Raw genomic sequence first — 40,751 nt, forward strand, 5'->3', positions numbered from 1 at the left:
GCTGAAATCAAGGAGCAAGGCAGCGAGTTTCGACGTGCAATAGAAACACAAGGCTATGAATTCCGATTGTCGATGGAAAAGCAAGGCCGTCAAACTGACACCGCAATCAAAGCACAGGAAACAGCACTAAACCAAATGGCTGTAAAGCTTGAAAATGCTCTTGAACAGCAAGGTATCAAACTAGAGGCGGCTATCAAAAGCGTCGAGTCAAAATTCAAATACGTGCACTGGCAGCTCGGCGTTATCGTCACTGTTGTCGTGGGTATAGGGATAAAAGTGGCTAATGATTTCCTCATTGGGAAATAGCTTCATGAACCAAAGCTGTACTGCTCTGCCGGCAGGTTTCGGCCTGTGGTTTAAACGCTTTAAGACGTGGGCACTGTCCGCGTTGCTCTGATACACCACACTTTCTGCCCATGCGGGGAACACTCCCCGTCCGGGCGCAGTGTCTCTCCGTTTTGGGCTTTTCTGGAGAGACCCATGAAACTGGATTCACTCACACCGCAACAAGAAGCACTGCTCGACCTACCTGTCGTTTTCACGATTAAGGCTTGGAATGAAAGTGTTTACATAGCAAAGCCACTGAACATCGCCGAACAGGGCTGTCGCCTGACTGCAGTACTTCAGGCCATTCACGAAACCATCATCCAGGAGGCGTGGGACGATGAGCCTTTGTTCTTTGACTTCAGCCACGAATGCTTTCCCTCCACGGGTGAGCGATCAGATCGAGTCCTGTTGGATCTGCGCCTGGTCGTAGATCGGAAGGAAGATGAACTGCATGTGCTGACGCTCATGCTCAGGTATGAGGCCGAGGCACTTGAAAAACGGATTCCTGGAGAGCTCTTTGCTTTCGGTGAAATCGTCATGACCCAGGGCGTAGAGGCGCTTGCTCAACAAGGTCTGTTGGACATAGCGCATTTTCTGGACCGTCATCTCTGTGGTGATTGGGGAGAATTGCCTGGGGCGGACAGACTGAAAAACGAACGGGCGGTGCTGACCGGCGCCAGCTTGTTCTCGCAATACGACGTTGGCGTTGGAGCGGCGAAGGTGCTCTGGATCATCACCTCGGCAGACAGGCAATTCACCTACCTGCTCCTGCCCGTTGAACCCACCCTGCCCCAGTTTGACTGAGGCTAACTGACCGCCTACCCGCCTTTTCAGGCGAGTAGGCGGTTTTTTGCATTCCGAGGCGTGAGGATATTAGCTGGACGTTAGGTGAGGAGAACGAAAATTGCAGTTTGCATGACGTAAGCCTCCATAAGACGTGACTTGAAAAGCCGCTGACTGGCGGCGCGACGGGCCAGTGAAATCGACCCGTTGCTGCCGCATAACGGGCAGCCAGCTATGCTGGGTAACCCACTCACCCAAGGACATAGAATGCTCATTGTCTTCAGCGGCCTTCCAGGTACCGGAAAAACGACTATCGCAAGTGACCTTGCCACCAGAACAAGTGCTGTGTATCTGCGGATCGATACGATTGAGCAGGCTATTCGCGACTCTGGTGCTCTTGCACAAGATGTAGGACGGAGCGGTTACATGGTCGCCAATGAGCTTGCTCTGAGCAATCTTCGTTTTGGCAGCACGGTCATAGTTGACTGTGTTAACCCAGTGTTCGAAAGCCGAAGGGCATGGAGCGATATCGCCACACGCGCTGGTGCTCCATTAGTGAACATCCAAGTGATCTGCTCCGATAAACATGAACATCAGCGCCGGGTAGAAACCAGAAAAATTGATATTCCTGGACTGACTCCACCTACCTGGCAGTCTGTACTGGATCATGAATATGAGGCTTGGGATACCGCTCCGTTTAATATAGACACCGCCCTGACCTCTCCGGCGCAGGCGGTGGCAATGATCACCGAACGTTTTTTATCTAAGGAGTAGCGCTAGCTAAACACCCAAGGTCGCAAAGTGTGTATCCATAGAGGTTTAAAGCCGGCATCTCGATGCCGTGCTCAAAGCACTACGCAAGAGACTGCGCTGATCACTCGGAGCCCCCCCATTACCAGATTTTCTCTATGGGTTGCTGTCGCTCCAGAGCGTGTAAAAATATCAAATTGCCAGCACATTGCTCAGTCTGTTCTGCATTTCCTCCAGGACGGCTTCATGCTCCCAGCGTCGACCCCGCCGTTCCGTGCTCGGTGTGCACTGCGGTTTCATTGCACAGCCCCGGCATTTCGAACTCCAGTAACGGTGCAGCTTCAGGCCTTTTTCAACGTTGCTATCGCGCCAAGTGAGCGCTTCTCCAGCCGGACAGATGTATTCGTTCTTGGTCGTGTCATAAGATGAAGGCATCGTTATTGAAGTGCCCGTCAGCGTCGGATTCGACGTTCGTTACCTGGCGAGCGACGATCAAATGGTGCTGAGTATCAACCGTTGCCGACTGGATGCGGTTGAGATAGCCGTAGATGCAGATCTTCAGCAGGATCGCGGGGTGGTAAGCAGGCCGACCAGAATCTGCCGGTATCGCACCTTCAAAACCCAGCTTGACCAGGTCGAGTTCGTCGACAAAGACGTCGACTATGCGCACCGGATTGGTATCCGTGACGTAATCGTCGAGGCTCTCGGGAAGTAAGGTGCCTTGGCCTCGATGTTCACCTTGGATAAAGCGCTTCGTGGGCGATCCTTGCGATGAAATCCTCAGAAAGCACACTCTGTGCCGAAAGCAGACTCTCAAGATATTGTTATGATCTTCAACATCCACCTAGCGGCCCATTAGCCACTCTTATTGCATGATTGCGCGAAGGCCAGGCTTGAAACCATTGGCCCTAGCTAGCCAAACCACGGACAGACCGAGCAGCGCCAATATCAGCAGTGTTGGGGGGAAAGAGCTCGGCCCCGCATGATCCAGCAACAAGCCTCCAGCGATGCCACCTCCGGCCACTGCCAGATTGAAGATAGTGACCAGCATCGACTGCGCCACATCGGCGCCGTCACCGGCGGTATCGGCAATGGCCGTCTGTAGCAGCGTGGGAGCACCACCGAACGTCAGCCCCCAGATCGCAACGCTGAGGAGCACAATGTTGGGAGAGCTGCTTGCCATTCCCAATACCAGCGCCGACATCGCGAAAACCGCCAGACTAAGAAGCGTCAACACACGCAACCCACGATCCACCCACATTCCTGTGACCCCAATACCGACGATAGAGGCGACACCGAAGACCAGCAGCACGAGGTCTATTCGCTGACCAAGCCCGACGGAGTCCAAAAATGGCGCGATGTAGGTGTAAAGGATGTTGTGCGCAAGTATCCAGACAAAGATCACAAACAGTATCGAGCGCAGACCTGGGGTCAGTAGAATTCTGCAGATCGGCTGGCGCTGACGTTCAGTTTGTCCCGCGTAGTCAGGCACGCCAAACCGCACCCACACGAACAGCAGTAACGCGAGGGCCGACATGATCCAGAACACGCCACGCCAATCAAACAGAGTACCCAGCCAAGTGCCTAGGGGCACGCCGAGACACAAAGCAACGGGTTGACCAATGCCGACCACCGCCAAGGCCCGTCCCTGCAAATCATGGGGCACCATGCGTCGTGCATAACCGGCCAACAGTCCCCATATAACGCCCGCCGCCATTCCGGCAATGAACCGCGCGACCAGAGTCAGCACATAGTGGGAGGACAGTGCCGTCACGGTGTTAAACACCAGCAACCCGCCAATCGCCAGCAGGAACAACGGCCTCCTGCGCCATTTTCGCGTAGCAGCAACGACCGGAATCGCCGCCAGCACCGAGCCTAAGGCATAGAGCGTAACCAACTGACCCGCCATGGCCTGCGAGACGCCAAGCCCCTGCCCGATCAGAGGCAACAGGCCGGCTGGCATAGTTTCCGTCATGATGGTGATGAAGCCAGCCATCGTAAATGCCAACAGTCTCCACACAGGCAGCCTTTGCGCAGAAGACGTTTCATCGAGCCCTGTTGGTATCAATCCATTGTCGCCGTGTATGGTCATCGCTGTATCCCTGATAAAAAATACATTTCCTGTTTCCTGATCGACAGCCTGAGGTTAATTCAGGCCGCAACGGTGGTGCTTTTTTTGATCGTTCAAGGCCTCTTGCAAAATGAACAAAATTGCTTTGAGTTTTATCTGGAATGATCATTCCAGTTCTGGGCAAATAAATTCTGGTCTCTGTCAGACTTTCACTTGAAGCATTACAACACCCGGTCCTGCGTTACAGCGCATCTATCGCGATGTCTACCACATCTAGCAAGCGTTGCCGACGGTTCTGGTGAGCACTGCCTTTACTCAATACTCGCAGGCCCTGAATCGTGTTCACGATAAAGCGTGCGAGCGCGCGAGGCTTCTTGTGCGTGGGGATTTCCCCCTCTGCCTGACCACGGATGAGTGCACGTTCCAAAGCTTTCTCCAGACGCAGGAAGTTGCGGGAGACCAACTCGGCAATGGATTCGTCCTGGCCAGCCAGTTCAAGTGTGGCATTGGCGGCAAGGCAGCCGCGTTGCCTGGTATCACTGAGTTCATCATTCACGATCCTCATCAGTAGTTGCTGGATCAGCCCTTTGACCGGGCCCGATCCCTGAAGCAGCACTACGTTCGAGGCAGTCAGATCGTGATAACGGCGCAGTGCATGCTCGTACAATCCATGCTTGTTCTCAAAGGCGTTGTACAGGCTGCTTCGAGACAATCCGGTACCGTCGACCAGATCCTGTATCGAGGTGGCGCAATAGCCGAGCTGCCAAAAAACCTGCATGGCTGCGTCGACAATCTCGTCATGCTCAAATTCTCTGGTGCGCATCGGACTAACCTTTTTGGAATGACCATTCCAGAAAAGTACTGGCTTCCTTCTCTCTCGTCAAGGGTGGGTTGACCTCACACCTTACTCCGCATCAATGGAGGACGCCGAGAGTACAAATCGACGGAGACCTGAAATCAACTCAGAAACGCCGACTGCAAATGTTGCGACTATTCGTTTTTACACAGCCTCGGTCAGAAGCTGCCATACCAAGCTGACCGTTCTTTCTGGATAGAAAACAGACCTGTTACACAGGGCACAACTGGCGGTTTCGGGTCAGCTCGCCCTCGAACCATTCAAGCTGCATGCATTGTGTTTCAAGGGCTTGAATCTGCGCCTTCAACGCCTGTTTTTTGGTCGCCAGTGCTTGCTGAGCGGCGCCCCAGGGAAAGCTCGCGGTCCACTGCTCCGGTATCAAGGCTTGCAATTCCTTGAGCTTGAAACCCAACTGTTGGGCACACTTGATGAACCTCAGCAACTCGACACTTTGCTCATCGTATAGGCGATAACGACCTTGGCGTCGCGCGACAGGTAGCAGGCCAATGGCCTCGTAGTGGCGGATGGTTTTTACCGTCGTACCTGACAGTTGAGCCGCTTTACCGATGTACATGAACAGTCCATTGTGATGATGTGCAGAGCACCGAAATTACCTGAAAATCCGCTCCCTAGCGACGGGCAATGGCCCGTGCTTGCGCCAACCAGCGCTCCCGCTGCTCCGGCCGGGACTTGATCAGTGGACCGAAGGTAATGGCCTTCACGGGCTTGATGCCACAGAACTCCAGGGTGGTCTTGCGCATTTGATGCACGCCAGGCATGCGATAGACCCAGCGGTAATACCAAGGTGGCGTATCGAGGGTAACCAACAGTTCGGCGCTACGGCCCTTGAGCAGTTGCTCCGGGAACGGCGAATTCTGTCGGTATTTGAAGGCGAAGCCGGGTAGTAATACCCGATCCAGAAAGCCCTTCAAGAGTGCAGGGATCCCGCCCCACCAAATCGGGTAGATGAACACCAGGTGTTGCGCCCAGGCAATGTCGGCCTGGGCCTGCAAAAGATCTGGCTCTAGTGGTTGTGTCGGGTGATAGCCGTCGTGCAGCACCGGGTTGAAGCGTTGCTCGCCCAGCCGTAACAGGCGTACTTCGTGACCTGACTGGAAAGACGATTCAAGGTAAGCATCAGCTAGTGCCGAGCAGAAACTGTTGGCGGAAGGGTGGCCGAGAACGACCAGGGTGCGCTTGCTCATGTGGGGCTCCAGAAGGAATAAGCCCTCAGGGTAAAGTCTGCCCCAGGCAGGAGAGTCAAGCCTTCGATGTTGGAACTAAGAGCGTGCGCACGCTCATCGAGTCGCATCTTTGGCATTGCCTATAGCAACCCCGATACGACACCTCCAGAAGCATCGCGCTTCGCAATCCGCGGCGAGATTCACGAGGCCGTGACGCCGAATGAGTTCGGCGTGCAGGAGATCGTCATGCCTGCCGGTCGCTGTGTCGTAATACGACACGTGGAGTCACCGGATCAGATCGGGGAAGCAATGGCAAAGAGCACTACAACGTATAGGAAATGCCGACTTGCACGGTTCGTGGCGCACCCGGATAGGCATAAACGTTGCCGAACGCGCCTTCTTCGTAGTCGCGATCAAACAGGTTTTTCACGTCGAGATTGAGCCGCACCTGGTCATTGATCTTGTAGAAGCTGAGCAAGTCGACGACGGTGTAACTGCCCATCGAAAACGCGGTGTTGGCGGTTTGGCCTGCGCGCTCGTCGACGTACTTGAGGCCGGTGCCCAGGCCTAGCCCCTTGAGAGTACCGTCCTGGAACTCATACATATTGAGCAGGCTGAAGCTGTTTTTCGGGATGTTCAGCAGGCGCGTGCCAGAGCGCAGCACGTTATCTTTGGTCACCGCTGCATCGACATAGGCGTAGCCGCCGATCAAGCGCCATTCGGGGGTGATGTTGCCGGCGACGTTGACGTCGAAACCGCGGCTGCGCACTTCACCGGCAGCAACGCTGAAGGTCGAATCAACAGGATCGGTGGTCAATACGTTACGTTTCTCGATCTGATAGATCGCCGCATCGACACTCAACTGCCGATCCAGTGCTTCCCACTTGATCCCCATTTCGTGAGACGTGCCCTTCTCCGGCGCAAACCCACCGCCGAGACGGCTTGCGCCAGTGTTGGGCTTGAATGAGCGCGCGGTGTCGGCGTATACCGCTAAAGTCTCGGTCAAATCGTAGGTCAAGCCGATACGCGGGGTCACCGCGTTGTCACTGGCCTGCCAATTCTTGCCGCCCGGCACGTAGGTTTCGTAGTCATGTTCGAAGCGTTCGAAACGAGCGCCTGCCAGTACTTTCAGTTTGTCGGTCAATGCCACCTGATCCTGCACGAACGCGGCATAAGTCTTGAGGTTTTCCTTGTCGTGGGTCGGCGTACGAGTCAGTGCGGGACGCGGCTGGCCGTACACCGGATCGAAGATGTCGATCGGGTACGCATCGACCGCACCACTGGAGCGTTGAATGACCGACTTGTAGTCGTACTCTTCGTACTCGATACCGGTGAGCAAGGTGTGCTGCAAACCACCGATGTCGAAATGGCCAGTCAGATTGAGCTGGGTGTCCTTGTCGGTCCATTCCAGCTTGCGATAGTTGAAGTTGCGTCCCAGAGTGCGGCCGTCAGCGGCAATACCGTTGGCCTCGATCGCGTTGCCCTTGAGCGAACCATCGAGCCACTGGAAGCCGCCGCCCAGCGTCCAGTCGTCGTTGAGCATGTGCTCGAAACGCAGTTGCGCCATGTTGTTGTCGTTATGCAATTTACCAACGTCTTTTTCGCCGAAAAAGCTGTCGCGAGAGGCGATGCCAATCTGCCTGGCGTAACGTGTAACGCCGCGATCCAGCGGCGCGTTGTTACGCATGAAATCGCCTTCGAAAATCAGCTTGGTCGCGTCAGTCGCCTGCCACGTCAGTACCGGCGCGATGCCGTAGCGCTCTGTCTCGACGTGATCGCGGAAGGTGTCGCCGCCCTCGCCCACCAAGTTCAGTCGATAAGCGAGGCGGCCCTCTTCGTCGAGCGGGCCGGAAGCGTCCAGCGTGCCGCGCTTCATGCCCTGATCGTTCAATTGACTGCCCAGGGTGACGGTGCGCTCGGCCAGCGGCTGCTTGGAAACCACGTTGAACGTCCCGCCAGGATCACCACGACCGTAGAGCATGGTTGCCGGGCCGCGCAGCACTTCGAGTCGCTCGATAGTGTTGGCATCCGGCATATTCGGGTAGCCGCGATTGATCGGAAAACCGTTGCGATAAAACTCGCCAGTGGTGAAGCCGCGAACTGTAAACGTGGTCAGGCCCTGCCCGCCGAAATTGTTCGCCCGCCCAACGCCCCCGGCGTAATCCAGCGCATCTTGCAAACGGGTAGCCCCGAGATCCTCGACTGCCTCTTTCGACACCACACTGATCGATTGTGGCGTTTCATGGATAGACGTATCAGTACGCGTGGCGCTGGCCGAGCGTGTTGCCCGATAACCCTGCACCGGGCCGTCCGCCCTTTCGTAATTCGCGGTACCGATGACATCGGTTGCGTCCAGCTCAAGGGTTGAGGGGGTTACATCCGTTTGTTCAGCCCATGAGGAAGACGACAACGCTTGCAGCACACAAATGGAAAGCAGGGTTTGACGCATGGAGAGGAAAACCTTTACGAATAGGTCAATGCAGAGGGTAAAAACGCCAACAACACCCAAGCATGTTATAGCAAACTATTCGCAGTTAAAACTAATTCTCATTATCGATCAGGTATAGTCGTCGAATAACTCACCATTTCATTCGGAGAATGGGCGTTATAGGCTGACAAAGGAGGGTTCGAAGTGAGCCTTGATCTGTGTCTCGGAGCTGATGATGCACTGACGGCTCCGACACTGGGCCTGGCCTTGGAAAAAAGCTGGCACCAGTGAAATCATCATCGCCGATGGTGCTCTAGAGGCTGCTTTTTTGACTCGGTGGCAGTGATGCCATTATCTCAGCACGGCAAGTTTCCAGTATTTCATCCGCGAGAGAGGAGTCATCCGGACACGCCCGTGACAGCATGACAGCACCGATTGCATGGGCTAGCAGGTCGATCATTTTCGCTCGAACCTCTTGCTTCTTCGCATCCAGACCCGCTGTGTACTTTTCCTCGAGTGCTGCAAGCGTGTTTTCAACGCCATTGGCAAAGGTCGCCTTCAAATCATCTGACTGACGGGCGGCGTCACCACACAGGGCGGCCATAGTACAACCCACTCCCCTGCCATCTCTGTGATCCCTCGACACGTACAGATTTACAAATCCCGCCACGTCGAGATCGCTGGTGCTCGAGAGGGATTTTGAAAGGCTGTTTTCAGCCGCTTCGGCCATCAAGTCGGCCTTGGAGCCGAAATGTTTGTAGAAGCCTCCCTGGGTAAAACCGGCAGTCGCCATGAGCTCCGCCACCCCCACACCATCGTAGCCACGCTCACGAAACAGCTCTGACGCTGTGTCCACGATATGAGCCCGGTTGGCAAGTGATTGCGTCTTGGTGATCTTCATTTCGAGCCCCTGCCTCTCCTGAACAATTACCCGAATATACACTGATGTCGGTCATAATCAAAACTGTTGACATTTTTGAGTATGATCGACATCATAAAATCACAGCCGCACGTCCCTGCAGCTGTGCGGCGCAGATCGCCCTCTCTGATCAACGTGTATGGAATCGATATGAACGACAAAAGCTTGTTTGAACCCTACACACTGGGCTCACTGACGCTTTCCAATAGAATTGTAATGGCGCCACTGACGCGAAACCGCGCGGGGACAGGCTTTGTTCCCAGTGAGCACGCTGCAACCTATTACAGTCAGAGAGCGTCGGCAGGCTTGCTGATTTCCGAGGCGTCCCAGATCTCGCAGCAAGGTCAGGGCTATCAAGATACGCCCGGTATCTATACAGAGGCGCAGATAGAGGGCTGGCGAAAAGTCACCGACGCAGTTCATGCCAAAGGCGGACGCATTTTCTTGCAGCTGTGGCATGTCGGGCGCGTATCCCACGTCGACCTTCAGAAAAACGGTGTTGCCCCGGTAGCGCCTTCTGCCCTGCAAGCCGCGACGAAGGTATTCGTCAACAACAGCTTCGCAGATGTCTCAGCCCCCCGAGCCCTGGATATCGAAGAGTTGCCTGGGATCGTCAATGACTTTCGCCAAGCAGCGAAAAACGCCATCGCTGCAGGATTTGACGGCGTAGAGATCCACGGCGCAAACGGCTATTTACTGGATCAATTCCTCAAGGACGGCTCCAACGTTCGCACTGATGCCTACGGTGGCTCGGTTGAAAACCGTGCGCGCTTGCTGCTCGAAGTCACTGCTGCAGTGGTGGACGAGATCGGTGCTGATCGAACAGGCATCCGAATTTCTCCCGTGTCACCTGCCAACGGCGTTTCAAGCAGTGATCCGCAGCAGCAGTTTGATTACGTCGTCGATCAGCTCGATGCCTTGGGCCTGGTTTACCTGCATGTGGTTGAAGGTGCAACTGGCGGGTCGCGCAACGTCGCCCCTTTTGATTTTGGCTCCCTACGCCGGCGCTTCAAAAATACCTACATTGCCAACAACGGCTATGACCTGAATCTAGCGGCATCCCAACTCAAAGATGACAAGGCTGATCTGATCGCCTTCGGACGTCCGTTTATTGGCAACCCCGATTTGGTAGAGCGGCTCAAGAGCAGCGCCACCTTATCCACATTCGACCCGACGACTCTGTATGGCGGCGGTGCAGCGGGCTATATCGACTACCCGACACTTGCCGAATCCAGCTCCGCGCAGGGCTGACCAGTCAGAGGGACTGAATCGCTTTTCGACATCCATTCAAGAGCATCTATTACGGCATTTTCGGATGCCTGAACACCTTCGGCTCGTCTTATAGCGGCACGCTGGGGTGCGCATGTTGCCATCCCATTGAAACCATGAGAACTGAATCATGAAAGCCTTTCTGATCGACCGTTACGGCAAGAGCCATGGACGTATTGCCGAGGTACCGCAACCAGAACCGGGAATCAACGACGTCCTGGTCGAGGTGCATGCCAGCAGCGTCAACCTGCTGGATTTGAAGATCAGCAAAGGTGAATTCAAACTGATCCTGCCGTACAAATTCCCGCTGATCATGGGTAACGACTTAGCCGGCGTCGTCGTTCGCGTGGGGCCAGGCGTGCGCCACTTCAAGCCCGGTGATGAGGTCTATGCCCGCCCGCCCCAGGCGCGTATCGGAGGCTTTGCCGAGCTGATCGCGGTTGAGGAAAGTGCCCTCGCACTGAAACCCAAAAATACCACCATGGAGGAAGCAGCTTCCCTGCCCTTGGTTGCGCTGACTGCCTGGCAGGTGCTGGTTGAAACAGCACAATTGAAGAAGGGGCAAAAGGTCTTTATCCACGCGGGTTCCGGCGGAGTCGGCACAGTTGCCATCCAGCTTGCAAAACACCTGGGCGCCTTCGTTGCGACGACGACCAGCACCCGTAACGTGGATTGGGTCAAGGCGTTGGGAGCAGACGTAGTCATCGACTACAAGCAGCAAAACTTCGAAGAAGTTTTGCGCGATTACGACGTTGTATTGAACAGCCTCGGTCCTGTCGAGCTGGAAAAATCACTGAGCATTCTCAAGCCTGGTGGCCAGCTTATCTCCATCTCCGGGCCACCGACGGCAGCGTTCGCAAAAGAACAAAAGCTGTTCTGGGGACTGGGTTGGGTAATGCGTCTGTTGAGCAGCGGCATACGCAGAAAAGCCCGCCAAAAGAACGTCAGATATGCGTTCGTGTTTATGCGCGCGAGCGGCGCTCAATTAGAGAAAATCACGGCGCTTGTCGAGTCCGGAGTTATCAAACCTGTGATCGACCGAACCGTCCCTTTCGAGTCAACGGCTGAGGCCTTGAGTTATGTGGAACGAGGCAGAGCCAAAGGCAAGGTGGTCATCAAACTCATATGACGACAACTGGCACTCGATCACTGAAGCTCAGGACGAGGGTCAGACGTATGCGAGCGGGCTATCGCCGATAGCGACTCACGGACACACTGGAGTATCAAATGAAAACATCTTCCGAAAGAACCGCGATAGTGACCGGTGCATCATCCGGTATTGGTCAAGCTACTGCTGAGGCTCTGGTGCGTGCAGGGTATAGGGTATTTGGCACGAGTCGGAAGGCGAGTGCCAGTCCAACGCAGGTGTCCATGCTCACTTGCGATGTGACAGACGATGACTCTGTCAATGCTCTCGTTTCTACTGTGCTCGCGCAGACCGGGCGGATCGACCTTTTGGTCAATAATGCGGGTGTAGGTCTGCTTGGTGGTGCAGAGGAATTCTCGGTCTCGCAGGTGCAGGCATTGTTCGATGTCAATTTGTTTGGCGTCATCCGGATGACCAATGCGGTATTACCGTCGATGCGGGAGCATAGCCAAGGCCGCATCATCAATATCGGATCGATTCTAGGGTTGGTACCCGCGCCCTACTCTGCCCATTATTCGGCGGTCAAGCATGCTCTGGAAGGTTATTCGGAATCTCTCGATCACGAGGTACGTGCCTTCGATATTCGCGTCTCGGTCATCGAGCCCGCATTCGTGCGTACCGTCTTCGATCAAAACGGCATTGAGCCGGACTCGCAGTTGAAGGAGTACGATCAGGCTCGAGCCGGGTTCAGGGCATTGCTAGGCGAGGTGATGCCGAAAGCCGACCGTCCAGAAGTCGTGGCGGCGGTAGTCGTGAAAGCGGCGACCGATGTCCGCCCCCACCATCGCTACACTGCCGGGAAGACAGCACAACAAATCAGTTTGTTGCGCCGCTTTGCCCCCGCAGGATTCTTCGACAGGACCTTACGTAAGCAATTCCGCCTTCCGGTCTGAACCACAAGGCGTGCGTTCGCCCAGGCAAGGCATAGGGTCATGATGAGTTTCTTTCCAAACCGGACGCTCACTTCCGGTGCAGCCTAAACTGCCGCACCGTTGCTGGCTTAAGCACTGACTCATTAAGCCTGACGAAGCGCCCATCTTCACGTCGACTTAATAAACCTGGCAACGTCAATTCCGGCGCAAAAGCGTATTCGGCGCCACACCAAACGCTTTGCGAAACGCATGGCTGAAATGGGAGAAATCAGAAAACCCGAAGTCCAGCGCCGCCTGGGACACGCTGCGTACCTGGCCGCGTTCAATCGCTTCACGGCTGGCGTTCAGGCGCTCTTTCCAAATTTCCGCAACGGGGGTTTTCTGGTAGCGCGCGAACGCCCGCGTAACGGTTCGGGTGGATACATTGTGGGCCTGGGCGATGACCTCAATCGACAGGTCCGGCTCGGTCAAATGCCGTTGGATGTACTTCATGATGCGGCCGTAGAGGTCCAGCTCTTGGTGGGTGGTGTTGAGGTCCTGGAGTTCCAGGCTGATCACAAGCAGGTCGATCAATGCCGCTGAATAACGCTTGGCGATGTGCTCATCCTGCAACGATACCGGCGTGCTTGCGGCCTGACGCAGCATCTCACGCAAGGGAATTACGCCGGGGCGCCGGTCGTCGAGGACCATCGCGGTGTATTCCGCGATACGCGGTAGCCGCTCGGTGAGCAAGGCTCGCGGAATACGGACCAGGTGGTTTTCGGTACCACCGAAGCTGAAGCGAAACGCCTGAGTTGCGTCATAAAGAAACAGATTCCCAGCCGCCAGACTGGCTTTTCTCGCGCCTTGCTCAATCTGGCCATGACCATTTAGAGCGAAACCCAACCATAAATCTTCGGCCGGACCACTGCGCAGGTGCCGCTCGGAACGTTCCCAGTAATGCAGTGGCGATGACAGCGAACAGAGGTCCAGATCGCCTACGGTATTGACGGCAAGCGCGCCGTCGAAATTGCTCTGGGACAAGGGTTTGCTATCGGCCGCCAGGCAATGACGGCAGACCACTTCTTTCCAATAATCAAAGCGACGTGGTGCAGGAACGGCAAGGGTCGAATACTGAGTGCTTGGGTTCATAGCACGGACCTCGGTACAGCGATGCGGTAAGAACTCGAGAAGGTGTAACGGGTTTGTCACCGAGAGCAATTAATAGGCCAAGCGCACTCACGGGCATCTTTGAGGGGGCAACGGCGGGTTTTCATCGAGGTTGTCTCCACGTCGGCAAGGCTTTTGACGCCCTCGCCATCCCCATTTAGAGGCACAAAACGCGAACTTCGGCACCGGCGCACCAACGCCGGTCATGGGTGGACCGTCAGCCCAGCGCTGTCTTTTCCAACCAAACGGTTGTCCCGACGAACCAAGCGCTCCCTCACCGTCCAGCCTAATTTCCACCTCACAGCAGCTCATACCCCCCTGATGAGGCACGCCATGCATCGACCGTCTTCACAACGATTGGCTGATTGCTCCTGGTTTCTGCAAAGGCGCGACCTTGTGCCTGAAGAGTCGGCTTATTGGTTGATTGAATGGGGAGCCATGAGGCTGCTGTACCGACGACAGATCGCCAAGCGCGACCAGCCGCTGACGCGCTGACGCCCACCCGTAGGCCTGAACGAAAATAACGAGGAGTTCAAGATGGAATCTGCAATCGACACACATCTCAAATGCCCACGCACCCTGTCTCGCCGCGTGCCTGAAGAGTACCAGCCGCCCTTTCCGATGTGGGTTGCACGCGCCGACGAGCAGTTGCAACAAGTGGTGATGGCTTACCTTGGTGTGCAGTATCGAGGCGAGGCACAGCGCGACGCCGCGCTGCAGGCCATGCGTCACATCGTCGGCAGTTTCAGCCTGGCCGATGGCCCGCAGATCCATGATTTGACCCACCACACCGACAACAGCGGCTTTGATAATTTGATTGTGGTCGCGTACTGGAAAGACCCTGCCGCCCACTGTCGCTGGTTACGCTCGCCTGAGGTAAACGACTGGTGGGCTTCACCGGATCGCCTCAATGATGGTCTTGGCTATTTCCGCGAAATCACCGCACCGCGCGCCGAGCAGTTCGAGACGTTGTACGCCTTCCGGGACAATCTGCCCGGTGTCGGCGCGGTCATGGATGCGACCAGTGACGAGATCGAAGAGCACGGTTACTGGGGATCGATGCGCGACCGCTTCCCGATCTCCCAGACCGACTGGATGAAGCCTACGAGCGAGCTGCAAGTGATCGTGGGTGACCCTGCCCGGGGCGGACGGGTCGTGGTCCTGGGGCATGACAACCTCACGCTGATTCGTTCAGGCCAGGACTGGGCGGATGCCGAGGCGGACGAACGCTCGCTGTACCTCGACGAAATTTTGCCGACCTTGCAGGACGGCATGGACTTCCTTCGTGACAATGGCCAACCGTTGGGCTGCTACAGCAACCGGTTCGTGCGCAATATCGACCTGGACGGCAACTTTCTCGACGTCAGCTACAACATCGGCCACTGGCGCTCGGTGGAGAAACTCGAACGCTGGGCCGAATCCCATCCTACCCACCTGCGTATTTTCGTGACGTTCTTCCGCGTGGCCGCGGGTTTGAAAAAGTTACGGCTGTACCACGAAGTGTCGGTGTCGGACGCCAAGAGCCAGATCTTCGAGTACATCAACTGCCATCCGCACACCGGAATGCTGCGGGATGCCGTTGCCGCGCCGGCCTGACACTCAACACCGACAAATGCGGCTTGGATGAGGATGCTCCTTGTCCCTGTCTGCCCCTGGATTCACGCCATCACTTTTTGGTCCCTCATCTCTAGCGCATGGGGTAGGGGCCACTTTTTGCCAGGAATTTGATCATGAAATTGAGTCGAATAGTGCTTGTGCTGGGAATGTTGCCATTTGTCAAAAGCCAGGCCCTTGAAGTAGCGCCGGGGGATTTCGAGCCGCTGCCCGCCGGGGCCAATGCCATGTTGTTCTACTACCAACACGCGCAACGGTCTGACCTTTATCAAGACGGCCATAGAACCTCCGATAACGCCAAGCTCAGCTCAGATGTGGGCATCCTGCGTTACATCCACGCCATAGGCCTTTGCGAGAACCTTTCATGGGAACCGCAGATATTGCTGCCGTTCGGCTACATGAACGCCTCGGGCGATGCCGGGGCGCTGGGCGACACCCATGGCGTGGGCGACCCGATTCTCACCGCGCCTCTCAAGTGGACATTACCCACCGCGAACAAAGATGTGTTCGCCCTCGCCCCCTATCTGTACATCCCCATCGGCAGCTACAACAAAAATGATGCCTTGAACCTGGGCGAGAACCGCTGGCGGGCGACGTTACAAGCGGCCTACATCCATCACTTTTCCGCGCAATGGGCGTTGGACACCGTCGCGGACGTGTCCTGGGTATCGACCAATAATGACTACGGCGCCACAAGCGCGAAACTCGAAGAAAACACCCGGTACGAATACCAGGCCGCCGTGCGCTACAACTGGTCGCCCAGCACCACGTTCGCATTCGGCGGGGGCTACGTCACCGGGGCCGCGACCACCGTGGACGGCGTTGACCAGCACGACGGTGTCTCGACGTCCTACGCACGTTTTACCGTCACTCACTTTGTCGATCCAACGCTGCAACTCCAGGCTCAACTCGGCAAGGACATCGAGGTAGAGCAAGGCTTCAAGGAAGGTGCACGTCTGAATCTGCGCGTCTTGAAAGTCTTCTGAATCCCGATGTCCTTTTCAACCAAGTGAGTGTCCTGCTCAACCATGCGCAGACGGCGATAGATGCCTAATTTGGGCCCCATTGCCACCGGATTGAATTGATAAGAAGACAGGAAAACCATGGCCATTATTCGTCCCACGCTTGATCAGCTTTTAGCCATCGCGAGTCAGTTGAACATGCAACTGACGCCCGAGCAGGCCGCGTCCTACCTGGATCTGATGCAACCGAGTTTCGATGCATACGACCTGGTCGACGAACTGTGCGATTTCGTTCCCCCCATTCGCTACGACCGCAGTTCAGGCTATCGCCCCTCGGACAAGGAAAACCCGCTGAACGCCTGGTACTACCGGACTGAAGTGAATGGCGCCCGTGAGGGCCTGCTGGCCGGCAAAACCGTGGCGCTCAAAGACAACATCGCCTTGGCCAGCGTCCCGATGATGAACGGCGCTGCGCCTTTGGAAGGCTTTGTACCGGGGTTTGATGCCACCGTGGTCACGCGGTTGCTCGATGCCGGTGCAATCATCCTCGGTAAAGCTACCTGCGAGCACTACTGCCTTTCGGGGGGCAGCCACACCTCTGATCCTGCCCCAGTGCACAACCCACATCGCCAGGGTTATGCCGCGGGCGGCTCTTCGTCGGGCAGTGCGGCATTGGTCGCCGCCGGCGAGGTGGACATCGCCGTGGGCGGCGATCAAGGCGGATCCATACGAATCCCATCGTCGTTCTGCGGTACCTACGGCATGAAGCCGACCCATGGCTTGGTGCCCTACACCGGCATCATGGCGATTGAAGCCACGATCGATCATGTCGGCCCCATTACCGCCAACGTGCGCGACAACGCGCTGATGCTGCAGGCCCTGGCCGGTTCGGATGGACTCGACCCACGCCAGGCGGCGCCGCAGGTCGATGACTATTGCAGCTACCTGGCACGGGGGCTGGGCGGGCTCAGAATCGGTGTGCTGCAGGAGGGGTTCGCGCTGGCCAACCAGGATCCCCGCGTGGCAGACAAGGTGCGCGAAGCCATCGCCCGTCTCGAGGCGTTGGGCGCGCATGTCGAGCCGGTGTCCATTCCCGAACACAACCTGGCGGGGTCGTTGTGGCACCCCATTGGCTGCGAAGGTTTGACCATGCAGATGATGCATGGCAACGGCGCGGGCTTTAACTGGAAAGGACTTTACGACGTCGGCCTGCTGGACAAACAAGCCGGCTGGCGCGAGCAGGCTGACCAATTATCCGCGTCGCTCAAACTGTGCATGTTCGTCGGCCAATACGGCCTGACGCACTACAACGGCCGTTATTACGCCAAGGCCCAAAACCTCGCACGCTTTGCCCGGCAAGGCTATGACAAGGCACTGCAGACCTATGACCTGCTGGTGATGCCGACCACGCCCATCACGGCCCAACCCCACCCGGCAGCGGATTGCTCGATCACTGAGTATGTAATGCGCGCGCTGGAAATGATCGGCAATACCGCCGCGCAGGACATCACCGGGCATCCCGCCATGTCGATTCCGTGCGGTCTGGTGGACGGCCTGCCCGTCGGGCTGATGCTGGTCGCCAGGCACTATGCCGAAGGCACGATCTACCAGGCCGCGGCGGCGTTTGAAGCCGCGGTGGACTGGCGCACGCTCTGAGTCTCTTACCTGAAGAAAATAAGAAAGGCCGGCACGTTTCAATCACTCCACAACCGCGTTGACTGATAGGAGATACCCAATGAGTCCATCTACTTCCACAACTGCGACCACTTCAACGCCCGGTGAGCGGGCATGGGCATTGTTTCAAGTCCTCAAGAGCAAGGCACTCATCCCAGAGGGCTACGTCGAGCAACTCACGCAATTGATGGAGCACGGCTGGAGCCCGGAGAACGGCGCTCGTGTGGTCGCCAAGGCCTGGGTCGATCCGCAGTTCCGGGCGCTGTTGCTCAAGGACGGCACGGCCGCCTGTGCCCAGTTCGGCTATACCGGCCCCCAGGGCGAGTACATCGTCGCCCTGGAAGATACGTCGGGGGTCAAGAACGTCATTGTCTGCAGCCTGTGCTCCTGCACCAACTGGCCTGTCCTCGGCCTGCCACCTGAGTGGTACAAGGGCTTTGAATTTCGTGCGCGGCTGGTCCGGGAGGGGCGCACGGTCCTGCGCGAGCTGGGGACGGAGTTGCCGAGCGACGTGGTGGTCAAGGTCTGGGACACCAGCGCCGAAAGCCGCTACCTGGTCTTGCCGGTAAGGCCTGAAGGCTCCGAGCACATGAGTGAAGAGCAGCTGCAGAAGCTGGTGACGAAAGACGTGCTGATTGGTGTCGCCCTGCCCCGCGTTGACTGAGAAAAACAACGCATCATCGTTCAACTCCCGGAGTTTTTATTATGGATGGCTTTCACGATCTCGGCGGTTTCCAAGGCTTTGGAAAAGTCCCTCACTCCATCAATAGCCTTAGCTACAAACAGGTGTTCAAACAGGACTGGGAACACCTGGCCTACAGCTTGATGTTTATCGGTGCCGATCACTTGAAGAAGTTCAGCGTGGACGAAGTACGTCACGCCGTCGAACGCCTGGATGTTCGCCAGCATGTCGGCACCCAGTACTACGAACGCTACGTCATCGCCACCGCCACCCTGCTGGTTGAAACGGGCGTCATCACTCAGGCGGAGCTCGATCAGGCCTTGGGTTCGCACTTCAAGCTGGCGAACCCCGCGCATGCTGAAGGTCGTCCGGCGATCACCGGCCGAGCGCCCTTCGAGGTGGGCGACCGGGTTGTCGTGCGAGACGAGTATGTGGCCGGGCATATCCGCATGCCGGCCTACGTGCGCGGCAAGGAAGGCGTGGTCCTGCACCGCACCTCCGAAAAGTGGCCGTTCCCGGACGCGATTGGCCATGGCGATACGAGTGCGGCGCATCAGCCGACCTACCACGTCGAGTTCCGCGTGAAAGATCTGTGGGGCGATGCGGCCGATGAGGGGTTTGTGGTGGTCGACCTGTTCGAAAGCTACCTGGATAAGGCCGCCAGCAAACAAGCGGTGAACGCATGATAGACGGCGCCCAGGCGGGCCGACTGCCGGTGACCGTGCTTTCTGGCTTCCTCGGCGCCGGCAAAACCACCCTGCTCAACCATATCCTGCGCAATCGCGAAGGCCTGAGAGTGGCAGTCATCGTCAATGACATGAGCGACGTCAACATCGATGCCGAAGCGGTGAGGCGCGACGTGTCACTGCACCGCGGTCGTGATGAGTTGATCGAGATGAGCAATGGCTGTATCTGCTGCACGCTGCGCGCCGATTTGCTCGAGCAGATCAGTACCCTGGCACGTCAGCAGCGTTTCGATTACCTGCTTATTGAATCCACGGGGATCTCTGAGCCGATGCCGGTTGCGGAGACGTTCGCGTTCCTTGACGCAGAGGGCTTCAGCCTCAGCGAGCTGGCACGGCTCGATACTTTGGTGACGGTGGTCGATGGCAGCCGTTTTCAGGCGTTGCTCGAGTCGCCGGACATCGTGGCCCGCGACGACGCACATGAGGACACGCCCAAGCGCCATCTGGCAGATCTGCTGATCGAGCAAGTGGAGTACGCCAACGTCATTCTCGTCAACAAACTGGACCTGATCGATGAGCCTGGTTACCAGGCCGTGCATGCGATTCTTACCGGCCTTAACCCGACCGCGCGGATCATGCCGATGGCCCACGGTAACCTTGAGTTATCAGGCATCCTCGGTACCCACCTGTTTGATTTACCCAGCCTCGCGGCGTCACCGGGCTGGATGAAGAAAATGGAGGCCGACGACACACCGGCCTCCGAGTCGGACACCTATGGCGTGACGTCCTGGGTGTACCGCGAGCGCGCCCCGTTTCACCCACAGCGCTTGCTCGATTTTCTCGAGCGGCCCTGGCGCAACGGGCACCTGCTGCGCAGCAAAGGTTACTTCTGGCTCGCCAGTCGGCACCTGGAAACCGGCCTGCTGGTGCAAAGCGGCAGGCAGTTCCAGTGGGACTATGTCGGGCGCTGGTGGAACTTCATCGAGCAGTCGCAATGGCCGCGGGATGAATATCGGTTGCAGAGCATCATGGCCAAGTGGGACAGCATTGTCGGCGATTGCCGACAGGAGTTGGTCTTTATCGGCCAGGATCTGGATACCGAGGTGTTGCAGCGTGAGCTCGACAACTGCCTGTTGAGTGCTCAGGAAATCGCCGCCGGCCCGTCGGCCTGGCAAGCCCTGCCGGGGGCGACAGCCTTTGACTCATGTGCCTTGTCGGCTCCGACGCAACCCTTACAGGCTGATCCCATTTGACAGAGATAGAAGTGTTCCATGCTTTTTTCAGCCGAACCACCCGCTGGGTAGGCACGGAAATGTGCCTTGAGCAAGCGCGGCTAGGCACGTCCGCGCCGCTATAGTCGATTCTATTGCCGACCGTACTTCCAGGAGCTTTTCCCAGTGCCCGACATGCCGACCCATTTCGCTTACACAAAGCGCTTCAACGCCGTACTCGCCTACATTGATGCCAATCTCGAAGGTGACCTGTCGGTGAAGACGTTGAGCCATGTGGCGAACTTTTCGGCGTTTCACTTCCATCGACAATTCACCGCGTTCGTTGGCGTGCCCGTCTCACGTTATGTGCAACTGATGCGACTACGACGTGCGGCACATCGCCTGGCCGCCCTCGCTGATCACTCGGTACTGGACGCCGCACTCGGTGCCGGCTTTGAAAGTCCCGAGGCATTTTGCCGGGCGTTCAGACGGGCATTCGGTACGACGCCGAGTGCGTTCAGGAAGGAACCGAACTGGCAGGTCTGGAATGCGGTGTTCGCCATCCCTCACTTTTCCAGGACTATTGTCATGCAAATACGAATCGTAGATTTCCCTGAGGTCAAGGTAGCCGCGCTCGAGCACTGCGGACCACCCGGGCTCGTCAATGAGAGCGTGCGCAGGTTCATCGAGTGGCGTATGCAGAGCGGACAGTCGCCGGTGGCATCGAGTCGCAACTTTGGCATTCCCTATAACAACCCCGATACGACACCGCCAGAAGCATTCCGCTTCGCAATCTGCGGCGAGATTCACGAGGCCGTGGCACCGAATGAGTTCGGCGTGCACGAGATCGTCATTCCTGGCGGTCGCTGCGTCGTGGTGCGACACGTGGGGTCACCGGATCACATCGGCGAAACGATCTATCCGATTTACCGCGATTGGCTTCCTGCCAGTGGAGAGGAACTGCGTGACCAGCCGCTGTTCTTCAATTACCTGAGCATCTATCCCGAGACACCGCAGGATCAATGGCAAACAGATGTGTATGTTCCGCTGCAATAGCGGAGCAGGCAGAGCCTTCGACCCTGAACGGACATTGACGATGTGACCGTTCAGGGTCGACTTTTTCAACAGAATCGACCCGTTGCTGCCGGTCGCGAGGTTTCTGACCTCGTTTTTTCTTGCCCTCTGGTTCACTCCTTAATCTCGAGAAATCGAGGTTTTTTTCATGACCGGACCTTAACATCGCTTGCATGGAGCAAGTAAATTCCTGCAATTCACTTGCTTTTTGCAAGTAAAATGACCAGCATGGCCCGTACGTTGAACGCAGTCGCACCAGCGCGTTTCGTATCACACTGCTCAGAAGGGCCAATAACATGCTCGTTTTCGTCACTGGCGGCACCGGCCACGTCGGTTCGTACGTCATCCCTGACCTCATCGCAGCCGGCCATGAGGTCGTCGCTCTGGCGAGGTCAGACGCGTCCGCGGCAGCGGCGGCAGCGCTCGGCGCCAAGGTGCGTCGTGGAGATCTTGCCGACCTCAAAGGGCTCAAGGCGGCGGCGGTTGAGTCCGACGGCGTCATTCACCTCGGATACAGGGCCGAACTGCTTTCGTCCGGCGGGATCGCCGCCTTGGCCGAATCGGAACTCGCGACCGTCCTCGCGTTCGGCGAGGCGCTGGCGGGCACGAATAAGCCACTGGTCGTTGCAGGCAGTATCGGCACGCCCATGAATGTGGGCAGGGCGGCGCCTATCGGCGCACCGGTCAGTCTGGGCCGCCCGGCGACCGAAGAGGATCCCGCTCTACCCAGCGGCCCGAACGACTCAGGCACTCTGTTGACACGCAATATCGTGGAAACCGCCGTCGTGGGCCTCGCCGAGCGAGGTGTCAGATCGTCGGTCGTGCGGATTCCCACGCTCTTACACAGTGCGACCGGTCGCCTGCAGTTGATCACGCTCGCGAAAACAAAGGGTTTCGCCGGCTATCCGGGAGACGGCAAGAACCGCTGGCCCGCCGTGCACGTCCGCGATCTAGCCTCTCTGTTCCGCCTGGCGCTCGAGAAAGGGGCCGCAGGCAAAACCTGGCACGCGATCGGCGACGAGGGAATCCCGTTCCGCGAGATCGCCGAGGCTATAGCCGCTCGCCTGGGAATACCCGCCGTGAGCATCCCCGCGGACGAGCTGATGCTGCCGGGCTACTTTGGGTTCCTGGCGGCAGTGGCCACGCTGGACCTCCCCGCGTCGAACGCCATCACCCGCCAGGCTCTTGGCTGGGACCCCGTTCAGCCCGGTCTGATCGAGGACCTGGACAACGGCCATTACTTTCCACCGACTGACTTGAGCTGACGGCGGGGCGCTGGATCGCCAATGCGCCCGGCACAGTCCCCTGACACCTTTTCTCGCACCCCATCACCCACGAGGAGCACGCATATGCGCGTTTTTGTCACTGGCGGCACCGGCCATTCCGGTCCGTACATCATCTCCGATCTTATCGCCGCCGGCCATGAGGTCACGGCCCTGGCTCGGTCCGACAAGGCCGCCGCGCAGGCGGCTGCGCTCGGCGCCAAGGTACATCGCGGCCATCTCGAGGATCTCGACGGGCTCAAGGAGGCGGCCGCAGCCTCGGACGGCGTCATCCACCTCGCGCACCGGCAGGACCTGATTCCAACCGGCGGGATCAACGCCGTTGCGGCCGCGGAGCTTGAGATCATGCTCGCCTATGGCCAAGCACTGGCCGGAAGCGGAAAACCGTTGGTCGTGTCTGGAAGCGTCGGCTCGCCCGGCTGGGAGGGCCTGGGCCGGGCGGCCACCGAGGAGGATCCACCCCTTCCCGGCGGCGATCCGTACAAGAATACCCTGCGGGTTCGGAACATCGTGGAAACCACGGTGATCGGTCTCGCCGAAAAGGGCATACGGTCTTCAATCGTGCGGATCCCTGAGATCATGCACAGCTCCACCGATAACGCCGGCTTCCTTCCGCTGTTGATCGGGCTGGCCAAGGAAAAGGGTGTCGTCGGCTACCCCGGAGACGGTGCCAACCGTTGGGGGGCCGTGCACGCCCGTGACCTCGCCAGCGTGTTTCGCCTGGCGCTGGAGAAAGGCGCCGCGGGCAGAAGCTGGCATGCAATCGCCGAAGTGGCCATCCCATACCGCCAGATCGCCGAAGCCATTGCCAGCCGATTGAATCTGCCCGCCGTGCCTATTCCCGCGGACGTGCTGATGCTGCCTGGCTACTTCGGGTTCCTGGCGAATCTGGTCACGCTGGACACCCCGACATCGAACGCCATCACGCGCCAGGTTCTTGGTTGGGAACCGACCCAGCCCGGACTCTTCGCCGATCTTGATAACGGTCATTACTTCCCGGCCGTCTGATGAGGTGACGGCACACCGCCGGGCCGCACTGCGCCCGGCGGGTGGCCAAGCCGCGACGGCGTAACCCGTCCAGAAAAGACGAAAAATACCTGATTTCAGAACGGAGACTGCACATGAGCACTATCAGCATCATCGGTTCGGGAGGCATGGCCACGGCGGTCGCCGGCCGTATTGCCAAGGCCGGACACACCGTCGAGGTATTCAGCCGCGATCCCGCCAAGGCGCAGGCGCTTGCCGACAAGCTCGCCTCCGGAGCGATCACCGGGACTTACGGCGCCACTCCGGCGGGCGACATCGTCATTCTCGCCGTGCCGTACCCCAGTGCGGTGGCGGTACTGGCCGATTTTGGAAAAGCGCTCGACGGTAAGGTGATCATCGATATCACCAACCCGGTCGCTCCCGATCTCTCGGGCCTCGTTACCCCCCACGGCAGTTCCGGTGCGCAGGAGATCGCCAAGGGCGCCCCCGCCAGCGCGCATGTCGTCAAGGCGTTCAATACCCTCTTCGGCCACGTACTTGCCAAGGGTGAACGCCTCGACGCGTTCATCGCGGCGGACGATGCGCACGCCAAGGCGCGGGTCTCGACGTTTCTCGAGAGTCTCGGGCTGCGTCCGTTGGATGTTGGCGGCCTGCAGATGGCCCAGACGCTCGAGGCGCTCGGCCTGATGATGATCGGCCTGGCCAAAAACGGCGCCGGCAGCTGGGACATCACCATGAAAGTCGATATCGGCTGAATCACCGACACCCCGTCCTCACCAGCAGGTCCACAACGTGTCCGATGTGATCGGACACGATCCCTGGTAAAGGAAATGGAGAGATTTCGATGAGCACACAAGGGAATGTCCAGACTGTAAAGAGTTTTTTTGCAGCCATGGGCCGCGGCGATAGGCCCGGTCTTCTGGCGTTGTCTGCCGAAGATATCGAGTGGATCATTCCGGGCCAGGACTGGCCGCTGGCCGGCACGCACCGCGGGCACCAGGGATTGGCGGATTTACTTCAGAAGGCTTGCGAAATGGAGACTTCATTCCCGGAGCCCCCCGAATTTGTAGCGCAGGGGGACCGGGTTCTGATGGTCGGGTTCGCCATGGGGAAAGTTAAGGCCACGAACAGGACGTTCGAGGACCATTTTGTCTTCGCCATGACTGTTCGCAATGGCAAAGTGACAAACATCCGCGAATATATCGACACGCAAGCACTGGCACGCTCCTCCGAGATGGCGTGAGCTGTTGGCGCTGATTGAAAACGGACCCAGCCCATTCAAGAGAGGCCGGGACCTACGGCTGAGCGGTCCAAACCGCCAGCTCATAGCCATCTGGATCAATGAAGTGGAACCTGCTTCCACCAGGGAACGAAAAGGTTTCGCGGGAAATAACAGCCCCCAAGGCTTTGAGCCGCTGCTGCGCCCCATCGAGATCATCCGAGTACAAAATGATCAAAGGGCCGCCGGGCCGAACGGGCTCTCCCGTAGTGAAGCCCCCCGTAAGGCGACCATCACTGAATTCTGTATAGGCAGGGCCGTAATCGACGAATGTCCAGCCGAACGCCTCGCCGTAGAAGGCTTTGCTACGGGCGATGTCGCCGACATTGAACTCAATGTTGTCGATCTGTCGGTCTTTACCACGAATGCTCATGGGTGCCTCCTTGGCTGATGTCGAAAGACGATAATAACGCATCGACCGTTGATGTGGCGTTGGAGGACAAGTCCGTTCGAGTCGCTCTCTACCGACCATGGCCACGAAGCAATGCTGGTCCGATCGAATGCAAACAGGTGGTCATGACCGCTATTGCGCTCAGGGCTGAACCTTGACTCCGCCCCAAGATTGACAAATCCGATCATCCAGAAGACCATCTGACTATGATCCATACACACGGCATGAACATGATGTACACCTCGATGACCGCCTCTGGCGGGTCGTGAGGTTATGCGCGCTTAAAAAATGACGTAATTACCCCAAGGCCCCGCCAGAAAATGGACGGGGCTTTTTAGTTTTCCGTCCGCCTCTGGCTAACGGAGAATAAACATGTTCACGATTAGACGAGCAACGCAAAGCGACTCCCAAACAGCATTCGACATTCGCCTTCTAGCGATACGACACCAATGCGTCGGCGCCTATACCACAGAGCAGATACTGGCCTGGACAGCAGGATCGCCTGAGAATGGGTATAGCGAACTGATGGAAAAGCACTTCTATCTGGGATGTATTCGGGGTACCCCCGTGGCGACAGGCATGCTTGATCTGGAGAAAAGTGAAATCGGCGCGATCTTTGTACTCCCAAGCTTTATGCAGCAGGGCATCGGCATGAAGGTCCTGGACCACCTTGAACACCTGGCTCGCGACTTGGGGCTGGAGAAAGTCAACCTGGACGCGACTTTGAACGCTGCAGAGTTTTACCGGCGATGCGGTTTCGTTGGTGATGCCCCTGCGATTTACCATTCACCCTCCGGGCTTCAACTGGCTTGTGTTCCTATGGTGAAAGAGCTGGTGTAAGTTTCGGAGTCGATCCGCCGCGCTTGGCATATCGTCCCGCCAACAACGATCCTGCACACAACGCCCCGCAGCCGAATCTGGTTTCTATTGGGCAGTAAGTCGATTGAGTGATGTGCAAAACGTTACCTTGAGGTACAGGCTGATGGTGCGCCTGTGTGAGATGATCCCTTTACCAAAGTTCGACTTCGCGGGCTGCGCCTTTATTGTTTCCGTGTTTGCATCCATGAACATTCGCCTGATTGACAGTAAAGCAGCCACTCTCAAGCCTCGGCCGCGCGCAATCCATTCACTTTTTTCATAGGCAGGTTTCAGCTTTTCTGTAGTCGAAGCTAGGCAGAGGGAAGAAGAACTGCATCTCTCACACGAGCCGAGATAAAAAACGCAATATAGTGTTAGGTCGCGCAGAATCAAAACACCATACGCCCGGCATGACTTTTGAATCCCGAATGGCATCGGAATTCCCCCAAGACACAAAAGGAGAATGATTGTGTTCCCACTGGATATTTGGCTGACCTATACCGCGGCCTGTCTGTTACTGGTTATCTCACCAGGGCCGGACAACCTGCTGGCAATCGCCAGGGGGCTCAGCCAGGGTCGTATGGCTGCATCAGTTTCTGGCATGGCCTCAGGCACCGGCATCCTGTTTCACACAACAACTGCCTCCCTGGGATTGACTCTCTTGATGCAGACTTCAGCACTGGCGTTCTGGGTCGTCAAGGTCATCGGGGCCAGCTACCTGCTATGGCTGGGCATCAAAGTCTTGCGCTCTCGAAGCCTTATCAATTTCCAGCCCACCGCGCGCCAGCCCCTGAAAAAAATATTCCTCACCGGTTTTCTGTCCGCAGCACTGAACCCGAAACCGGGCCTCTTTGTGCTCGCGTTCATTCCACAGTTCGTCAACCCGAAGTTAGGCTCAGTCACCGTGCAAATGATGGTGTACGGCGCCTGGTTCGCTGCGTTGACCGCACTGGGCTTTGCACTCATGGGAATTTTTGCAACCCGTCTCTCGTCGTGGCTTCAGCACCGGCCAAAGGTGGTCAACGGGCTTAACCTGGGTGCGGGCTTCACCTTCGTTGTCTCCGGGCTTTCGATCGCAGCCCTTAGCCAGAAATAGGGGAAATCGCTCCGGCCGGGTTGTCGAAATGCAAGCGTACGCCTGAATCGCCCCGGCCTGGCTACCTATGCATTGGAGACGTTGGTCAGTGATCCTGAATTTCATACCAAAGTGCATCGAACACCACTCGAGCCACAACTGCCGGTCGCGGTGGTTCTGAATCAGGTTTTCACGTCATCCGCCCTGATGAATTCGATGAGTGCTTTCAAGGCCGGTGGCACATGGCGCCGGCTGGAGTAGTAAAGAAAGAATCGGCTTGGCGGTGCTTTCCATTCCTGGAGTATCTCTCTGAGATGTCCGTTCCGGATATCGTCGCGTGCCAGCTCCTCGTAGACGTAGGCAATACCGGCACCATCTTTCGCCGCCTGGATCATCAGCGCATCGTCTTCCAGAATGAGCGGGCCTGTGACGGACAAACGTATCGGTTGACTGTCTGCTTGATACTCCCAAGCGTATAGCTTGCCACTGGGAAAACGTCTGGCAATGCAGGCATGTTCGAGTAAGTCGCGGGGGGCGTGCGCGATCCCCTTCGCGGCCAGATAGGCATCCGCAGCAACGGTCACGAACGATTGAGGTGCGCCGACAGGGACCGCAATCATATCGCCAGCCAGGCTTTCACCAAAGCGGACGCCCGCATCAAACCCACCGCTCACAATATCGGTCAATCCATCATCGGTGATCAGGTCCAACTGAATACGTGGGTACCTGTCCACGAAGGGCGCGAGCACTTGCGCAAACACGATGCGAGCCGCTGGACGCGCCACATTGAGGCGAAGTTTACCCGCGGGCACTTCCTGCATCGAGGTCAATTGCGCCAATGCACCGGCAACCTGGTGCAGGGTTGGGACCAATGTCGCCAATAGCTGCTGGCCGGCCTCGGTCGGAGTCACGCTACGAGTGGTTCGGTTCAACAGTCTGATGCCCAGCCGTGCCTCCAACGCACGCATCGCATGACTCAGCGCAGAAGCCGAAACACCACGCTCGTCGGCGGCCTTGCGAAAGCTGCGATGGCGAGCGACGGCGGCAAAGGCATCGAGCTCTGAGAGATCAGGGCGATTACTCATGAATATTTTTCAGCAGTTCAAATACGATTATCTATCTTATCGTCATGAGATCTCTCTCGGATACTTCTCACATCACTTATGGAGAGGTTGCTATGCAAAAGAGACGTCTTGGATCATCGGACTTTCTGATTTCGCCTATTGGCCTGAGGACATGGGCAATCGCCGGCACCGGCTGGGAGTACAGTTGGGGAGCGCAGGACGACAAGGACAGCCTGGGCGCACTTGAATATGCCGTAGAACGTGGGGTGAACTGGATTGATACCGCTGCGGTTTATGGCTTGGGCCATGCGGAGCAATTAGTGGGGAAATTGCTCAGCCGGCTGCCAGCCTCGCGGCACCCTTTGGTGTTCACCAAAGGCAGCTTGGTCTGGGACCCGATCACGAAGGAGATTTCACACTCACTGCCCCCCCAGAGCTTGCTCGCCGAGATCGACGCAAGCTTGCGTCGACTTCAAGTCGAGACCATCGATCTTTATCAGATCCACTGGCCTGCTTTTCCTGCAGACGCAAGCAGTGAAGGTATTGAAATGGCGCTTTCGGTTTTGGCAGCCGCGCGCGATCAAGGAAAAATTCGCGCTATTGGTGCATCGAACTTCGATGTCGCTCAACTCAAGCGGGCGCAGGCGGTGACAGAGATTGTTTCACTCCAGCCGCCATATTCTGCCTTGATGCGGGACATCGAGAAAGACGTCTTGCCATTCTGCGAGCAGACCGGGATGGGTGTCCTTGCTTATTCCACGCTTCAATCGGGGCTGCTGTCCGGCAGTATGACGCGCGAACGCATCTCGCAACTGCCCGAGGACGACTGGCGCAAGGCCCGCAGTGCTGACTTCCAGGAGCCCCGTTTGAGTGCAAACCTGGCATTGGTTGACGTCATGGCGCGCATTGGAAAAAGGCGCGGGGTGAGTGCTGCTGCGGTCGCTATCGCTTGGGCACTTCGCAAACCGGTGGTAACAGGTGCCATTGTCGGCGCCCGCCGTCCCGCACAAGTAGACGGGCTGATTGCAGCCTCGGAGTTGCACCTAAGCACCGCGGAAATTGACGAAATACGACCGTTCCTGCCATCGGGCATGGGAACAAATGTCCCTGGTGCTATTGCCTGAGACTTTTGAACATAGGGTAAGCGTTCAAGTTATGTTATTGAACGCAGGCGCTTGATGGGTAGCAGAGCGGTCGATCAGATCGTATTGCGATCTATCACAAGTCACTAGAGGGCATGTCGACCGACTTCCGCGTCTAGCCGAATTCTGCCAGTCAGCATAGGAGCTCCCGTTGATCAGCCCCCCAAGTAACTGCGCGGGGGCGCCTATACTGCGTTGAACCTTGAACCGGTTCGAACCGCAAGGTGGCGATGGGTGTCGTGCATCTGATTGAGCTGGCACAGCTGAAGATGGACTCGGTGCTGGATGAGCAAGCGCTCAGCGTCAGCAGCTGACAACACCCTGCGCAGAAGCGGGGAGCCCGGCTTCCCGTTTTGTCGCTTCTGGCTCAGGTCCTCTGTTGCAGGACACCCTTGAGCATCAGTGCCAAGCCTTAAAGCAGTGCATGCATTGTCGAGCTTGCCAGGTTCTCAGCTGCCCGCCGTAGAACGAGCAATGGGCGATTTTCAGTTTGCAGATCGGAGTCAGCCGGCGCTGGAAGCCCCCAAAAAGCGATACCTGGGTCGGTAGCCTCAAGCCTGACGATCTCATCGAACACAGCCTGTTCGCCCTCCCCGTGAAATGTACCGATAACCGGCACCGTTTCGATGGCGCAGTAGTATCAGGGCTGAGGTTGCAGGATGGTTTTGATGGTAGTGACGACACAGTTACGACCTTGGTGTTTCGCGTCGTATAGGCGTTGATCGGCTACATGCAGAATGTCTTCGATGGAGTCCCCGTCTCGTCCGTATTGCGATACGCCGATGCTCACTGTGACCGTGGTCAGCCGTTGCTGGCTGATATTGAAAGAAGTCGTTGCAATGGTGTTCCGCAGACGCTCAGCGATTACGTGTGCGCCTTCGAGTGGAGTCTGGGGCAGCAATATCATGAACTCTTCCCCACCCACTCGGGCTACGCCGTCGTACGGCCGGATCGATTCGAGACACTCCTGCACGAACCTCTTGAGGATGTCATCGCCAACCTGATGCCCAAAGCGGTCATTGATGGACTTGAAGTTGTCCAGGTCGAGCGCCAACACCGAGAACGGAACGTCACCGCGCTTAGCCCGGTCAATTTCGGCATCGACCCGCTCCATGAAACGACGCCGATTGTCAGCACCCGTCAGTGGATCGGTCGCGGCAAGGTGGCCGAGTTCCCGATTGGTGCGCTGGAGCTCCTGCAGGGCATTTTCAGCGTAGGCCATTGACTCGGCAAGACGCACCATCAACTCCCCTTGACTGTAAATCTTCGAGAACGACCGAGTGGAGAGGAACGCTTGCGCGACCCCATAGCTCAACAGGAAGAATCCAGCAGCGAAGATCGCATGGGCGAGCCACCACATATGGTTCCAGGGACGCCCTAGGATGAACGCAAGAGATGACAACGCGAACGCGGTAACCGAGATGGCAAAAATCACCATCAGCGGCGAACGGAAACGACGCAACAGCAGCACTGCCACATTCACGGCGGAAAAAAACAGGGCCCCACCTTCCAGCGCGAGGCGTACTGCGGGATGGCCCGCAACCTGCGAATTCGCAACGAGTGCCACCGCCAGGTCAACCAGCAGGAACAGCCCTATCCAGGTCAACCACGGGCGGAGCTTTGTGCGTTGGGCAGCGGCGTCAGGTGGTTGATGGTACGACAGCATGCCGATCAACAGCAGAATTGCCATGACCAGTCGAGAGGCCGGTCCGTAAAGCAGGAAGAGCCAGAGATGGGAATGAGCGAGCCCGGTGAACGCCCCATGCAAGGCATAGATCATCACAAACCCGAGAAAGCCCAATGTCATCCAGCGCAGCAGCGGATCTCCCGATGACTGATAGCAGCACCAGGTTACGTAAGTAACAAACAGCCCTTCCAGGGTGGCGGCCGTGATAGCAATGATATGGAACGTGTGGTCCTCGAATATAAGGGTCGGATCCTGGAAGACGTACAAGTAGCCAATCAGATAGGCCGGAACAAACGCAAACCCTGCGAGCAGCAAGCAGACATAAAGCTTAACTACAATATGGATAGCGTCAGGCGGCTCGCCGGTAGCGACCGAACTATTCACACCCCCTTCATGCAAATCCATTTTATCCGCACCGCCACAGTGCCAACTCCAAAATCACCGACATATCAACACCCCCTACATCATGATGAAAGCGTCTTGCGAGTTGATATTTTGAATCTCAATTGTAGACCACCCATCACATTCCGCTGCTAACGTCGATGACTATCCTCAAGCCGCCACTGCACATCAGTGACGGGGCTTGGTAGCCCTTGGTGTAACCAGGTGCAAGGTGCCACCTTGGGCAAGGCATTTTTTCGCCTCAGCTTCATGATGGACGTGCAGGGTTGTCGTGTGGGACAGCCTATACTGCGTTGATCCTCAATCGGGATGGAGTAGTTCGATGAGCAACGATAACCATTACAGCGCTGGCCAGAGCCTGATCGACAAAATCAAAGAGGGTGAACCCTTGATGACACAGGCGCTGGATGTGCTGCGGCAGTACCACGAAGCGCAGGGAACGCAATCAGCAGACGAAGTTGGGCGGCTGCGTCTCGAGGCAGAAGCACTGTTCACAGCTGTCAGCGAGTACCAGCGCCAAGCTCTCAGTGGACTCCTACCCTCACTGCATAGAACGAAGCCTGAATTCGAACCGCGAAAAAAATCAGCCCAAAATCAACATCGGGATAACATCCTGTAGGAGCCGGCCTTAGCCGTAATGGCGCCCTAACTGACACATTGCGGCGCCCGCATTGCGATGCAAGGTCGATGCTTTCCAGGTTCTCGGTTGCCCACCGCAGAAAGAGTGGGCGTAGGGCCAAGACTCCACTGATTGGCTCAGGCTTCGCTCAGTGATGCCCTTCGTGCCTGACTTCGATCACCGACCAGACACAAGAATAGCGACAGAACAATCGCACTGATGCTCACATTCATCCACGGCGTGATCTGCTCATCGAGCAACAACACCGACCAGGCGACGTACAGGTTGTAAAGCGCATAGCTCACTGGAACCCCAATGGCTGCGCCCAACCAAAACCGTGACGAGCCCTCCGTAAGCGCCGCACTGGGTAGCAGCAGCATCATCGCCTCACCAATGCCCAGGGCTGCGCACAACAGATGCCAGACAGTCACGGTTGCCGAACGCAGCATAAACCCCAGCATGATGCAAAAAACCGGGGTACTGGTGACGATCAGGGTAATCAGCATGATTGCACCGGGGTACTGCTGGGGGGCCCTGAACCCGATTTTTCTACCCGGCTGGGTTGTGTGACCTTGTACCGAGCCGCCAAGGCCTGGACGCTGCTGATGCAGAGAATCACCTCAAATCTGTTGCTTGTCGCGGTTCAAATCTACAACGCTGGCGTTGTAGATTTGAACCGCGCCCTCGCTCAGGCTATGGGCCTCGACGAAGCGATAAGTCGGATCGGTGATATAGCGCTCGCAGATAAGCAAAACCCACGCAGGCCTTACCCAACAAGACTTCCACCCCATTTCGGTGCTTTTCAGGTCAGGCACATGAAAAAACCCGCTAGACATGTAGCATAAATTACATAAGTATTTATTTAGCCAATCATGAAATAAAAGCGACACCCTCCCCCTCTAGCAGGAGCTCGGATGCCCTCACTTAGAGACCGGATCACCGATCCCGGCCTGGACCTCACGCCGTCGGAACGCAAAGTCATACGTGCATTGCTGGACCACTACCCGCGTAGCGGGCTGGGCCCGATGTCGCGTCTGTCCGAGCACGCCGGCGTCAGCGATCCGACTATTGTGCGCCTGGTGAAAAAACTCGGCTTCGGTGGCTATGCCGATTTTCAGGACGCGCTTCTCAGCGACATGGATCACCGCCTGCGCTCGCCCAGCACGTTGTTGCGACCGCGCTCACACCTCAAGCAAGACGACGTCTGGAGTCATTACCTGGCGGACAGTCACAGTACCCTGCTCGAAACCCAGGCCCTGACTCAACCCGAAGATGTGCGCATTCTGGTGGAGTGGCTGCTCGATACACGGCATCAAGTGCATTGCTTCGGCGGACGCTTCAGCAGCTTCCTCGCCCACTACCTGCTCAATCATTTGCGCCTGTTGCGTGCGGGCTGCTTTGCCTTGGAAGACAACGCGCAACTGCCTGATCGCCTGTTCGATGTGCAACGTCAGGACGTGGTGCTGCTGTTCGATTATCGACGCTATCAATCCCAGGCTCTGCGTGTCGCCAGCGCGGCCAAGAACCGGCATGCGCGCGTCGTGCTGTTTACCGACATCTACGCCTCGCCGCTGCGCGAGATGGCCAACCTGGTGATCACCGCGCCCGTGGAGTCGGTATCGGCCTTCGACACCTTGGTGCCGGCACTGGCCCAGGTCGAAGCCTTGATTGCCTGCCTGACGCTGCGTTGCCCCGATCTTGCCGAGCGACTGGAAGGCATCGACGCACTACGAAACGATTTCACCACTCACCTGCTGGAGGAAAAATAAGGATGTTTATGCTCCCCCATCACTCGCCCCGTGACCTGCCGTTTACTACCAACCGAACCGCGCTACTGCTGGTGGACATGCAACGCGCCTGGCTTGAGCCGCAGTTCGACCCGCATCTGCAAGGGCCGGACGCCAGGTACTTCCTCGACCGCACCCGTCAACAGGTGATTCCCAACCAACTCAGGTTGCTGGCCGCCGTGCGCACGGCTCGGCAGAACGTTCTACACACGATCATCGAAAGCCTCACCGCCGACGGGCGCGACCGCTCGCTGGACCACAAACTGTCGCAGATGCACCTGCCAAAAGGCAGCCCGCAAGCCGCCATCATTGAAGCGCTGACACCGGTCGAAAATGAAATCGTCTTGCCCAAGACCTCCTCCGGGGTGTTCAACTCGACCAACATCGACTACGTGCTGCGTAACCTGCAAACCCGCCATCTGATCATTGCCGGCATCGTCACCGACCAGTGTGTCGACATGGCCGTGCGCGATGCGGCTGACCGCGGCTATCTGGTGACGTTGGTCGAAGACGCCTGCGCAACCTATACCGAGCAACGCCACCTGGCGTGCCTGAGTGCGATCAAGGGCTATTGCTGGATCACCGATACGCAAACCGTACTCGATCGTTTGCAGGCGTTGCAGGCATGAGCCGCGCCAACAGCGGTGAGCCTCTGACGCCCGTGGCAATGACCACCATCATCACCACGGACCTGATCGGCGTGACCCGTGGCCGGTCGTTTCCGACCGATGAATTGGAGCACTACAAGACCGCTGGTTGCGGTTGGGTCCCGGCCAACAGCGCGCTGACCCCGCAAGACATCATCGCCGCCAGCAATCCGTGGGGGGCCTACGGTGACTTGCGACTGATCCCCGACCTGAGCAGTCGCGTGACGGTCAGCAACGGTCCCGATGCCAGTGCGCCGGCCCTGGATTTCATCCATGGCGACATCTGCGAAACCGATGGCCGTCCATGGGCTACCTGCCCGCGCACGCTGCTGCGCAACGAAGTACAGCGCTACCACGATGAACTTGGGCTGCAGATCACTGCGGCCTTCGAGCACGAATTCAACCTCACCACCGACAGCGTCCAGGCTGAACATCTGGCGTTTTCGCTAGAGGCTCAGCGTCAAGGCGCAACATTCGGTGGCTGGCTACTCAGCGCCTTGCGCGCAGGTGGGGTCGAGCCGGAAATGTTCCTGCCCGAATATGGCAAACACCAATACGAAATCACCTGCCGACCGACCCTGGGCGTCGCAGCGGCCGACCGTGCGGTCAACGTGCGCGAGATTACCCGCGAGATCGCCCGGCAGATGGGACTGAACCTGAGCTTTGCGCCCAAGACCTCGGAGCACGCGGTATGCAATGGCGTGCACCTGCACCTGAGCCTGCACGACCTGTCCGGCCATCCGGTGCTGTATGACGCCGGGACCGCCAACGGCCTGTCGCCCCTTGGCCAGCACTGGTCCGCGGGCGTGTTGCACTACTTGCCGGCCCTCTGCGCGTTGACCGCGCCGACACCGATTTCCTATGAGCGCCTGCAACCGCATCACTGGAGCGCGTCATATGCATGCCTGGGTCAACGCAACCGTGAAGCCTCTCTGCGGATCTGCCCGACCGTGAGCCTGGGCGGCAAATCCGAGGCCGCGCAATACAACCTCGAATTCCGCGCCATGGACGCCACGTCCTCCCCCCATCTGGCGATGGCCGCCGTGCTGATTGCCGGCCGACTGGGCATCGAGCAACGCCTGGCGCTGCACGCGATCACCGATGAAGTCCCGGACTCGCTGAATGAAGAACAACGCCAGCACCGTGGCATCGTTGCCCTGCCGGCGTCACTCGCGCAGGCCCTGAGCCACTTGCGGGGCAGCGAGGCCTTGCTTGAAGCCTTGCCGGGCGCGCTGCTCGACACCTACTTCGCCGTTAAAACCGAGGAACTTGCCTTGACCCAGCACCTGTCGCCCGCCCAACTGTGTGAGCACTATGCACGCCTCTACTGAGTCCGCCGAGTTTGGACTCTACACCGAGCCGGCTTACAGCCTGAGCCGGGAAGCATCCGAGCACCCGCTGATTCTGGTGTGTGAACATGCCAGCCGCTACATCCCGAGCGCCTTGAACGATCTGGGATTGAGCGGCGATGCCACACACGAGCACATTGCCTGGGACATCGGTGCGCTGGCGCTCGCCGAGAGCCTGTCCAAAGCTCTCGGCGCGACCCTGCTGGCGGCCAACTACTCGCGCCTGCTGATCGACCTCAACCGTCCGTTGCAGGCGCCGGACAGCATCCCGACCAAGAGCGAAATTTATCCGGTGCCGGGCAATCAGAATCTCGACGATGCGACCCGCGACTACCGACGCCGGTGCCTGTTCACACCATTTCACACACGCCTTGGCGAACTGATCGATACCCGCGTGGCCGAGGGCCGCACGGTACGGGTGGTGGGCATTCACAGCTTCACGCCAATCTACTTCGGCCAGCCCCGAGCGCTGGAAGCCGGCGTGCTGTATGGGCGGGCCGAGGATTATGCAAGCCGGCTGGTCGACGGGTTGGCCAGGCATCCACTGCGGGTCGCCGGTAATCAGCCCTACAAAATCAACCCTGCGGCCGACATGACGGTGCCGGTTCACGGCGACGCCCGTGGCATCGACTCGGTGCTGATCGAGGTGCGCAACGACCTGTTGCGCAATCGGCTGGCGGTCCAGACCTGGAGCGATTACCTGGCGCCGTTGCTGTAAAGCCGAGGCCTCAAGCGAACAGTTTCAAGCTGAAAAAAAACGGAGGGTTGTACCGGTAAAACAACGATAACCAACGCTGTAGCGTGTTTTTACCTGCCTGGTTCAAACACATTGCCATAGTGGCTTACAAGGAGAACTGCTTCATGGAAATAGAAGAATTCGGCTACAAGCAAGAGTTGAAACGCAGCCTGTCGCTGACCGACCTGGTGATTTACGGGATGATTTTCATGATCCCCATCGCCCCGTTCGGCGTCTATGGCTACGTCAACCAGGAGGCCCCCGGCATGGTGCCGCTGGCCTACATCATCGGCATGGTGGCGATGCTGTTCACCGCCTTGAGTTACGGCAGCATGGCGCGGGCCTTCCCGATCGCCGGCTCGGTCTACTCCTATGCTCAACGCGGGCTGAACCCGCATGTCGGCTTTATCGCCGGCTGGCTGATGCTGCTCGACTACCTGCTGATCCCGCCGCTGCTCTACGTGTATGCGGCGATGGCGTTGAATCACCTGTACCCGGACATTCCCAAGGTCGGTTTCATCCTCGCCTTCCTGGTCAGCGCGACCTTCGTCAACCTGCGGGGCATCACTTTTACCGCACGGATGAACATGCTCTTTCTGCTGGCGCAATTGGTGGTGCTGGGAATTTTCCTGTTCTACGCCTGGACCGCCTTGCACGGTGGCGCCGGTAACGGCCAGTTGACCCTGGCACCGTTGTACAACCCTGAGCACTTCAACTTCGCGTTGCTCATGCAGGCAGTGTCGATCGCGGTGTTGTCGTTCCTCGGCTTCGATGCGATTTCGACCCTGGCCGAAGAGATCAAAGGCGATCCGGGCCGCAGCGTCGGCAAAGCCGCGTTGATCACGTTGGTGGTCATGGGGGGGATTTTCGTCGTACAGACCTGGATCGCCACAGACCTGGCCGCCGGCATGGGCTTCAAGTCCGCCGATACCGCGTTCTATGAAATCGCCGAAATCGCCGCCGGCAGCTGGCTGGCGACTGTCACCGGCGTGGCCACGGCACTGGCCTGGGGCGTGGCGGTGGCGATCACCTCGCAAGCCGCGGTATCGCGCTTGCTGTTCGGTATGGCACGAGACGGCAAACTGCCCAAGGTGCTGGCCAAGGTACATCCCCAGCACAATACCCCGCACATCAGCATTTACCTGGTGGCGGTGCTGTCGCTGCTGATCTGCTACCTGTTCATCAACTCGGTGGACACCCTCACTTCACTGGTCAACTTCGGGGCCCTGAGCGGCTTCATGCTGCTGCACCTGACAGTGATCAACTACTACTGGCGCCGGCAGAAATCCGGCCAGGTGATCCGCCATCTGATCTGCCCGGTGATCGGCTTCATCATCGTCAGCGCCATCCTCTACAACATGGGTGTCGATGCGCAAAAGCTCGGCGGCATCTGGATTGCGGCGGGCCTGGTCTACCTGTTTTTCCTCAATAGAATCGGCGCCAGCAGCGTATTGCCAGACCCGTCCAACAGTTGAAAAAAACAGTGTTCAAAACGTCGAGCGGTCGCTGACGGTGATTAGCCGACCGCCGTTGTATGCGTGGAAGCCGACAGTGATAGTCAAGCCTGATGTCCCGGTATCAGGCTCTTTGATACAGGAGTACCTCCATGCTGGCCTTACGTCCAGTTCAGTTATCCGACCTGCCTCAGTTGCAGCAACTTGCACGCGACAGCCTGGAGAGTGCCACCTCGTTTCCGGACGACAGCGAGCGCCTGCGCCAGAAGATTCTCGCTTCCTGCGCATCGTTTGCCAGTGACGTGAAGAGCCATGGCCCGGAGAACTATTTCTTCGTGCTGGAGGACCTGGCCAGTCAACGGCTGCTGGGCTGTTCGGAAGTCCTCGCGACCGCCGGTTTCAGCGAGCCCTTCTACAGCCTGCGCAACCGCCCTTTCACCAGCGAGTCGCGCGAGCTGAACATTCATCACGGGGTGCCGGCGCTGTCGTTATGCCAGGACCTCCGCGCACATACCTTGCTGCGAGGTTTTCATCTCAACACCGAGCTTGAGCGCACACCCTCTTCGCAAATGCTTTCCCGGGCCCGCCTGATGTTCATCGCCGCCCACCCTCAGCGCTTTTCCGACGCAGTGATTGCCGAAATCGTCGGCTACAGCAACGACGCAGGTGAATCGCCATTCTGGGATGCACTGGGCAAGCACTTTTTTGACCTGCCTTATGTCGAGGCTGAACGCCTCTGCGGCTTGAAAAACCGAAGTTTTCTCGCCGAGTTGATGCCGCACTACCCGATCTACGTACCGATGCTGCCGCAAAGCGCTCAGGCGTGTATTGGCCGGATTCATCCGGACGGCCAGGAAGCCTTCGATATCCTTGAACGCGAAGGCTTCGAGAGCAACAGCTACATCGACCTCGTCGACGGTGGACCAACGCTGTTTGCGCGCACCGCGAGTATTCGTTCGATCACCCAGACCCGCACGGCCGTTGCGCACTTGAGCCCACACAGCAGTGGCAAGACGCCGTACCTGCTGAGCAATGACGCACTGGAAAACTACCGGGCAATTATCGCCGAGCTGGACTGGAGCCTTGAGGAGCCTGTCTTGCTCAACTCCACCCAGCTCGACGCCTTGCAACTGGACAACGGCAGCCCCGTTAGGCTGATTGCGCTATGAAGCAGATCTTCCGCCCCCAAGGAGCTCCATCATGATCGTGCGCCCGGTTCAAATGACCGACCTGCCCGCGTTACTGGCGCTGGCACGCCTCGCCGGCCCGGAGTTCACTACGCTGCCGGCCAACGAGGAGCGTCTGACGCTGCGCATACGCTGGGCGCAGCGGACCTTTGTCGGGCAGGTAGAACGGGCGGACGCCGACTACCTGTTCGTACTCGAAGACGACGATCAGCAAGTGATCGGCGTCAGCGCCCTGGCAGGTGCCGTCGGGCTGCGTGAGCCCTGGTACAACTACCGTGTCGGGTTGACGGTCAACACCTCGGCAGACCTGGGAATCCGTCGACAAATCCCGACCTTGTTCCTCAACAACGAAATGACCGGCCAATCGGAAATCTGCTCGTTGTTCCTGCGCCCGGATCAGCGTCAAGGCCATAACGGCCGACTGTTATCAGTTGCGCGATTGCTGTTTGTCGCCGAGTTCCCACACTTGTTCGGCGAAAAACTGATCGCCGAACTGCGCGGCAGCGCCGACGAGCACGGATGCTCGCCGTTTTGGGACAGCCTCGGTCGACATTTTTTCAAAATGGACTTCAGCCACGCCGATCACCTTTCCGGGCTTGGCAACAAGTCGTCCATCGCCGAGCTGATGCCACGTCAGCCGCTGTACACCTGCCTGCTCACCGAGCAAGCTCAGGCGGTGATCGGCAAGGCCCATCAATACGCCGAACCGGCGCGCAGAATCCTCTGCAACGAAGGCTTTTCCCATCAGGGTTACATCGACATCTTCGACGGCGGTCCGGTCATAGAAGCCCAGATCTCGAAAATCCGTGCCGTGCGCGACAGCCAGTCGCTGGACCTGATGGTCGGCACACCTGACGACAATGCGCCACTCTGGCTGATCCATAACCAGCGCCTGGAAAACTGCCGCATCACCGCCGCCCGCGCCCGAATGGTCGGCAACTGCCTGCTGGTCGATCGCCTGACCGCCAAACGCCTGCGATTGCAACCGGGCAGCTCAGTACGCGCCGTGCCGTTGCTCAAGCAACAACGGCAGGCGGTTGCCGCCTGATGTGCCAAACACCTGTTATTGATGCGTCTGCACGGAGCGTGTCGCAAACCCTCTCATTACAAACCCCATCAAAAGCCAAAAACAAAAAAACCGCACAT

At 57.9% G+C, this 40,751-nt stretch carries 40 protein-coding genes and 2 pseudogenes; 29 read left to right on the forward strand and 13 right to left on the reverse strand.

What is annotated here, in order from left to right; all coding sequences use genetic code 11:
• The 3 genes from M5C71_RS32305 to M5C71_RS32315 form a co-directional block, all read left to right on the forward strand.
• Positions 1-306: hypothetical protein (locus M5C71_RS32305; protein ID WP_248769599.1), on the forward strand; the 306-nt coding region annotated here is incomplete at its 5' end.
• Between the two features lie 174 nt (positions 307-480).
• Positions 481-1,131 (forward strand): hypothetical protein, encoded by a 651-nt coding sequence (locus M5C71_RS32310; protein ID WP_248747300.1) that lies wholly within the window; start codon positions 481-483, stop codon positions 1,129-1,131.
• 246 nt (positions 1,132-1,377) lie between these two features.
• Positions 1,378-1,884: an AAA family ATPase gene (locus M5C71_RS32315; RefSeq protein WP_248769600.1), complete on the forward strand. Its 507-nt coding sequence runs from the start codon at positions 1,378-1,380 to the stop codon at positions 1,882-1,884.
• Positions 1,885-2,070: 186 nt separating this feature from the next.
• Here M5C71_RS32315 and M5C71_RS32320 read toward each other — a convergent pair.
• From M5C71_RS32320 to M5C71_RS32340, 5 genes and pseudogenes are all read right to left on the reverse strand, one after another.
• Positions 2,071-2,638 (reverse strand): annotated as a pseudogene (locus tag M5C71_RS32320) (transposase); the annotation flags it as partial.
• Between the two features lie 87 nt (positions 2,639-2,725).
• Positions 2,726-3,952 (reverse strand): MFS transporter, encoded by a 1,227-nt coding sequence (locus M5C71_RS32325; RefSeq protein ID WP_248769601.1) that lies wholly within the window; start codon positions 3,950-3,952, stop codon positions 2,726-2,728.
• A 220-nt stretch (positions 3,953-4,172) separates the two neighbouring features.
• On the reverse strand, positions 4,173-4,754 hold the full coding sequence (locus tag M5C71_RS32330) for a TetR/AcrR family transcriptional regulator (protein ID WP_152742328.1): 582 nt from the start codon (positions 4,752-4,754) through the stop codon (positions 4,173-4,175).
• Positions 4,755-4,998: 244 nt separating this feature from the next.
• Positions 4,999-5,361, reverse strand: coding sequence for a MerR family transcriptional regulator (locus tag M5C71_RS32335; protein ID WP_248769602.1), 363 nt, complete (start codon positions 5,359-5,361; stop codon positions 4,999-5,001).
• Between the two features lie 55 nt (positions 5,362-5,416).
• A complete protein-coding gene (locus M5C71_RS32340; protein WP_152742326.1) occupies positions 5,417-5,992 on the reverse strand; it encodes an NAD(P)H-dependent oxidoreductase in 576 nt (191 codons plus the stop codon).
• A 93-nt stretch (positions 5,993-6,085) separates the two neighbouring features.
• Between M5C71_RS32340 and M5C71_RS32345 the strand changes: the two are divergent.
• Positions 6,086-6,283, forward strand: a pseudogene (locus M5C71_RS32345) (GyrI-like domain-containing protein); the annotation flags it as partial.
• A 10-nt stretch (positions 6,284-6,293) separates the two neighbouring features.
• Here M5C71_RS32345 and M5C71_RS32350 read toward each other — a convergent pair.
• Together M5C71_RS32350 and M5C71_RS32355 are read right to left on the reverse strand one after the other, a co-directional pair.
• Positions 6,294-8,420, reverse strand: a complete 2,127-nt coding sequence (locus tag M5C71_RS32350; RefSeq protein ID WP_248769618.1) for a TonB-dependent siderophore receptor — start codon at positions 8,418-8,420, stop codon at positions 6,294-6,296.
• Between the two features lie 292 nt (positions 8,421-8,712).
• The gene (locus M5C71_RS32355; protein ID WP_248769603.1) at positions 8,713-9,300 is read right to left on the reverse strand and encodes a TetR/AcrR family transcriptional regulator; all 588 of its coding nucleotides are present in this window, start codon (positions 9,298-9,300) and stop codon (positions 8,713-8,715) included.
• A gap of 168 nt (positions 9,301-9,468) precedes the next feature.
• Between M5C71_RS32355 and M5C71_RS32360 the strand changes: the two genes are divergently transcribed.
• The 3 genes from M5C71_RS32360 (at position 9,469) to M5C71_RS32370 (ending at position 12,627) form a co-directional block, all read left to right on the forward strand.
• Entirely contained in the window at positions 9,469-10,569 is a 1,101-nt protein-coding gene (locus M5C71_RS32360) for an alkene reductase (protein WP_248769604.1), read from the forward strand.
• Positions 10,570-10,717: 148 nt separating this feature from the next.
• On the forward strand, positions 10,718-11,716 hold the full coding sequence (locus M5C71_RS32365) for an NADP-dependent oxidoreductase (protein WP_248769605.1): 999 nt from the start codon (positions 10,718-10,720) through the stop codon (positions 11,714-11,716).
• A gap of 98 nt (positions 11,717-11,814) precedes the next feature.
• Entirely contained in the window at positions 11,815-12,627 is an 813-nt protein-coding gene (locus M5C71_RS32370; protein ID WP_248769606.1) for an oxidoreductase, read from the forward strand.
• 174 nt (positions 12,628-12,801) lie between these two features.
• Here the strand turns inward: M5C71_RS32370 and M5C71_RS32375 are convergent, their stop codons facing one another.
• Entirely contained in the window at positions 12,802-13,737 is a 936-nt protein-coding gene (locus M5C71_RS32375) for a helix-turn-helix domain-containing protein (RefSeq protein WP_103497500.1), read from the reverse strand.
• Between the two features lie 555 nt (positions 13,738-14,292).
• Here M5C71_RS32375 and M5C71_RS32380 point away from each other — a divergent pair.
• The 11 genes from M5C71_RS32380 to M5C71_RS32430 all read left to right on the forward strand — a co-directional run bounded on the left by M5C71_RS32380 (position 14,293) and on the right by M5C71_RS32430 (position 25,171).
• Positions 14,293-15,351 carry a phenylacetaldoxime dehydratase family protein gene (locus M5C71_RS32380; protein ID WP_103497501.1) on the forward strand — a complete coding sequence of 353 codons (1,059 nt, stop codon included), beginning with the start codon at positions 14,293-14,295 and terminating at the stop codon, positions 15,349-15,351.
• Between the two features lie 134 nt (positions 15,352-15,485).
• Positions 15,486-16,355: a transporter gene (locus tag M5C71_RS32385; protein ID WP_248769607.1), complete on the forward strand. Its 870-nt coding sequence runs from the start codon at positions 15,486-15,488 to the stop codon at positions 16,353-16,355.
• 117 nt (positions 16,356-16,472) lie between these two features.
• Positions 16,473-17,987: an amidase gene (locus M5C71_RS32390; protein WP_248769608.1), complete on the forward strand. Its 1,515-nt coding sequence runs from the start codon at positions 16,473-16,475 to the stop codon at positions 17,985-17,987.
• 79 nt (positions 17,988-18,066) lie between these two features.
• Complete coding sequence (gene nthA / locus M5C71_RS32395) at positions 18,067-18,669, forward strand: nitrile hydratase subunit alpha (protein ID WP_248769609.1); 603 nt, start codon at positions 18,067-18,069, stop codon at positions 18,667-18,669.
• Positions 18,670-18,710: 41 nt separating this feature from the next.
• Entirely contained in the window at positions 18,711-19,373 is a 663-nt protein-coding gene (nthB, locus tag M5C71_RS32400) for a nitrile hydratase subunit beta (protein ID WP_103497505.1), read from the forward strand.
• Positions 19,370-20,626: a GTP-binding protein gene (locus tag M5C71_RS32405; protein ID WP_248769610.1), complete on the forward strand. Its 1,257-nt coding sequence runs from the start codon at positions 19,370-19,372 to the stop codon at positions 20,624-20,626. The genes nthB and M5C71_RS32405 overlap by 4 nt, the downstream gene beginning before the upstream one ends.
• 144 nt (positions 20,627-20,770) lie before the next feature.
• Positions 20,771-21,640: an AraC family transcriptional regulator gene (locus M5C71_RS32410; protein WP_103497508.1), complete on the forward strand. Its 870-nt coding sequence runs from the start codon at positions 20,771-20,773 to the stop codon at positions 21,638-21,640.
• A 314-nt stretch (positions 21,641-21,954) separates the two neighbouring features.
• Positions 21,955-22,923, forward strand: a complete 969-nt coding sequence (locus M5C71_RS32415) for an SDR family oxidoreductase (protein WP_103497509.1) — start codon at positions 21,955-21,957, stop codon at positions 22,921-22,923.
• 84 nt (positions 22,924-23,007) lie between these two features.
• Positions 23,008-23,949 (forward strand): SDR family oxidoreductase, encoded by a 942-nt coding sequence (locus M5C71_RS32420; RefSeq protein ID WP_152742322.1) that lies wholly within the window; start codon positions 23,008-23,010, stop codon positions 23,947-23,949.
• A gap of 113 nt (positions 23,950-24,062) precedes the next feature.
• Positions 24,063-24,683 (forward strand): NAD(P)-binding domain-containing protein, encoded by a 621-nt coding sequence (locus M5C71_RS32425; RefSeq protein WP_248769611.1) that lies wholly within the window; start codon positions 24,063-24,065, stop codon positions 24,681-24,683.
• Between the two features lie 89 nt (positions 24,684-24,772).
• A complete protein-coding gene (locus M5C71_RS32430; RefSeq protein WP_248747288.1) occupies positions 24,773-25,171 on the forward strand; it encodes a nuclear transport factor 2 family protein in 399 nt (132 codons plus the stop codon).
• 52 nt (positions 25,172-25,223) lie between these two features.
• On the opposite strand, the gene M5C71_RS32435 is transcribed toward M5C71_RS32430, so the two are convergent.
• A complete protein-coding gene (locus tag M5C71_RS32435; protein ID WP_103497513.1) occupies positions 25,224-25,580 on the reverse strand; it encodes a VOC family protein in 357 nt (118 codons plus the stop codon).
• Positions 25,581-25,970: 390 nt separating this feature from the next.
• Between M5C71_RS32435 and M5C71_RS32440 the strand changes: the two genes are divergently transcribed.
• Together M5C71_RS32440 and M5C71_RS32445 are read left to right on the forward strand one after the other, a co-directional pair.
• Positions 25,971-26,438: a GNAT family N-acetyltransferase gene (locus tag M5C71_RS32440; protein ID WP_103497514.1), complete on the forward strand. Its 468-nt coding sequence runs from the start codon at positions 25,971-25,973 to the stop codon at positions 26,436-26,438.
• A gap of 487 nt (positions 26,439-26,925) precedes the next feature.
• A complete protein-coding gene (locus M5C71_RS32445; protein WP_103497526.1) occupies positions 26,926-27,552 on the forward strand; it encodes a LysE family translocator in 627 nt (208 codons plus the stop codon).
• 161 nt (positions 27,553-27,713) lie between these two features.
• Here M5C71_RS32445 and M5C71_RS32450 read toward each other — a convergent pair whose 3' ends face one another.
• Entirely contained in the window at positions 27,714-28,616 is a 903-nt protein-coding gene (locus M5C71_RS32450) for a LysR family transcriptional regulator (protein WP_103497515.1), read from the reverse strand.
• 92 nt (positions 28,617-28,708) lie between these two features.
• Here M5C71_RS32450 and M5C71_RS32455 point away from each other — a divergent pair, with 92 nt between their 5' ends.
• Positions 28,709-29,719, forward strand: coding sequence for an aldo/keto reductase (locus M5C71_RS32455; RefSeq protein WP_248769612.1), 1,011 nt, complete (start codon positions 28,709-28,711; stop codon positions 29,717-29,719).
• Between the two features lie 658 nt (positions 29,720-30,377).
• Here M5C71_RS32455 and M5C71_RS32460 read toward each other — a convergent pair.
• On the reverse strand, positions 30,378-31,808 hold the full coding sequence (locus tag M5C71_RS32460) for a diguanylate cyclase (protein ID WP_349294024.1): 1,431 nt from the start codon (positions 31,806-31,808) through the stop codon (positions 30,378-30,380).
• Positions 31,809-32,148: 340 nt separating this feature from the next.
• Between M5C71_RS32460 and M5C71_RS32465 the strand changes: the two genes are divergently transcribed.
• A complete protein-coding gene (locus M5C71_RS32465; protein ID WP_248769614.1) occupies positions 32,149-32,445 on the forward strand; it encodes a hypothetical protein in 297 nt (98 codons plus the stop codon).
• A 137-nt stretch (positions 32,446-32,582) separates the two neighbouring features.
• On the opposite strand, the gene M5C71_RS32470 is transcribed toward M5C71_RS32465, so the two are convergent.
• Together M5C71_RS32470 and M5C71_RS32475 are read right to left on the reverse strand one after the other, a co-directional pair.
• Positions 32,583-32,951, reverse strand: coding sequence for a hypothetical protein (locus tag M5C71_RS32470; protein WP_248769615.1), 369 nt, complete (start codon positions 32,949-32,951; stop codon positions 32,583-32,585).
• Between the two features lie 114 nt (positions 32,952-33,065).
• Complete coding sequence (locus M5C71_RS32475) at positions 33,066-33,260, reverse strand: hypothetical protein (protein WP_248769616.1); 195 nt, start codon at positions 33,258-33,260, stop codon at positions 33,066-33,068.
• Between the two features lie 99 nt (positions 33,261-33,359).
• On the opposite strand from M5C71_RS32475, the gene M5C71_RS32480 reads away from it, so the two are divergent.
• The 7 genes from M5C71_RS32480 (at position 33,360) to astA (ending at position 40,653) form a co-directional block, all read left to right on the forward strand.
• Positions 33,360-34,214 carry a MurR/RpiR family transcriptional regulator gene (locus M5C71_RS32480; protein ID WP_103497518.1) on the forward strand — a complete coding sequence of 285 codons (855 nt, stop codon included), beginning with the start codon at positions 33,360-33,362 and terminating at the stop codon, positions 34,212-34,214.
• A gap of 2 nt (positions 34,215-34,216) precedes the next feature.
• A complete protein-coding gene (locus M5C71_RS32485; RefSeq protein WP_103497519.1) occupies positions 34,217-34,861 on the forward strand; it encodes an isochorismatase family cysteine hydrolase in 645 nt (214 codons plus the stop codon).
• A complete protein-coding gene (locus M5C71_RS32490) occupies positions 34,858-36,210 on the forward strand; it encodes a glutamine synthetase family protein (RefSeq protein WP_248769617.1) in 1,353 nt (450 codons plus the stop codon). The genes M5C71_RS32485 and M5C71_RS32490 overlap by 4 nt, the downstream gene beginning before the upstream one ends.
• Positions 36,194-36,946 carry an N-formylglutamate amidohydrolase gene (locus M5C71_RS32495; RefSeq protein ID WP_152742317.1) on the forward strand — a complete coding sequence of 251 codons (753 nt, stop codon included), beginning with the start codon at positions 36,194-36,196 and terminating at the stop codon, positions 36,944-36,946. Before M5C71_RS32490 ends, M5C71_RS32495 begins: the two co-directional genes overlap by 17 nt.
• Before the next feature lie 143 nt (positions 36,947-37,089).
• A complete protein-coding gene (locus M5C71_RS32500; protein ID WP_152742316.1) occupies positions 37,090-38,439 on the forward strand; it encodes an APC family permease in 1,350 nt (449 codons plus the stop codon).
• Between the two features lie 131 nt (positions 38,440-38,570).
• A complete protein-coding gene (locus M5C71_RS32505) occupies positions 38,571-39,587 on the forward strand; it encodes an arginine N-succinyltransferase (RefSeq protein WP_152742315.1) in 1,017 nt (338 codons plus the stop codon).
• Positions 39,588-39,618: 31 nt separating this feature from the next.
• Positions 39,619-40,653, forward strand: coding sequence for an arginine N-succinyltransferase (gene astA / locus M5C71_RS32510; protein ID WP_152742314.1), 1,035 nt, complete (start codon positions 39,619-39,621; stop codon positions 40,651-40,653).
• Positions 40,654-40,751 lie beyond the last annotated feature (98 nt).

Source organism: Pseudomonas sp. MWU12-2345 (assembly GCF_023242385.1).
Lineage (GTDB): Bacteria > Pseudomonadota > Gammaproteobacteria > Pseudomonadales > Pseudomonadaceae > Aquipseudomonas > Aquipseudomonas gingeri_D.

Coding starts and splice junctions, on each gene's coding strand:
- M5C71_RS32310 (WP_248747300.1), top strand. CDS start 481: ATGAAACTGGATTCACTCACACCGCAACAAGAAGCACTGCTCGACCTA.
- M5C71_RS32315 (WP_248769600.1), top strand. CDS start 1,378: ATGCTCATTGTCTTCAGCGGCCTTCCAGGTACCGGAAAAACGACTATC.
- M5C71_RS32325 (WP_248769601.1), bottom strand. CDS start 3,952: ATGACCATACACGGCGACAATGGATTGATACCAACAGGGCTCGATGAA.
- M5C71_RS32330 (WP_152742328.1), bottom strand. CDS start 4,754: ATGCGCACCAGAGAATTTGAGCATGACGAGATTGTCGACGCAGCCATG.
- M5C71_RS32335 (WP_248769602.1), bottom strand. CDS start 5,361: ATGTACATCGGTAAAGCGGCTCAACTGTCAGGTACGACGGTAAAAACC.
- M5C71_RS32340 (WP_152742326.1), bottom strand. CDS start 5,992: ATGAGCAAGCGCACCCTGGTCGTTCTCGGCCACCCTTCCGCCAACAGT.
- M5C71_RS32350 (WP_248769618.1), bottom strand. CDS start 8,420: ATGCGTCAAACCCTGCTTTCCATTTGTGTGCTGCAAGCGTTGTCGTCT.
- M5C71_RS32355 (WP_248769603.1), bottom strand. CDS start 9,300: ATGAAGATCACCAAGACGCAATCACTTGCCAACCGGGCTCATATCGTG.
- M5C71_RS32360 (WP_248769604.1), top strand. CDS start 9,469: ATGAACGACAAAAGCTTGTTTGAACCCTACACACTGGGCTCACTGACG.
- M5C71_RS32365 (WP_248769605.1), top strand. CDS start 10,718: ATGAAAGCCTTTCTGATCGACCGTTACGGCAAGAGCCATGGACGTATT.
- M5C71_RS32370 (WP_248769606.1), top strand. CDS start 11,815: ATGAAAACATCTTCCGAAAGAACCGCGATAGTGACCGGTGCATCATCC.
- M5C71_RS32375 (WP_103497500.1), bottom strand. CDS start 13,737: ATGAACCCAAGCACTCAGTATTCGACCCTTGCCGTTCCTGCACCACGT.
- M5C71_RS32380 (WP_103497501.1), top strand. CDS start 14,293: ATGGAATCTGCAATCGACACACATCTCAAATGCCCACGCACCCTGTCT.
- M5C71_RS32385 (WP_248769607.1), top strand. CDS start 15,486: ATGAAATTGAGTCGAATAGTGCTTGTGCTGGGAATGTTGCCATTTGTC.
- M5C71_RS32390 (WP_248769608.1), top strand. CDS start 16,473: ATGGCCATTATTCGTCCCACGCTTGATCAGCTTTTAGCCATCGCGAGT.
- nthA (WP_248769609.1), top strand. CDS start 18,067: ATGAGTCCATCTACTTCCACAACTGCGACCACTTCAACGCCCGGTGAG.
- nthB (WP_103497505.1), top strand. CDS start 18,711: ATGGATGGCTTTCACGATCTCGGCGGTTTCCAAGGCTTTGGAAAAGTC.
- M5C71_RS32405 (WP_248769610.1), top strand. CDS start 19,370: ATGATAGACGGCGCCCAGGCGGGCCGACTGCCGGTGACCGTGCTTTCT.
- M5C71_RS32415 (WP_103497509.1), top strand. CDS start 21,955: ATGCTCGTTTTCGTCACTGGCGGCACCGGCCACGTCGGTTCGTACGTC.
- M5C71_RS32420 (WP_152742322.1), top strand. CDS start 23,008: ATGCGCGTTTTTGTCACTGGCGGCACCGGCCATTCCGGTCCGTACATC.
- M5C71_RS32425 (WP_248769611.1), top strand. CDS start 24,063: ATGAGCACTATCAGCATCATCGGTTCGGGAGGCATGGCCACGGCGGTC.
- M5C71_RS32430 (WP_248747288.1), top strand. CDS start 24,773: ATGAGCACACAAGGGAATGTCCAGACTGTAAAGAGTTTTTTTGCAGCC.
- M5C71_RS32435 (WP_103497513.1), bottom strand. CDS start 25,580: ATGAGCATTCGTGGTAAAGACCGACAGATCGACAACATTGAGTTCAAT.
- M5C71_RS32440 (WP_103497514.1), top strand. CDS start 25,971: ATGTTCACGATTAGACGAGCAACGCAAAGCGACTCCCAAACAGCATTC.
- M5C71_RS32450 (WP_103497515.1), bottom strand. CDS start 28,616: ATGAGTAATCGCCCTGATCTCTCAGAGCTCGATGCCTTTGCCGCCGTC.
- M5C71_RS32455 (WP_248769612.1), top strand. CDS start 28,709: ATGCAAAAGAGACGTCTTGGATCATCGGACTTTCTGATTTCGCCTATT.
- M5C71_RS32465 (WP_248769614.1), top strand. CDS start 32,149: ATGAGCAACGATAACCATTACAGCGCTGGCCAGAGCCTGATCGACAAA.
- M5C71_RS32470 (WP_248769615.1), bottom strand. CDS start 32,951: ATGCTGATTACCCTGATCGTCACCAGTACCCCGGTTTTTTGCATCATG.
- M5C71_RS32480 (WP_103497518.1), top strand. CDS start 33,360: ATGCCCTCACTTAGAGACCGGATCACCGATCCCGGCCTGGACCTCACG.
- M5C71_RS32485 (WP_103497519.1), top strand. CDS start 34,217: ATGTTTATGCTCCCCCATCACTCGCCCCGTGACCTGCCGTTTACTACC.
- M5C71_RS32490 (WP_248769617.1), top strand. CDS start 34,858: ATGAGCCGCGCCAACAGCGGTGAGCCTCTGACGCCCGTGGCAATGACC.
- M5C71_RS32495 (WP_152742317.1), top strand. CDS start 36,194: ATGCACGCCTCTACTGAGTCCGCCGAGTTTGGACTCTACACCGAGCCG.
- M5C71_RS32500 (WP_152742316.1), top strand. CDS start 37,090: ATGGAAATAGAAGAATTCGGCTACAAGCAAGAGTTGAAACGCAGCCTG.
- M5C71_RS32505 (WP_152742315.1), top strand. CDS start 38,571: ATGCTGGCCTTACGTCCAGTTCAGTTATCCGACCTGCCTCAGTTGCAG.
- astA (WP_152742314.1), top strand. CDS start 39,619: ATGATCGTGCGCCCGGTTCAAATGACCGACCTGCCCGCGTTACTGGCG.